General features: G+C 37.8%; 58 protein-coding genes, 1 pseudogene and 2 riboswitches (2 of these 61 cut by a window edge). Of the genes and pseudogenes, 18 read left to right on the top strand and 41 right to left on the bottom strand.

Going from position 1 to position 57,671, the window contains the following annotated elements; translation table 11 throughout:
- Positions 1-1,113, top strand: the 3' portion of a protein-coding gene (locus BKO01S_RS08595; RefSeq protein WP_066051792.1) for an aldehyde dehydrogenase. It extends 258 nt beyond the left edge of the window; only the last 1,113 of its 1,371 coding nucleotides appear in the window; its start codon lies off the left edge, out of view; the stop codon is at positions 1,111-1,113.
- Between the two features lie 54 nt (positions 1,114-1,167).
- Here BKO01S_RS08595 and BKO01S_RS24300 read toward each other — a convergent pair whose 3' ends face one another.
- Entirely contained in the window at positions 1,168-1,341 is a 174-nt protein-coding gene (locus BKO01S_RS24300; RefSeq protein WP_157077333.1) for a hypothetical protein, read from the bottom strand.
- An 87-nt stretch (positions 1,342-1,428) separates the two neighbouring features.
- Positions 1,429-2,208 carry a PhzF family phenazine biosynthesis protein gene (locus BKO01S_RS08590; protein ID WP_066051789.1) on the bottom strand — a complete coding sequence of 260 codons (780 nt, stop codon included), beginning with the start codon at positions 2,206-2,208 and terminating at the stop codon, positions 1,429-1,431.
- Positions 2,209-2,936: 728 nt separating this feature from the next.
- On the opposite strand from BKO01S_RS08590, the gene BKO01S_RS08580 reads away from it, so the two are divergent.
- The gene (locus BKO01S_RS08580) at positions 2,937-3,446 is read left to right on the top strand and encodes a DoxX family membrane protein (RefSeq protein ID WP_066051783.1); all 510 of its coding nucleotides are present in this window, start codon (positions 2,937-2,939) and stop codon (positions 3,444-3,446) included.
- Between the two features lie 67 nt (positions 3,447-3,513).
- Here the strand turns inward: BKO01S_RS08580 and BKO01S_RS23870 are convergent, their stop codons facing one another.
- Positions 3,514-3,657: a hypothetical protein gene (locus BKO01S_RS23870; protein ID WP_198158787.1), complete on the bottom strand. Its 144-nt coding sequence runs from the start codon at positions 3,655-3,657 to the stop codon at positions 3,514-3,516.
- Positions 3,658-4,029: 372 nt separating this feature from the next.
- A complete protein-coding gene (locus BKO01S_RS08575; RefSeq protein ID WP_066051780.1) occupies positions 4,030-6,000 on the bottom strand; it encodes a methyl-accepting chemotaxis protein in 1,971 nt (656 codons plus the stop codon).
- Positions 6,001-6,110: 110 nt separating this feature from the next.
- On the opposite strand from BKO01S_RS08575, the gene BKO01S_RS08570 reads away from it, so the two are divergent.
- Together BKO01S_RS08570 and BKO01S_RS08565 are read left to right on the top strand one after the other, a co-directional pair.
- On the top strand, positions 6,111-7,325 hold the full coding sequence (locus BKO01S_RS08570; protein ID WP_066051777.1) for an MFS transporter: 1,215 nt from the start codon (positions 6,111-6,113) through the stop codon (positions 7,323-7,325).
- Positions 7,326-7,355: 30 nt separating this feature from the next.
- Complete coding sequence (locus tag BKO01S_RS08565; RefSeq protein ID WP_066051775.1) at positions 7,356-7,790, top strand: GNAT family N-acetyltransferase; 435 nt, start codon at positions 7,356-7,358, stop codon at positions 7,788-7,790.
- Positions 7,791-7,829: 39 nt separating this feature from the next.
- On the opposite strand, the gene BKO01S_RS08560 is transcribed toward BKO01S_RS08565, so the two are convergent.
- From BKO01S_RS08560 to BKO01S_RS24995, 4 genes are all read right to left on the bottom strand, one after another.
- On the bottom strand, positions 7,830-8,156 hold the full coding sequence (locus BKO01S_RS08560; RefSeq protein WP_066052070.1) for a YnfA family protein: 327 nt from the start codon (positions 8,154-8,156) through the stop codon (positions 7,830-7,832).
- 277 nt (positions 8,157-8,433) lie between these two features.
- On the bottom strand, positions 8,434-9,579 hold the full coding sequence (locus BKO01S_RS08555; protein WP_066051772.1) for a PstS family phosphate ABC transporter substrate-binding protein: 1,146 nt from the start codon (positions 9,577-9,579) through the stop codon (positions 8,434-8,436).
- 128 nt (positions 9,580-9,707) lie between these two features.
- Positions 9,708-11,945 carry an EAL domain-containing protein gene (locus tag BKO01S_RS08550; protein ID WP_066051770.1) on the bottom strand — a complete coding sequence of 746 codons (2,238 nt, stop codon included), beginning with the start codon at positions 11,943-11,945 and terminating at the stop codon, positions 9,708-9,710.
- A 135-nt stretch (positions 11,946-12,080) separates the two neighbouring features.
- Positions 12,081-17,153 (bottom strand): rhamnogalacturonan lyase family protein, encoded by a 5,073-nt coding sequence (locus BKO01S_RS24995; protein ID WP_066051767.1) that lies wholly within the window; start codon positions 17,151-17,153, stop codon positions 12,081-12,083.
- Positions 17,154-17,431: 278 nt separating this feature from the next.
- Between BKO01S_RS24995 and BKO01S_RS08540 the strand changes: the two genes are divergently transcribed.
- Positions 17,432-18,067 (top strand): DUF2238 domain-containing protein, encoded by a 636-nt coding sequence (locus BKO01S_RS08540; RefSeq protein ID WP_066051764.1) that lies wholly within the window; start codon positions 17,432-17,434, stop codon positions 18,065-18,067.
- Positions 18,068-18,124: 57 nt separating this feature from the next.
- On the opposite strand, the gene BKO01S_RS08535 is transcribed toward BKO01S_RS08540, so the two are convergent.
- The gene (locus tag BKO01S_RS08535) at positions 18,125-18,649 is read right to left on the bottom strand and encodes a CBO0543 family protein (protein ID WP_066051761.1); all 525 of its coding nucleotides are present in this window, start codon (positions 18,647-18,649) and stop codon (positions 18,125-18,127) included.
- 235 nt (positions 18,650-18,884) lie between these two features.
- A complete protein-coding gene (locus tag BKO01S_RS24990; RefSeq protein ID WP_269748509.1) occupies positions 18,885-19,013 on the bottom strand; it encodes a hypothetical protein in 129 nt (42 codons plus the stop codon).
- Between the two features lie 114 nt (positions 19,014-19,127).
- On the opposite strand from BKO01S_RS24990, the gene BKO01S_RS24985 reads away from it, so the two are divergent.
- Positions 19,128-19,262 carry a hypothetical protein gene (locus BKO01S_RS24985; RefSeq protein ID WP_269748508.1) on the top strand — a complete coding sequence of 45 codons (135 nt, stop codon included), beginning with the start codon at positions 19,128-19,130 and terminating at the stop codon, positions 19,260-19,262.
- 42 nt (positions 19,263-19,304) lie between these two features.
- Here the strand turns inward: BKO01S_RS24985 and BKO01S_RS24980 are convergent, their stop codons facing one another.
- The 4 genes from BKO01S_RS24980 to BKO01S_RS08520 form a co-directional block, all read right to left on the bottom strand.
- Positions 19,305-19,439, bottom strand: a complete 135-nt coding sequence (locus BKO01S_RS24980) for a hypothetical protein (RefSeq protein WP_269748507.1) — start codon at positions 19,437-19,439, stop codon at positions 19,305-19,307.
- 133 nt (positions 19,440-19,572) lie between these two features.
- Entirely contained in the window at positions 19,573-20,169 is a 597-nt protein-coding gene (locus BKO01S_RS08530) for a cell wall hydrolase (protein ID WP_066051759.1), read from the bottom strand.
- A 280-nt stretch (positions 20,170-20,449) separates the two neighbouring features.
- Positions 20,450-21,319 (bottom strand): NAD(P)-dependent oxidoreductase, encoded by an 870-nt coding sequence (locus BKO01S_RS08525; RefSeq protein WP_066051756.1) that lies wholly within the window; start codon positions 21,317-21,319, stop codon positions 20,450-20,452.
- Positions 21,316-23,517: a sensor domain-containing protein gene (locus BKO01S_RS08520; RefSeq protein WP_066051754.1), complete on the bottom strand. Its 2,202-nt coding sequence runs from the start codon at positions 23,515-23,517 to the stop codon at positions 21,316-21,318. Before BKO01S_RS08520 ends, BKO01S_RS08525 begins: the two co-directional genes overlap by 4 nt.
- A gap of 116 nt (positions 23,518-23,633) precedes the next feature.
- A riboswitch (cyclic di-GMP riboswitch) is annotated at positions 23,634-23,721 on the bottom strand.
- 196 nt (positions 23,722-23,917) lie between these two features.
- Here BKO01S_RS08520 and BKO01S_RS08515 point away from each other — a divergent pair.
- Positions 23,918-24,745, top strand: a complete 828-nt coding sequence (locus BKO01S_RS08515) for an STAS domain-containing protein (protein ID WP_066051753.1) — start codon at positions 23,918-23,920, stop codon at positions 24,743-24,745.
- Between the two features lie 29 nt (positions 24,746-24,774).
- Here BKO01S_RS08515 and BKO01S_RS08510 read toward each other — a convergent pair whose 3' ends face one another.
- The 3 genes from BKO01S_RS08510 to BKO01S_RS08500 form a co-directional block, all read right to left on the bottom strand.
- Complete coding sequence (locus BKO01S_RS08510) at positions 24,775-25,353, bottom strand: cell wall hydrolase (protein ID WP_084362015.1); 579 nt, start codon at positions 25,351-25,353, stop codon at positions 24,775-24,777.
- Between the two features lie 242 nt (positions 25,354-25,595).
- A complete protein-coding gene (locus BKO01S_RS08505; RefSeq protein ID WP_066051750.1) occupies positions 25,596-26,441 on the bottom strand; it encodes a YitT family protein in 846 nt (281 codons plus the stop codon).
- On the bottom strand, positions 26,438-27,442 hold the full coding sequence (locus tag BKO01S_RS08500) for an asparaginase (RefSeq protein WP_066051744.1): 1,005 nt from the start codon (positions 27,440-27,442) through the stop codon (positions 26,438-26,440). The genes BKO01S_RS08505 and BKO01S_RS08500 overlap by 4 nt, the downstream gene beginning before the upstream one ends.
- A gap of 176 nt (positions 27,443-27,618) precedes the next feature.
- On the opposite strand from BKO01S_RS08500, the gene BKO01S_RS08495 reads away from it, so the two are divergent.
- Entirely contained in the window at positions 27,619-27,969 is a 351-nt protein-coding gene (locus BKO01S_RS08495) for a helix-turn-helix domain-containing protein (protein WP_066051740.1), read from the top strand.
- Positions 27,970-28,004: 35 nt separating this feature from the next.
- Here the strand turns inward: BKO01S_RS08495 and BKO01S_RS08490 are convergent, their stop codons facing one another.
- Together BKO01S_RS08490 and pruA are read right to left on the bottom strand one after the other, a co-directional pair.
- On the bottom strand, positions 28,005-28,919 hold the full coding sequence (locus tag BKO01S_RS08490; RefSeq protein WP_066051737.1) for a proline dehydrogenase family protein: 915 nt from the start codon (positions 28,917-28,919) through the stop codon (positions 28,005-28,007).
- Positions 28,920-28,978: 59 nt separating this feature from the next.
- Complete coding sequence (pruA, locus tag BKO01S_RS08485; protein WP_066051734.1) at positions 28,979-30,523, bottom strand: L-glutamate gamma-semialdehyde dehydrogenase; 1,545 nt, start codon at positions 30,521-30,523, stop codon at positions 28,979-28,981.
- 168 nt (positions 30,524-30,691) lie between these two features.
- On the opposite strand from pruA, the gene BKO01S_RS08480 reads away from it, so the two are divergent.
- Complete coding sequence (locus BKO01S_RS08480) at positions 30,692-32,239, top strand: sigma-54 interaction domain-containing protein (protein ID WP_084362014.1); 1,548 nt, start codon at positions 30,692-30,694, stop codon at positions 32,237-32,239.
- Between the two features lie 80 nt (positions 32,240-32,319).
- Here the strand turns inward: BKO01S_RS08480 and BKO01S_RS08475 are convergent, their stop codons facing one another.
- From BKO01S_RS08475 to BKO01S_RS08465, 3 genes are all read right to left on the bottom strand, one after another.
- On the bottom strand, positions 32,320-32,721 hold the full coding sequence (locus tag BKO01S_RS08475) for a VOC family protein (protein ID WP_066051730.1): 402 nt from the start codon (positions 32,719-32,721) through the stop codon (positions 32,320-32,322).
- Between the two features lie 2 nt (positions 32,722-32,723).
- Positions 32,724-33,713, bottom strand: a complete 990-nt coding sequence (locus BKO01S_RS08470; RefSeq protein ID WP_066051727.1) for a phosphotransferase enzyme family protein — start codon at positions 33,711-33,713, stop codon at positions 32,724-32,726.
- A 523-nt stretch (positions 33,714-34,236) separates the two neighbouring features.
- A complete protein-coding gene (locus BKO01S_RS08465) occupies positions 34,237-34,590 on the bottom strand; it encodes a VOC family protein (RefSeq protein ID WP_066051724.1) in 354 nt (117 codons plus the stop codon).
- A gap of 84 nt (positions 34,591-34,674) precedes the next feature.
- On the opposite strand from BKO01S_RS08465, the gene BKO01S_RS24610 reads away from it, so the two are divergent.
- Positions 34,675-34,830 carry a hypothetical protein gene (locus tag BKO01S_RS24610; protein WP_198158786.1) on the top strand — a complete coding sequence of 52 codons (156 nt, stop codon included), beginning with the start codon at positions 34,675-34,677 and terminating at the stop codon, positions 34,828-34,830.
- A 225-nt stretch (positions 34,831-35,055) separates the two neighbouring features.
- Positions 35,056-35,513, top strand: a pseudogene (locus tag BKO01S_RS08460) (DinB family protein).
- Positions 35,514-35,583: 70 nt separating this feature from the next.
- On the opposite strand, the gene BKO01S_RS08455 reads toward BKO01S_RS08460, so the two are convergent.
- The 5 genes from BKO01S_RS08455 to BKO01S_RS08435 all read right to left on the bottom strand — a co-directional run bounded on the left by BKO01S_RS08455 (position 35,584) and on the right by BKO01S_RS08435 (position 38,820).
- A complete protein-coding gene (locus tag BKO01S_RS08455; protein WP_066051723.1) occupies positions 35,584-35,847 on the bottom strand; it encodes a hypothetical protein in 264 nt (87 codons plus the stop codon).
- 57 nt (positions 35,848-35,904) lie between these two features.
- Positions 35,905-36,507: an alpha/beta hydrolase gene (locus tag BKO01S_RS08450; RefSeq protein WP_066051720.1), complete on the bottom strand. Its 603-nt coding sequence runs from the start codon at positions 36,505-36,507 to the stop codon at positions 35,905-35,907.
- Between the two features lie 20 nt (positions 36,508-36,527).
- A complete protein-coding gene (locus BKO01S_RS08445) occupies positions 36,528-37,136 on the bottom strand; it encodes a flavin reductase family protein (RefSeq protein WP_066052063.1) in 609 nt (202 codons plus the stop codon).
- Positions 37,137-37,156: 20 nt separating this feature from the next.
- Positions 37,157-38,095 carry a ring-cleaving dioxygenase gene (locus tag BKO01S_RS08440; RefSeq protein ID WP_066051718.1) on the bottom strand — a complete coding sequence of 313 codons (939 nt, stop codon included), beginning with the start codon at positions 38,093-38,095 and terminating at the stop codon, positions 37,157-37,159.
- Positions 38,096-38,313: 218 nt separating this feature from the next.
- Positions 38,314-38,820 carry a CBO0543 family protein gene (locus BKO01S_RS08435; RefSeq protein WP_066051715.1) on the bottom strand — a complete coding sequence of 169 codons (507 nt, stop codon included), beginning with the start codon at positions 38,818-38,820 and terminating at the stop codon, positions 38,314-38,316.
- A gap of 158 nt (positions 38,821-38,978) precedes the next feature.
- Between BKO01S_RS08435 and BKO01S_RS24295 the strand changes: the two genes are divergently transcribed.
- Entirely contained in the window at positions 38,979-39,125 is a 147-nt protein-coding gene (locus tag BKO01S_RS24295) for a hypothetical protein (RefSeq protein ID WP_157077332.1), read from the top strand.
- Positions 39,126-39,211: 86 nt separating this feature from the next.
- On the opposite strand, the gene BKO01S_RS08430 is transcribed toward BKO01S_RS24295, so the two are convergent.
- Positions 39,212-40,501, bottom strand: a complete 1,290-nt coding sequence (locus BKO01S_RS08430) for an NCS2 family permease (protein ID WP_066051712.1) — start codon at positions 40,499-40,501, stop codon at positions 39,212-39,214.
- Positions 40,502-40,543: 42 nt separating this feature from the next.
- Positions 40,544-40,643, bottom strand: a riboswitch (purine riboswitch).
- Positions 40,644-40,767: 124 nt separating this feature from the next.
- A complete protein-coding gene (locus tag BKO01S_RS08425) occupies positions 40,768-41,433 on the bottom strand; it encodes a serine/threonine protein kinase (protein WP_066051709.1) in 666 nt (221 codons plus the stop codon).
- A gap of 142 nt (positions 41,434-41,575) precedes the next feature.
- On the opposite strand from BKO01S_RS08425, the gene BKO01S_RS08420 reads away from it, so the two are divergent.
- A complete protein-coding gene (locus BKO01S_RS08420) occupies positions 41,576-41,782 on the top strand; it encodes a hypothetical protein (RefSeq protein ID WP_066051706.1) in 207 nt (68 codons plus the stop codon).
- Between the two features lie 193 nt (positions 41,783-41,975).
- Positions 41,976-42,404 (top strand): DUF2383 domain-containing protein, encoded by a 429-nt coding sequence (locus tag BKO01S_RS08415; protein WP_066052060.1) that lies wholly within the window; start codon positions 41,976-41,978, stop codon positions 42,402-42,404.
- Positions 42,405-42,437: 33 nt separating this feature from the next.
- Here BKO01S_RS08415 and yoyE read toward each other — a convergent pair whose 3' ends face one another.
- The 4 genes from yoyE to BKO01S_RS08400 all read right to left on the bottom strand — a co-directional run bounded on the left by yoyE (position 42,438) and on the right by BKO01S_RS08400 (position 44,976).
- Positions 42,438-42,566, bottom strand: a complete 129-nt coding sequence (gene yoyE / locus BKO01S_RS24975; protein WP_269748506.1) for a protein YoyE — start codon at positions 42,564-42,566, stop codon at positions 42,438-42,440.
- A gap of 148 nt (positions 42,567-42,714) precedes the next feature.
- Positions 42,715-43,137 (bottom strand): hypothetical protein, encoded by a 423-nt coding sequence (locus BKO01S_RS08410; RefSeq protein WP_066051705.1) that lies wholly within the window; start codon positions 43,135-43,137, stop codon positions 42,715-42,717.
- 40 nt (positions 43,138-43,177) lie between these two features.
- Positions 43,178-43,837 (bottom strand): YesK family protein, encoded by a 660-nt coding sequence (locus tag BKO01S_RS08405; RefSeq protein WP_232311200.1) that lies wholly within the window; start codon positions 43,835-43,837, stop codon positions 43,178-43,180.
- A gap of 155 nt (positions 43,838-43,992) precedes the next feature.
- On the bottom strand, positions 43,993-44,976 hold the full coding sequence (locus BKO01S_RS08400; protein WP_066051699.1) for a ketoacyl-ACP synthase III: 984 nt from the start codon (positions 44,974-44,976) through the stop codon (positions 43,993-43,995).
- Positions 44,977-45,137: 161 nt separating this feature from the next.
- On the opposite strand from BKO01S_RS08400, the gene BKO01S_RS08395 reads away from it, so the two are divergent.
- Both BKO01S_RS08395 and map read left to right on the top strand, forming a co-directional pair.
- Entirely contained in the window at positions 45,138-45,578 is a 441-nt protein-coding gene (locus BKO01S_RS08395) for a VOC family protein (RefSeq protein WP_066051696.1), read from the top strand.
- Positions 45,579-45,710: 132 nt separating this feature from the next.
- Positions 45,711-46,454 (top strand): type I methionyl aminopeptidase, encoded by a 744-nt coding sequence (map, locus tag BKO01S_RS08390; protein WP_066051695.1) that lies wholly within the window; start codon positions 45,711-45,713, stop codon positions 46,452-46,454.
- 193 nt (positions 46,455-46,647) lie between these two features.
- Here the strand turns inward: map and BKO01S_RS08385 are convergent, their stop codons facing one another.
- The 8 genes from BKO01S_RS08385 to BKO01S_RS08350 all read right to left on the bottom strand — a co-directional run bounded on the left by BKO01S_RS08385 (position 46,648) and on the right by BKO01S_RS08350 (position 55,955).
- Entirely contained in the window at positions 46,648-47,616 is a 969-nt protein-coding gene (locus BKO01S_RS08385; RefSeq protein WP_066051692.1) for a PfkB family carbohydrate kinase, read from the bottom strand.
- Positions 47,617-47,630: 14 nt separating this feature from the next.
- Complete coding sequence (locus BKO01S_RS08380) at positions 47,631-49,109, bottom strand: sucrose-6-phosphate hydrolase (protein WP_066051689.1); 1,479 nt, start codon at positions 49,107-49,109, stop codon at positions 47,631-47,633.
- 69 nt (positions 49,110-49,178) lie between these two features.
- The gene (locus BKO01S_RS08375; RefSeq protein ID WP_066051686.1) at positions 49,179-50,627 is read right to left on the bottom strand and encodes a sucrose-specific PTS transporter subunit IIBC; all 1,449 of its coding nucleotides are present in this window, start codon (positions 50,625-50,627) and stop codon (positions 49,179-49,181) included.
- Between the two features lie 136 nt (positions 50,628-50,763).
- Positions 50,764-51,759, bottom strand: a complete 996-nt coding sequence (locus tag BKO01S_RS08370; protein ID WP_066051683.1) for a LacI family DNA-binding transcriptional regulator — start codon at positions 51,757-51,759, stop codon at positions 50,764-50,766.
- Positions 51,760-51,906: 147 nt separating this feature from the next.
- Complete coding sequence (locus BKO01S_RS08365) at positions 51,907-52,551, bottom strand: hypothetical protein (protein ID WP_066051681.1); 645 nt, start codon at positions 52,549-52,551, stop codon at positions 51,907-51,909.
- 15 nt (positions 52,552-52,566) lie between these two features.
- On the bottom strand, positions 52,567-53,343 hold the full coding sequence (locus BKO01S_RS08360) for a CPBP family intramembrane glutamic endopeptidase (RefSeq protein ID WP_066051676.1): 777 nt from the start codon (positions 53,341-53,343) through the stop codon (positions 52,567-52,569).
- A gap of 143 nt (positions 53,344-53,486) precedes the next feature.
- On the bottom strand, positions 53,487-54,374 hold the full coding sequence (locus BKO01S_RS08355; RefSeq protein WP_066051673.1) for a manganese catalase: 888 nt from the start codon (positions 54,372-54,374) through the stop codon (positions 53,487-53,489).
- 126 nt (positions 54,375-54,500) lie between these two features.
- A complete protein-coding gene (locus BKO01S_RS08350; RefSeq protein ID WP_157077331.1) occupies positions 54,501-55,955 on the bottom strand; it encodes a glycoside hydrolase family 1 protein in 1,455 nt (484 codons plus the stop codon).
- 193 nt (positions 55,956-56,148) lie between these two features.
- Between BKO01S_RS08350 and BKO01S_RS08345 the strand changes: the two genes are divergently transcribed.
- Positions 56,149-56,871: a MurR/RpiR family transcriptional regulator gene (locus BKO01S_RS08345; protein ID WP_066051667.1), complete on the top strand. Its 723-nt coding sequence runs from the start codon at positions 56,149-56,151 to the stop codon at positions 56,869-56,871.
- A 227-nt stretch (positions 56,872-57,098) separates the two neighbouring features.
- On the top strand, positions 57,099-57,671 hold the 5' portion of the coding sequence (locus BKO01S_RS08340) for a LysE family translocator (RefSeq protein WP_066051664.1). The gene runs 33 nt beyond the window's last position; 573 of the gene's 606 nt are visible here — the first part of the coding sequence; the start codon lies at positions 57,099-57,101; its stop codon lies off the right edge, out of view.

Genomic DNA, 57,671 nt, shown 5'->3' with positions numbered 1-57,671 from the left:
GTGAAAACGCCGGTAAGCCATATAGGTTCCACCAGCTTTATTTACTCAGAGCCATACGGAGTGGCTCTCATTATTGCTCCATGGAACTATCCATTTCAACTAGCCATTGCACCGTTAATTGGAGCGATTGCCGCTGGGAATTGCGCGATTGTAAAACCTTCAGAGTTAACACCCAAAACCTCTGAATTAATAGGTAAAATCATTCGTGAGCTCTTTTCAGAAGAGTATATTTCCGTGGTAGAAGGCGGGTTAGAAGCCAGTCAAGCGCTTTTAGATGAGGATGTTGACTATATATTCTTTACCGGAAGTGTCCCTGTTGGGAAGGTCATCATGGAGGCTGCTTCAAAAAATCTGACGCCCGTTACACTAGAGTTAGGTGGAAAAAGCCCTTGTATCGTACATAAAGATGCTAACTTGAAGCTTGCTGCCAAACGGATTGCGTGGGGAAAGTTTATCAATGCAGGTCAAACCTGCGTGGCACCAGATTATTTGTATGTTCACGAAAGCATCAAGGGTCAATTTTTAAAGGAATTTCGATTGACCACTCATGAACTGTATGGAGAACATGCTTTAAAAAATCCCGACTATACCCGTATCGTGAGCAAACGACATTTTGACCGCTTACTTACATTCTTGAATAATGGAGACACGTACATGGGTGGTGATTCGAATGGGGAAACACTTACGATCGAACCGACTGTCCTTTCAAGGATCACTTGGAATGATCCCGTGATGCAGGATGAGATTTTCGGTCCGATACTTCCTGTACTTGAGTATCGTGAGCTTTCAGAGGCGATTGATGGAATTCATAAGCATCCGAATCCCCTTGCCCTTTATCTGTTTTCCGAGAATGAGAGCGTTCAACAAGAGGTTTTACATCAAATATCATTTGGAGGTGGCTGTATCAATGATACCGTCTACCATCTTGCCTCTCCTTACCTGCCCTTTGGAGGAGTTGGTTCAAGTGGCTTAGGCGCTTATCATGGAAAAGGAAGCTTTGATACTTTTTCCCACCGAAAAAGTGTTTTAAAGCAAACGACGAAATTTGATATCCCTTTCCGTTACCCAAATGTGAGAGATGCTTTGAAAAGATTAAAGTGGTTTTTGAAATAACATAAAAAAAGCCTTTACGCTTTATATACGTGAAGGCTTTTCAAAATCGCATTATCAACCCGTTTGGCCGTACTCTTCTTGTTGTCCACTAGAAAACAGTAGCTCATGAATAGAAACCAATCGGATATCAAACTTATAATTTCTATTGCGTATCTCTACCATTCCATTCTTGTAATCGTGCATAATTATGTATTCTTGATTTCTATGTACGACCATTGTCCCTTCCAAAGAACTTCCCTCCTAGTTGATCAAATGTGATTTCCTAGATATATACCCTTTTTACTAGGTCTTAAACATCTTTTAAAAAAAAATCTACTACTCTATAAAAATATCTGCGCTTGAATAGAGTACGGCTTTTCCAGCAATCTTTACACGGTTTCCTTCCTTTTTACAATAAAGTGTTCCTCCCCTAGAGGATAGCTGCTTTGCCACAAACTCTTGTTTATGGAGCTTCTCTGACCAATAAGGCACCAAACTGCAGTGCAACGATCCCGTTACTGGGTCCTCATTCACTTTTAGCTTGGGATAAAATCCTCTGCTTACGAAATCACAATCGCTTCCTCTAGCAGTAATCGCAACCCCTACACCGTTTGGAAGCTTTTCTAATTTTGAAAAGTCAGGATTCGCCTGTTTTACTTCTTCTTCCGTTTCTACTACGAAAACTAAATCTCTATTTAAAAATGCCTCGATTGGAGAAAGTCCCAGCGCTTCCTTCATCTGTGCTGTTACTGATATGCTTTCGGATGGTACAGCTGGGAAGTCTAACTCATACCAATCGTCTCTTTTTTGTACCGTTAATTGCCCACTCATTGTGTGAAAGTGAATAGTATTTGCTTCTTTTTCTATAAAGTTCATAATGACATATGCAGTTGCTAGTGTGGCGTGACCACATAGATTGATCTCACCCCCGGGAGTGAACCAGCGTAAGCGGTACCCTTCTCCTTGTTTTACAGCAAAGGCAGTTTCGGATAGGTTGTTTTCCATAGCAATCTTCTGCATTAACTCATCCGAAAGCCACTCATCCATGACACAAACCCCAGCTGGATTTCCTTCAAATACTCTTTCCGCAAAGGCATCAACGACATAGTATTTCATGCATTGCCCTCCTGTTTCATAGTTTTAATCACTTTTATATGTATTCTTCCATTGATTGGATTTCCCTCTTTTTTTTCTCAGAGTTATATTCTTTCGAGTTAGTTTACATAATATTATTATGGTTGATAACTATTGATTGGTTTTGAGATATAAAGATGTTTTATGGGGGTTGAGGTCTTTAAATATGATTTAGTTGACGCATTCTACTATTTTATGGAGACTAAAGGTCCTATTGGGGATTTAGTTCACTCATTCTACTAGTTTGTGGAAAAAAGAGGTCCTAAACGGTGATTTAGTTCACCTATTCTACTAGTTTGTGGAAATTAGAGGTTCTAAACGGAGATTTAGTTCACCCATTCTACTAGTTTGTGGAAATAAGAGGTTCTAAACGGAGATTTAGTTCACCTATTCTACTAGTTTGTGGAAACTAGTGGTTCTAAATAGAGATTTAGTACACGATGACTTTACATTCGTTACTGCCAGTCCTATGCCACCCCATCTCGATCACAATTACTACTTATTCGATGCCAAAATTCTAACCTGTAGAGGTCAAGGTACGGTTCCCACAAAATCTTTTTATGATTACTTTTTTCGCCTTGTTCACATCTTCTTCAATAAACTTTTAACACTTTGTGAACAACATCACAAACCTATATTTTTCTACATAATCACGGTGTATATTATGGATATAGAAAGACAAAACATTAATTCGAAAGAAGGAATCATTTATGTGTAATCAATTATTAAGAGAAAACAAAATTGTTGCCGGTCTATTGACTGTTTTACGTGTATACCTCGGGTTCGCTTGGATGACTGCCGGCTGGGGGAAAATAACAAGTGGTGGTTTTGATGCTGCTGGATTCTTAAAAGGTGCGATTGCTAACCCGGTAGCAGGTCCAGATGGTATTGTTTATGGTTGGTATGTATCTTTCTTAGAAAGCGTTGCATTACCAAACATTGATTTATTTAACTTCTTAGTTCCTTGGGGAGAATTCTTAGTTGGTTTAGGTTTAATTCTTGGTTGCTTCACTACTGCAGCTGCATTTTTCGGAGTATTAATGAACTTTGCATTCATACTTGCTGGAACCGTATCTCATAACCCAACCGATATATTAATGGGCTTCATTCTAATCGTAGCAGGTTACAATGCAGGACGATTTGGTTTAGATTATTATGTACTACCTATCATCCGTAAAGCATTCAATAAAAAAACAAATCCACTTCATCAAGAAGCATAATATTATAGCAATCCCTTACTCTTCGTAAGGGATTTTCTTATTTCTCCCGTTAGCTGAAAAAACATCGTTACAGGTTCATAAACCCACCCATGACAGCAGCATCTCTTCCCATCTTGTTACGTTGATTCATGATTGTTCTCATTCGCTGCATAACCATTTCGTCACATACTCGGTTTGATCCATAACGACGAAAACAGTCGTCATGCTTCATACAAAGTGCATCTAATTGATTGACGGGTCGGCCTGGTCCACTGCAGCCAGGACATCCCTATACAATAACAACAATTTTGCAAATGAATAAGCACAGAGATTCATAGTGAGTAAACCTACGAACAAAAGGACTTGCCTTAGATTATCTAAATTCGAATGTATTCGGACAGGCCGGGAGTGCGTTGATCTATGACTGTCCGAATACGAGAGGCTTATTCGATACAGTTAAAACTAAACATGTGAATTAGCATGCCATAAAGCATTGTTATGCTATTATTTGATCTGTTTGCATGTTCAAACCCATAATAAGGGAATTAAAAAGACCAAATCAAATTTGATTTGGTCTGCTACATTTATTAGGACTTCAAATCTATTAAATCTTAAACCTTCTAACTAACTCCTGAAGACTTTCCGCCATTTCCGACAGTGATCTAGCCGATAAGCTTACTTCCTCAAGGGATGCAAGTTGTTCCTCTGTTGATGCGGCCACGTTTTCTGAAGAGGACGAATTTTCCTTTGCTATTTCAGATAATTCATAAGAGGTATCCGTTACATTTTTAATTTCTGCAGTGATTTGTTCTGCAATTTGTGATACTTCTTCAATTTGAGGAGCCATTACTCTTACCCCATTTAGAATTTCGTCAAACTTCTCAATCGTTTTGTTTGATACGAGTATTCCATCTTGAACACTCTTTGTAGCTAGTTGCATGGTCTCTACAGATTTCTCCGTATCTTCTTGAATCGCTCTAATGAGTTCTGCTATTTGGCTAGCTGAGCTTTGAGATTGGTCAGCGAGTTTTCGAACTTCATCAGCCACCACGGCAAAGCCCTTTCCTTGCTCCCCTGCTCTTGCTGCTTCAATTGCTGCATTCAATGCCAACAAGTTCGTTTGATTAGCAATATCACTAATTACACCAATTATTTCATTTACTTGCTTAGAACGATCGTAAAGTGATTTAATAATCACATCTGAGCTTTCTACTTGTCTATGAATCTCGTTCATTTGTGCTACCGTATGTTGAACGGACTCTCCACCCTCTTCAGCATGTCTTACCGCTTGTTGAGTAAGTGTATTAACTTGAATAAAGTTCGTTGTCATTGTATCCATACCATGAGTAATTTCTTTCATCGTACTTACTGTCTTTTCAATTCCAACGGTTTGACTTTCTGCACCACTTGCCACTTCTTGGATAGACGATGCTACTTGTTTTGTTGCAATCGTTGTTTCATCAGCAGATGCCGTTAATTCTTCTGCAGCCGCCGCTACTTGCTCCGTGTTCATATCCACTTGAGTGATGATTTGTTTCAGATTATCTGTCATATTTTTAAAGGAATGAGCCAATTCAGCAATCTCATCCTTGCCTTTTACTTCGATCTCGTGGGTTAGGTCTCCTTCGCTAATCGCTAATGTACTGCCAACTAAACGACGAAGTGGTATCACGATAGAGCGGATAATTAAAATCGTTACAACTGCACCTAGTACTAAAGAAATCATCACTGTAATTAATGTTTTGTTAAAAATGGGAGAGGCACTATCTTTGATTTCGCTCGTATACATAGTTCCACCAATTTTCCAGCCGGTAAGTTCATTGGTAGTAAAGCTCATCTTCTTATCCGCTGAGTCTAACTGATAGTCAAACTCACCCTTATTTCCTTCATACATTTTTTGATAGTAATCTTGCTCCATTAAAGTACCAGGATCTACCGTAGGATGGTAAATCATATTCTTTTCTCTTCCTAGAAGAACCACATAGCCTTCATTTCCAATTTTGATATTACTAGCTGACTGAGTAATGTTCTCTATCATTAAGTTAATTCCGATGACTCCTGAACCGTCATCAGTTGTTCTAGCTACCGTAATAACCATGCCACCCGAAGATGACTCATACGGATCAGTAATGATAACCTGTCCTTTATTAGCCATCGCTTCTTGATACCATGGACGTTCTCTAGGATCATAATCGGCTGGTAATTCTTTTTTTGGATTTTGAATCATCAACCCATCTGGTGTCCCTAAATAAATACTTATTGTTTCGGGATGTAAGTTTGAATATTGTTCTAATTTTTTTCGTAATTCTGGGCTTTCTTCCCCGCTAATCAAATTAGAAGTGACCGCTTTAGCAAAAAATTCCGCATCATGTACTTTTAAATTGACTGAACTTGTAATAAATGCATCTAATAACAAAATACTTTCTATAGAGGAAGCCATCATTTGTTTTTCGATTTCCTTCTCAGCACTTGTATAAGCAAGGGTACCGATGATGGTTGATGGTAATAGCAAAATACCTAATGAAAATAAAATAAGCTTCGTCCTTAATTTTAGTGAAACGAGTTTTTTTAGCAATGTGAACCCTCCATGATGTACAATTTTAATAATGACACTATTTATATCGGTATAACTATTAAATTGTTAATGTAAATATTTATCCAAATCGTGAACAGGAGGTCCATTAAATGACCCAATCAATTAAGCTACCCAATAACTACCCCCTTATGACGATGATCTTATTTTGGTGTGGGTTAGTGGTGTTATCTAGCATGTACGTGACAATTCCTTTAGCCTCCGTCTTGTCCAATACCCTTCACGTATCCATCACTCAGGTAGCTTGGCTCGCAAGTTCCTACTCGATTTGTTATGCAGTGGGATGTTTATTGTATGGTCCATTTTCGGATCGTTATGGCCGGAAATTGTTTTTAGTTACGAGCATTAGCTTGTTAACAGTAATCACTTTTGGCATAGGCTTTGTAGATAATTTTTACGGTTTACTAATACTTAGAGGGTTACAAGGACTGATATCTGCTGCATTTGCTCCAATCTCCTTGGTCTATGCGGGAGAAATGTTTCCACCAGAGAAAAGGTTAACCGCTGTTGGATTTGTCAGTTCGGGGCTTTTAATGGCTGGAGTTGTGGGGCAAGTGTATAGTGGGCTTGTAAATGAATATTTAGGCTGGCAGGCTATTTTCCTTTTGTTAGGAATACTTTATTTGGTGACTCTCATACTGATTATCATCTATTTACCGAAAGATACTATGGTTAGACCACATGTACCTATGATGGAAGCTTTTAAAAGAATGTCCTTATTAGGAAAACAACCTCAGATTCTGCTGGCCTTTTGTATTACATTCTTTCTATTATTATCTTTAGTTGGGATGTATACAATCCTAGGAAGTTATCTATCTATTCAGTTTGGTCTGATTGAAAAAGACATCTTATATGTGCGTGCAGCTGGTATCATTGGCATGTTATTATCATTATTTGCTGGTAGATTAGCACAAAAACTTGGAAAAACCACCGTACTGAAGGTAGGGCTGGCTCTTTCTGCTGCCGGGCTGTTTGGAATAGGCGTAAGTCCTTCCCTTCCATATATTATTTTTGCTAGTATTATATTTGTATTAGGAATAGCAACAGCCAATCCGATTGTCATCTCCATTGTTAGCCAATTAGCCGGCCATGCCAGAGGTAGTGCCGTGTCATTCAACGCCTTCATATTATTCGTTGGTGCAAGTACAGGACCCTTATTAGCATTAGCTTTAATAAATACAGGAGTATACATTTTGTCCTTTAGTGTATTAGGCTGTTTATTATTGATTGGATTTTTCCTTTCTTTTTTCATAAGATTGACCTCATCAACACATGTTACCGTTATGCCGAGCAAGTATTATAAGTAACCTACAAAAGTAATGTAAAGGAATGAGAAGATGCATACAAAGAGAATTACGATACAAGAGGATTTACATAAAGCTTTTTTGATTAGAGAAAAGGTTTTTGTGGATGAACAAGGGGTTCCATTGGAGGAAGAGTTTGATCAGTTTGATACCCTCGAGGGTGAATGTGAACATATATTAGTATATTACCAAGAAGAAGCTGTCGGTACGGGACGCGTCCGATATATTAATCACTTCGGTAAGTTAGAAAGAATTTGTATATTAGAACCCTATCGAAAGTATGGTATAGGAAAAGTCATTATTCAAACACTGGAAGAAATCGCACGAAAAAAAGGAATGAAACATGCAAAATTGCACGGACAAACACAAGCAGAGGGATTTTATCATAAACTGGGTTATCACACGTCCTCCGACATCTTTATAGAAGCTGATATTCCTCATGTTTTAATGATAAAAAGCTTAGAATAGTAGTCTAAAAAGCGTATTTCAAGCAAAATACGCTTCTTTTTATTGACGTGGGGCAAATAAGATAATGGAGGCACCTAATAAGCAAATGGCAGCCCCTACCCAATCGTACAAATCTGGTGTTTTTTTATCCACTCCCCATCCCCATAGAACGGAAAGAATAATAAATACTCCACCATAGGCGGCGTAAATTCTACCAAAGGACGGGAATGATTGAAAGGCAGCAATGACACCATAAAGAGCTAAGAGGATTCCACCAGCTATTCCCCAATAGGTAGGTTTTCCCTCGCGAATCCAAAGCCAAATTAAGTAGCCTCCACCAATTTCTGCTACTCCTGCACAAATAAATAATATAATTGCACTGATGATTGGAACCACTTCCTAATTTCGTGTTATGACCTTTATTATATATCTTTTCAAAATAGCATTAACACAGGTACGAGGATTTTTCCACGCTAGCTCCAGTCTTTTATAATACATCTCCCCCTAATTTCTTGGGTCATCGCGTCATAACGACCGCTTTATGACTCTTGTATCTTTTATGTAGGTAGGTTCGTTGTCATGAACCGCTTTTATGACACCTTAACTCTAATTCGGGAGACTATTAAGCTATAAATATCATTTCTCGTCCAGACACTAGTTAAAACTATTCTACCGGTACGTACCCCGATCGCTCGACAATCTCCTGCCCCTGCTTGGATTGCATCCATTGAATAAATTCTTCAAGATGGGGGTTTTTGCTTGAAGCCGTAATAGCATAGAAATTAGCGACAATTGGGTACGTTTCGTTCTGAATATTTTCTTTTGTAGGTAACACTCCATTTATGGCAACATTCTTAATTTCTCCATTCTGAACCATTTCCTCAGAAAAATGTCTGAACGAGAAACCGATAGCATTCGGACGGTTTTGGTAATTACTTATTTCTCGAATAATGCCTCCCATACCAGACACGATATCCTTTGCCGGTGGATTCATAAGAGATGTGTCACCCATAAAATTAACTAAAGCAGATTGACTCCCACTTCCCTCTGGTCGTTGAAATGCTCGAATTTCTTTGTCCTTGCCCCCTACTTCCTTCCAGTTAGCGATTTTTCCTGAATAAATACCTTGAATCTCCCTAACGGATAACTCTTCAACTGGATTGTCCTTGTGAACGAAAAATACAAACGCTTCTCTCCCAATGGGTGTTAACGCCAATTCAACTCCTTGGAGTCTAGCGAAGTCCATTTGTTCTTCAGACGGCTTTGCCATAAAAACCATATCAACTTCACCTTTCACCAAGCGTTCGAATGCATAACCTGTTTGAGTTGAAACAACCTCACTTTCATCTAATGAATATACTTTTTTCGGGTAGACGGCTTGAACAAACCCTGCATAAACGGGATAGAGAGCGGTTGCACCATCAAGTGTTGGAAGATCCTCCTTAATTTTAAAAGTAGAAGCCTCATTTAATGTTACAACCTTCGAATTCCGGACGAATGGACGGTATTGTGATAAGTCAACATCTTGCGTACTTACCACTTCCAGACTTTTCACATAATATTGATAGCCTTCAAACCCAGCCACAGTACAAAATGCAAGAGTGAGGAAACCAATAGCAATTCTTTTCATACCCTTTTTCTTTAATTGATCATAAATACCGAGTATCGAGATAATAATGAACCCAAGTATCACGATAGGTGTATATATAAGATAAAACTCTGCCGATCTTGAAAGTGTTAGTATAACGGTTCCATAGAATCCAATAAATCCACAGACGATAACAACTACCATTGCACCGAATAACCTCATAATTCCCTCCTGTTGGAAATATAGTGTATTTTTACACTAATTATAACTATATTCCTAATTGAAGGGAAGAGTAATTGGAAAAATTTATTAGAAAAAGATCCTTCAGCTATAAGTTCCTTGAGGATCTTCTACTCAACCATCATTAATAGATCTTTTATCTTCTCTGCAGGAAGCGGTCTACTGTAGTAATAACCTTGTGCTAAATAACATTTATTTTCTCTTAAAAAAGTGACTTGTTCTTTATTTTCTACTCCTTCGGCAATGACCTGGAAACGTAATCGATTACCAAGTTCAATTATCGTTTGTACGATGACTTCACCATCTTTATGCTGATTAATTTCATCAATGAATGACTTATCAATTTTTAATTTATCAATCGGAAAATGTCTTAAATAATTTAAGGAAGAATATCCCGTACCAAAGTCATCAATTGCAAGATGTACCCCAAGTGCCTTAATTTCTCTCATAATCGTCAAGGCCAGATCAACATTACTAGTTACACTTTCTGTAATCTCTAATTCGAGATATCTCGGTGGTATGCCTGTCTCTTCTATTATCTTATGTACGGAAGTAACAAAGCTTTTCTCTCGAAATTGCAAAGGAGACACATTTACCGCTACATTCTCAATTGGTAAACCCATTTCAATCCATTGCTTACACTGACTACACGCAGTTTTAAGTACCCACTTTCCTATAGAGAAAATAAGCCCTGTCTCCTCAGCAAGTGGGATAAATTCTGTTGGAGAGATCAAACCATATTCAGGGTGGTTCCATCGAATCAGTGCTTCTAAACCAATCACTTGATTAGAATCCAGGTTAACCTGAGGTTGATAGTGAAGGCTCAATTCATGATTTTGTATAGCATTCCGAAGCCCATTTTCTAATTCCATCCGGCGTTGATGAGTGAGATTTAATGACGAGTTGTAATATTGATACGTATTTTTCCCATTTTCCTTTGCATTGTACATAGCGATATCTGAATTTTGGATTAGCGCCTCTACATTTTCACCGTCCTTTGGAAAAACACTGATTCCTATACTTGTGGAAATGAACATTTGTCGATCTTTGATGACAAAGGGAGATGCCAAGGTACAAATGATCTTTTCTGCAGTTTGAGAAACTTTATCTGCTTCATTGGTGTTAAGTACAATAATAAACTCGTCTCCTCCATAACGGAAAATCTCGCCCTCTTCACCGAGCGTGTTCATTAGTCTTTTAGACACTTGCTGCAGTAATAGATCACCAAAACTATGCCCATATGTATCATTTATCACCTTAAAACGATCTAAATCTAAAAACAATACAGCAAATGTTAGCCCCTTACTTTCATTTCTAACTACCGCTTCACGTAAGTGTTCATAAAGAAGATTCCGATTCGCAATACCAGTTAGTGAATCATAGTATGCTAAAAATTGAACTTGTTCCTCTGCCTTTTTTCGTTTCGAAATGTCTCGGATGATAACTTGGACAGCCTCTTCTCCTTCATATGTCGTTTGAAATGCCAAGATTTCAACATAAATAATACTTCCATCCAATCGAAGAATTCGATACTCATTTATTTCTGAAACACCTTCTTGAACTTTTATCATTCGATTAACAGCTTGATTTAAATCCGTATGGTATATAAAATCAAGAACATCTCGACCAATCACTTGTTCCATGTGTTGAGCACCTACCAACTCCAAGCCAGCTCGATTTGCATAGACTACCTTCCTGTTTATATGAATTAGAGTTGTTTCGGGAGAATACTCAACTAGTTTTCGATACCTTTCTTCACTCTCCAATAACTTATTTTCTGCCTTGTTTCGTTCAGTAATATCTTGAACAAGAACAATGAAACGGTCCGTATCTTGTCTACCCGGTAGAAACACCGCTTTCCCTTCTAATAGAACATTTCGTCCATTGTTGTTTTTAATACTAAACGTAATTGGTACTAGATGTGCATTTTGGATATTACTGCCTTGTAATTTTGTAATTTCTTCTTCACTTAAAATTTCATCTAGGTATTTTCCAATATAGTCCTCCGGTAGATATCCAATAATTACCTGGAGGGAGGGAGAAATATATTCAATTTTTCCAGATCGATCAATCACTAAAATTAAATCAGATACATTTTCAACAATTAGCCTATAATACCGCTCAGCTTTCACAATATCTCTGATCATTTTTTGTAACAAATTATAAAAAAGAAAGCTGCTTATAATGATGAAAAGCAATCCCTTCCCTGTGCTCATCCAAACAGGTAGGTAGTTTACATTTTTGGAAAAAATATAATCAGATCCTAAAACCCATAAGGAACTAATTGTGACATAAACTACAACAAAATAACACGCTGCTTTTTGTGCTATTCCCCAGTCTTTCCACATTAAACACCATTTCCCTTCAAGAAAACGAAACATAGTAATTCTATTATTTGTAAAGCGACTTTAATCATACAAAAAACTGGAGCGACCGTATGACGGGTCCGCTCCAGTTTTTTACTTTGGTGGAATGGTAACAATCTATCTCACTAACGACTCAGCAAGTTCGACTAATACATTTGCTTGCTCTTCTGTAAATGCTTTTTTACTCTGAGCTTTTACTTGGTTTATAAACGCTCGGAGTTGACCGTTGTGAGCAGACGTATTTCCCCTTGCTTCTGATTGTTTAGCTGCCATTAGTTTTGATTCAAAGGAGTTAAGGTCTTCCGTGCTTCCATTCTCTGTTAGGAACTGACCGGTCAAGCTAGTTAATCGATCATAATCAACAACCACCACAATGTTGATGGATTGACTCGAACGATTTCCAGCCATGTCCGCAGCTTCTGCAGTGTACGAATGAGAACCTAGTCCAAGTTCATAGGCAGGTTTTGAGATGTTAACATCCGTAGAAGTATCGACTCCTGATAGTGCGTCTTCTGCTTTAGAAGTGATGTCTACCATTTGGTCTACTCCAAATTCTGCTCCATCTTCAACAGAGAATGTAATTTCTGGACCTGTCTGATCGAGGTTGATCTCAATGGACTTTTTATCTTCCACATTTCCAGCTTTGTCCTTACTCCAATAGCTAAGAACATGCTTTGCATCTGTATCAATGGTTACACTGTTTCCTGCTTGTGCTTCTCCGTCATTTAATGAATAGTATGTCGCTTCCACACCTGATTTGTTATCATCTGCTGTGAAATGAACGGTAACTGGTTTGTTATACCACTCATTTGTTTTTGTTCCTTCCACTTCAGTACTCGTTTCAGGTGCTAGTTTATCAGCTACCTCCACAATACTAATACTCGGTGCTGGTGGAGTTTTCATCCCTTCACCAAGGAAGAAGCTTGTATGTGGAGGCTGGTTGTAACCCACATTTTGCCACGCAATCGATAATCGATATTGTGGATCGTGCATGAGTGTGAAAATACGATGATCCGTTTTTTCAGTAGTCATGTACACACGTAAGGCACTGCTATCATCTGTACGCCAAATAATTTCTTCACGCCAGTCACCTAACAAATCTGCTTGAAGAGTCGGAGACCCTTTTGTACCATTATTGGACTGAGAACCTTCGGCTGTTAACAGATTGACTAATTTGTTTTCTTTATAGTCCCATTTATCAATTGTACCTACACCTGTTTTTGTTTCATCGTTCCAATTGTGGTCCGACAATTCACGGAGTAGATCTCCATCCCACCAGATAGCAAAGTTCGACGATGGAATACTATCAGCAATTTTTTCACCTGTAGCTGCATGAAGTCCACCCTCTCGACTGTTCCACGCACCTGAAATAGCCCATGCTTCTGCTCCGCTATGATTAGGATCGATATCCGCCGCTAAGCCTCTACCTGTATCCTGACCTGTTTTTACGCCCCAAAGAATTTCTCCTGTTTCGGCATCTCGCATATCATACCCATAAGGTCCGCTCTTATTTTCTTGAACAGCAAAGGCTTCTAAACCAGGTCGATCAGGAATCAAATCACTCACATGAAGAGCATCTCCATGACCCAATCCTGTGTTGTACAGACCTTTTCCATCATCATCAATGACTATCTGTCCGTAAACGATTTCATCCTTTCCATCTCGATCTACGTCATTTACGCTCAAGCTATGGTAGCCTTGACCGACATAGCTACGATATTCTTCTTGGTTTGTATCAAACGTCCATTGCTTTGTTAATTTCCCATCTTTAAACGTATAGGCTGCTAGTACTGTTCTTGTATAATATCCACGTGCCATAATAATGCTTGGTGTTTCTCCATCAAGATAGGCAACCGCAGCAAGGAAGCGGTCCACACGGTTCCCGTAACTATCTCCCCACGAAGCTACATCTCCACGTGGTGGTTCGTACTCGGTTGTAACAAGCGCTTTTCCTGTTTGCCCTTCAAACACAGTTAAATACTCTGATCCTTGAAGCACATACCCTGTGCTGTTACGATGATCAGCGTCCGCTCTTCCGATGACATTCCCTATGCCATCAATTGTTCCGTCAGCTGTTTTAAACGCAATTTCCGCTTTGCTATCACCGTCAAAGTCATATACTAAAAACTGCGTATAATGAGCACCTGCACGGATATTTTTTCCTAAATCGATACGCCATAAAAGCGTTCCATCCATTTCATAGGCATCGATGTATACATTTCCTGTATAACCAGATTGAGAGTTATCCTTGGAATTGGTTGGATCCCATTTTACAACCAATTCATACTCTCCATCACCATCTAAATCACCAACACTCGCATCATTTGCTCGATAAGAATACGGATCTCCAAGCGGTGTGACACCATCTGCTGGTTTTTTTAATGGAATATCAAAATGGTTGTTACTAAGTACTTTGATATTTCGTGCAACCTTCTTTTGTTTTCCATCCAACACAGAATGAATCTCGTAGATAGAATCTACTGTTCCTTCCTTATCAAGAAGATTCGTACTTGTTGTGATTGGTTTTGAAGTAATTTTTTTACCATCTCGGTAGACGGTAAAACCAATGCTTTCTGGATCGGTGCCAAGCATTCTCCAGCTAACTAGTACTCCCTCTTCTGTTTTTACAGCTGCTGGTGCACGATCTAAATCCTCCATCTGTCTCTTCAACTTTGTAACAGCTGGTGTTTCTATGTTTTCAGAAAGCTCAGAAACTCCTCCTGCATTGACAGCAGCTACTTTGTAGAAATATGGAATGGTGGTTAGGACCGTTTCATCCTTAAAAGAAGTCTGTTTTGTTTTCCCAATAAATTCGTACGATCCACTTTGTTTCTTCGAACGATATACATTATAAGAAACAGCACCATCTACTTGATCCCAAGAAATAGTTACATCATTTTTATTTACCTCGCCAACCTTCAAATTCATCGGAGTGCCAGGAATAGGTTGATTCGGATCAATCATAGCAACCTTTAACGGAATAGAAGGAACAGTTTCTACGTTGGCGTGATCAACAGTTGTCACTGTGTATCGATATTCCATACCTACATCCACCGTTTGATCGGTAAAAGCATTCGAAGTCGATGTCCCAACCTTTACATAATCAAAAGCTCCCTCTGTTTGACGATAGATATTGTATTCTTTTGCTTCTTCCACTGTATTCCATGTGAGGGAAACAGAAGGAGAGTCGGCATTTAAAGAAAGTTCTTTTACGGCCACTCCTGATGGTGCAGCTAATATCGGAGTGATTTCAAGTCCGTTAACAATACCCGTTGATCCTCCAAAAGCAAAATTCATCTGTCCATCTTTTACTGAAACCTCAGGAACTATTTTACTCGTGAAGTTTCTGCTAGGTGCTGAGATTTGCCCAAAATCTTGACCTTCAATCTCTAACGTTGTTCTTGCGCTACCTAGCATATCACCTACATAGACTTTCACCGAATAGAGCCCATTCGGTACGTCAACATTGAATTTCCAGCCTACACTAAAATAGCCAAGCCAATCTCGAATGACATCTCCACCAGATGAACGATCTCGCCCGATCATGCCTGTTGAATTAACTATTCCATACCCTCGTTCTGGTGTATATAGAGTAGAAAGATTAACACCCGTATATCCTTCAGCTATAACACTTCCAGCTAGACCAAAATCATATTTCATCGTAGCTGCTTTTGTTGTAATGCTAACGCTTTCAGATTGTTCCGATTCACCTTTTCCATTAACAGCTGTTACAACCACTTGATATGTTTTTCCTTCTTCCATTCCAGAAATATTTAATCTTGGAAGAGTGGACGTACCAACTAGAGAGTATTCTCCATCGCCAGCTAGTTTTCTATAAATCTTGTAAATATCTGCGCTATCTACTTCATTCCAAGTTAATTTTGCGCCTGCATTACTAATACTACTTGCAATAACCCCAGTTGGTTTGTTAGGAACTTGAGCTGGTGGCTCAATATCTTGAACATACGCTGACAATGAGTTATTTAAATCTTTGATCCCACCAGAGACAAGTCGCGCTAGCTGAATCGCACCATACTCCTGGAAATGCGTATTATCCTGTGAGCCATTAGGAAATGCTTGATAGATCCCTGGTTCCGTATGTAGGAATACTGATAAAGTCCCCTCAGGTCCGATAGAATCATAGTAAGCCACACTAAATGTACTCAAATCAACTAAGTCAACGTCTAATTCTTCTGCTACTTCCTTCATCCCTTGCACATATTCTGGGAAACTAACATTGAATTTTCCAGTTTCTGCGTTAAAGTCACGACGCCCAACCGGTGTAACAAGAATAGGTGTAGCTCCTCGTTGACGAGCACCATTTACATACGTCTTTAAATAGTTTTTATAATCAGGAACCGATGCATATCGTTCAGGCCTACTGATTGTAGCATCGTTGTGTCCAAATTGAACAAGGAAGTAATCCTCTGGTTTTATCTCTTGAAGGATATTGTCCAATCTTCCTTCGTTAATAAAAGATTTCGTACTTCTTCCACCAATCGCATGGTTACTAAAGGTCACATCATCGTTAAAATAACGAGAAATCATCTGACCCCACCCCGCTTCAGGCTTCCAGTATTCATCATACGTTTGAACCGTTGAATCACCTGCAATATAAACGTTTGGTACGTCTGCTGCTGTTCGTTGTGGTAGCTTGGAAATAACCATCGCATTGATCTTTGGCGTATCTCCAGTAAACTCAAAGTTTACTTGTTCATCTACTAAGGCAAGATTAAAAGTACGCTCAATATACTCACCTTTTGCAATGTTTGTATCTTGTACCTTTTGAATATTTTCAGCCTTCACTCCTACACTTGCTGCTTCATCTGCATCACCAGCGATCACCGTTATACTATAATCTCCTGGCTCAAGATCAACTTGAAAGGAAGTTCCAACCGCTGAAATAAAATCAGACTTCAGCTCATCTGATGTGTTCCGATCAGTTCCAGTAACCTTAGATGAATCTGCAAAACCGTATGTTACTTCCGATGTATAGGCTGTTTCAGGCGTAACCTGAGTATAACCGCTCATTATTGGACTATCTTTTGTTCCAAAATCAAATTTCTTAACAATCGTTGAATTCTCTTCAGCTGCGCTGGCTTCCTCGGGATTAAAAGGAAAACTACTTACCACCATTAACACACTTAATACAAAAGAGATAATTCCTTTACCCTTACGCTTTGTAATCAATAAGGTTCCTCCTTTATTTTTCTTATTGATTGTGTCAATCTAACGATGTTTGTATTTCACCTCCATTTTTTATTTGGAATCGCTTACATGTTGAATTGTATTTATTTTCAGAAAGTTATTGTAGTCAAAAAACAGGTCTCTTTGTTTAAAAAACAGATTTCCATAGTTAATAGATAAAATCTTCTGTGCACCTGGTTGATAAATACAAGCTTTCCGCCTGCATTTACCCTCTATTGTTTGTAAATACTATTAACAAATATTATGTGGTGGTGGAATTTGTGGGTAAAAAGAATGAAACAAAGATTCATTTGATACTTCTCTTAATAGTAGGTGCTGTTTTTATTTGGTCGGCCATTAAGCCTGTTGGCTATCGAATATGGACACTAGAGGTACTCCCTGCGGTAATTGGACTCCTAGTTGTAATAGCTGTCTATAAAAAATTTCAACTCACAACCCTATCCTATATCATCATTGCTATTCTATCCATTTTCACCTTTATAGGAGGCCATTATACCTACTCTGAAGTCCCTCTTTTTAATTGGATAAAAGATGATTTCCACTTCGAAAGGAACCACTATGATCGGTTTGGTCATTTCCTTAAAGGACTTTTAATCATCGTTATTAGGGAAATCTTGCTACGGACATCATCACTAACAAAAGGAAATTGGCTGATTTTCCTATCGTTAAGTGTAGCCCTAGCCATTGCGGCCTTGTATGAAATCATTGAATGGCTCGTTTCAGTGGTCACACATGGAGGAAAAGCATCGAAAGATTTTTTAGGTACTCAGGGGGACATTTGGGATTCCCAGTGGGATATGTCCCTTACCTTGGCAGGCTCAATCATTGCTTTGGTACTTCTTAGCAGGATCCATAATAAATACTTAAAGCAGAGGTCTAAGCACCTTGTGAAATAAGAAACCTAGTTACCTGAGAAAAGCCAATCTTCCCAAAAGATTGGCTTTTTTGCTATCTTATTTCATTTTATCAATCGGTACATGAAACATCTTTAATAGTAATAAAATCCACACAAACGAAAGTGCCCATGCTAGGATAGGCTTCTTTATGTGAAGCCTTAACATAATAAACATAATAATGTTAAATATCAGTGACCACTGTATGTTCCAACCATTATGATGTCTAATTAGATGTAAATAATTCAGATTAATGTATTCTACTCCTAAATAAAGAGAAACCCATAAGCCGATCCACAACATTTGCTTCCATCTTACATGAGGAAAACGCCCCAAGTAAATTAATATAGTAGAAGGATATACAATGAACATAATCATAAGAGAGATAATCGTATGATTTTGAAGAATGCCCTCAGCGAATATCGTTTCTTGATACGTCCACATCCAATGGTTATATAATAAAAAGTTTTTTAAAAGGTCGCCGATAATGAAGAATAAGATAGTAGAATAGTACTCTTTCCACCTTCTCCAATCCCCCCATTTAATTGCTGCCAGCAGAAAGAACCCGTTAAATATAAAGTGCATCAGCTACACTCCAAAATCCCTCATATTTTTTCACCAACTTGATATCCACCTATCTTTTATGAAATCATAGTTCTACGTATTTTATGATAGAATAAGACATATCTCCTTTTAGTCATCCCAACTTTTATACATTTATTTGTATGTTTCCTCAAATTATTCCATCTATACATAGATATGTTCATATAAGAAAAGCATTGGACTTTATGCCCAATGCTTTTGATTCACTTTTCCATTTCTACTTCTTTACATTCTTCAGTGCCTTCAATGCTTTTCTTTCTAACCCATTTTCAGAAGAAAATTCTACATCCGCTTTAGGTAAAGCATTTTTATCATTTTTAAATTCATTATTTTTATTTTTTGCCATAATGTCACCTTCCTTATCTTTGATATAAGTACGCCTTTAGTTTACTTATTTTCATCACTATGTATTCTCCATAGAAACTTTGTACAAAATATCTTTGTTCAAGGGGGGTGTACTATGTCAAATCGCAATGATAACAAGACAAGAAAAATCGAGTCTGAAAGTGCAAAACGTGGAATGTCACAGGAAGAGTATGCTGCAGAATTAGAAATGAATAAAATAAAAAGCCAGCAGAAAAAACAAAAGAAATAAGATAAGGCATAAGGCAGGAACACTATTCCTGCCCTATTATATTTAATTCTTCCAATCGGATCTTTTCCCAAGCTCGGGTTCACCACTTGTTTGGTTTCCAGTTGTTGCAGTGTATCCCACCCGATAGCTTGCGGTACGTTTTTGTTTTAATGCTTTTGGCATCTTGTACTGATCCATATCATGTTGAGCTTCCTTAGGACACATAAAATACACCTCTTTTTCGCAAAGTAATGGAGTGCTCTTTTATTTTGTCCTTTTTTAAGGAAAGCATTAATCGCATAAATTGTCTAACCTAGTCCCTTTTTCCATTTTATTTTGCAAATCTGTGGTTTCCTATCGTAATCGTTGTTTCACGAGAGAAGACCCAGCTGCTTGCAGCTGTTTGCGGGTTATAAAAGTACAATGAACCTTGTCCTTGTCCTTGGAACGCTAACGCTTCAGCAACTGCACGCTTTGATTCTTCATCTGCTGCTTGGTTGATTGTTCCATTTTGAACGGGTGTAAAGGCATAAAAACCTTGGTCGATTTGATAAACCACTTCACTTACTGTGTTAGGAAAATCAGGATGGTTTACACGATTTAAGATGACCGTCGCAACAGCTACTTTCCCCGCATAAGATTCACCCTTCGCTTCCGCGCTTACCAGTCTTGCTAATAGATCCTTATCAGATGCACTTAAAGAAGCTGCTGGGATGTTTAGCTTTTCACCAGGATATACTAGTGATGTCGTTTTGTTATTATGGTTCATTAACGATAGAACAGATACACCATACTTAGAACCGATATTCCAGAACGTGTCTCCCTTTTGTACTACATGTGTTTGCGTAGCAGCGCCAGCCACTGTACCAAATCCAATCAATGTAAAAGATAGAGTTGAGATCACGAGTAATTTTTTTAGCATTTTCATAACTTGTACCTCCTACTAGCTGTTTTCTTGAACAACTAGTAGACTACCAGATGTAACATACCGTTTCATGAACCAAAATTTCCCTTCAACTAGATGAATTTACCAACAGCAAGAGCACCAACGGTTCACAAGCTATTAATAGGGTGAAATTCCCATCCTATTTTATTTACTTTTCTCTTGATTTGGGTGATATTACAGATATGTTACTTAATTATGACAAGCTCACCCTTGATTTATCAATCGAAATTAGAGATAAAAAAGTAGAGCCAAATGACTCTACCTAATTGATATGCTTTATGACTTTAATGATAGCTGCCCAATCTAAGTCTCCCCAGCCTTTTTCAATCGCATGGGAGTAATGAGCTTGTGCAAGATTGGCAATCGGCAACTCCGTTGAAACCTCATTTGCTGCATCAATCATTAAATTAACATCCTTTAATCCAAGCTTAAGCTTAAAGCCTTTAGTGTCAAATTGTTCATTTACCATAATATCTCCATAATTTTTATAAACTGGGGAACCAAACAGAGAATTAATGATTTCTAGAAACTGTTTTGGCTCAACCCCATGTTTTTCCACCATCACAAGTATTTCTGAAAGAGACTCTAACATCGATACAAGTAAAAAGTTGTTTCCAAGCTTAGCGACATTCGATAAATAGCCTTGATTCCCAACCGTAAAAACATCTTGTCCCAACACCTGAAGAATAGGTATTACTCTCTCTCTTGCCTCTTTTGGACCTGCAACAATAAAACGTAAAGCAGCTACCCTAGCAGCATCTGGGCGACCTAATACGGTGGAAGAAACAAAATATTGATTGGCATTTTCATGGTCTGCGGTTAATTTTTTCGCTAAATGAACACTAATTGTACTGATGGATACATGAATTCCATTTGGTTGTAGACCTGCTAGTATTCCTTCATCGCCATAAACGATATTCTCTACAGCGGTGTCGTCAGAAAGAATGGTAAAAACGATTTCCGTTTGATTGGCTGCTTCAGCAGGAGTGTCTGCAATAATAGCACCTTTTGTGGCTAATTCTTGGCATTTACTTTCTGTTCGATTGTACACCACTAATTCATAACCATTTCTCAAAAGATTCTCTGCCATCGGTAAGCCCATACTCCCTAGGCCAATTAATGCTACCTTCATGTAATCACTCCTTGTATAAATATTTCATTCCCTTTTTGAAGTAGTTCTTCGATTTGATTTGATGATACCGGTCGGCTGTAATAATATCCTTGCCCCTCCAAACAGCCCTTTTCTAATAAAAAGTCGAGTTGTTCTTTCGTCTCTATTCCCTCTGCAATGACATCCATTTGTAAATCACGCGCTAACGTAATAACAGCAGAAACAATAGCCGCTTCGTTTACATCATGAGGGAGAGAACTAATAAAGGAGCGATCAATTTTTATTTTATTTGCACGGAATTGCTTTAAATAAGTCATCGAAGCATACCCTGTCCCAAAATCGTCAATTGACACTTTTACTCCAATTTCTTGAAGCTTACTGACTGCATTTTGAATCAAATATTCATGCTTACTTAACACACTTTCTGTGATTTCTATTTCAATAGATTCAGATGCGAGACCAAATTCTGCAAGTATGGATTCCACTAAACTAGGAATATCATGCAACACAATTTGTCGTACTGAAACATTTACGGCTACTGGTAAATGAGTGAGATTGGACTCCTTCCACTTCTTTACCTGCTTACAGACTTCGCGGAGAACCCATTCCCCCAGGGCACCAATAACTCCACTTTCCTCGGCTAATGGAATAAAAGTATCAGGACTAATAATGCCTTTTTCGGGATGCTTCCACCTAATGAGCGCTTCTAAGCCAGTGAAGGTACCTGTTGCTAATTCAAGCTTCGGTTGATATTGTAAGAAGAACTGATTGTGCTTGATTGCCTCACGGAGCTCTCCTTGCAGCATAAATAATTCTGTACCGTGCTTCGTTAGGGAATCATTGAACATTTGGATCGATTGTCCATCATCCCCTTTTACACTATACATCGCGACATCTGCATTTCGTATTAAAATCTCCCCGGTATGTCCATGAAATGGATACATACTGATTCCAATACTAGCTGATACATAAAACTCTCTATCATTAATCAAAACGGGCTCTTTAATAGCTTGTAATAGTTCTTCAGCCACAGAGATGGGTTTTTGCTCGTTCTTTATTTTTCTTAAAAGGATCACAAACTCGTCACCACCCATACGAGAAACAATCCCTTTCTTCGGGATATTTAAGTGAATTCGCCTTGCTACTTCACTTAAAACCTTATCTCCTACTGCATGTCCAAACGTATCGTTAATTGGCTTAAACCTGTCTAAATCTATAAACAAAATTGCAAACTCGTCTTGTCTAGTGATTAATCTTTCAATTACATCTTTTAAAAATCGGATATTGGGAAGATTCGTTAACGTATCATGTGAAGCTAAATATTGAATTTCCTTTACTTGATTATCCCTTTCAATGGCCAACCCCGTGAGGTAACTGAACACTTTAAGCAATTCAATTTCATAGGATTGGGGCTTCCGAACGTCTGGATGATAAATCGCAAATGTTCCAAACAATTCACCCTTTGAGGATAAGATGGGGATTGACCAACAGGAACGCAATTGAAATGCTAGCGGTATCTCCTTCCACTTGCTCCAAGATAAATCAGTTTCTATATCCGACACAATGGCAATCTCTTTCGTAAACGCAGCATGCCCACAAGACGCATAGTTTAAGCCAACTGGAAACCGATCAATTTTCTTTAAAAAGCTTTCTGAAAAGCTATGGGAGTAGCCATTACGTAACCAATTCTCACTCTCTTCATAAAACATAATTGAGCAAAGACTATTTACAGACAGTGCCTCCACTGCGTCAACGATATTTCGAAATACATCTGCTAGCTTTTCACCGGACGCGATCATTTGTAGTGCCTTATACTGTTTATCCTGAATGGCTTGGTATTTTTCTTGCTCGGTAATATTACTTCCAACTACCACTATACTATCCGCATGGCCGTCCTCATCATAAAGGGGAATCTTTCTTACATGAAACGTATAATCCATTCCGTCCATACGAAAGGATTCTTTTAGTTGAGTTTCCTTCTTACTAACCCATGCTTGATTGTCTGAATGAACACAGATGGGACCATAATTTGCAAATCTAGGGTACAGATACGCTAGCTGTTCATCTGTTTTTCCTCTATATACCCCATCTTCAATCTCGAACAATTGAAGAGTCTTCTTGTTTGCTTCTATCCATCGTCCATCTACATCTTTTACAATTAAGTAATCATTGCTTGTATGAAACACTTTCTCTAATAAATCAAATTTTTGATTGCTCATGATCATTACCTTCTTTAGTTATATTTCTTTTATTAAAGTAAAAGGTCTGTTGATCTACACTTTGAAAATAGAAAAAAGACCTATATCCAAAGGGAGATAGGTCTTCCGGTTATTCCCTTGGCAACTCAGCCATCATAGTTCTAGTTGAACCTTAGATCTGTAGCTTTGCGTCCCCACCTTTCAATGAGTTTGCCTTTTTCAATTGTACCTATATTTTAGCAAACTAATTATAGAATATTTGTCGGAATTAGTCGATAGATATGATAAAAGTCACAGTTTTTCATTTCAAATCATTCATTTTACCTATACCTCATCTACAAAAAAATGTTAATTTTAGGTTTATCACATATATATTTTGGGTATTAATTTTTTGGGGATCTGCAAAAAGGGGGACATTTTCATGGAATTTACATATCAAACTTCATTTAACTTAAAACACTTTATTGAAGAAAATAACGAGAAATTTAAGAATTCACTTCTTTTAGAAGCTGTTAATGTAAAAGATAAAATTGATGAAATACTCAGGATTGGAAATATCAACCTAGTTTCGAACGCACAAAAGTTAGTAATGGATATTATCGATGGAAATGAGGAAGCACTTCAATCTTTTGCCAAGCAAGAAGGAATTGTCTGGGCTACGTATTCTATCGAATTGTCCTTCAAACTAGAGTGGATTCAAGCTATACGAAGAACACTTTGGAAATTTATTCAGTCGTTTAACCTTCTTTCTAAAAGCTACGAGTTGGATAATATTTTTCAGCTAGAGCTTCAAATCAATAACCGAGTCGACCAGTTTCTAAATGCTTTTTTTATAAGCTATTCAAAATACAAAGATTCCCTCATTATCGCTCAACGAAAATTAGTTGAAAATTTGTCTGTACCTATCATTCCAATTACTGCTTCTGTTTGTATTTTACCCTTAATCGGAACTGTAGACTCATTCCGTACACATATATTAGAAGAAAAGGTATTAACAGAGATTGGAAGACTTCGTATCCAAACACTAATTATTGATTTATCCGGTATTGGCGATATGGAACCTGACGTGATTGATCATCTTATGAAAATCATCGATGGTACGTCCATGATGGGTTGCCATTCAATTATCACTGGTTTACGTGCCGAGGTTGTTAAAAAAATGATTCATCTAGACAATTCAGCTTTTTATAAGAAGACACAAACATTAGGTACATTACAACAAGCGTTAAAGCCATTTTTTATTCAGTAAAAACAAAAACCAGGGATTATCCCTGGTTTTTAGATTGCAAATCGGTGGTTACCGATGGTTTCAGTAACATGCCTTGATAAAATCCATCTATCCGTTGCGATATCTGGATTGTAAAAATAGACTGCCTCTGTGCCACTTTCAATAGAATCTATTGCTTGTTCCACAGCTTCAATTGATTCTTCATCCGCTGGCTTGTTAATCTCTCCATTTTTTACAGGAGAAAATGCATACGTACCAGAAACACGCTCATATACAACATCCTCAACAGTATCAGGGAATTGATCATGCTCTACACGATTAATAATCACTTCCGCAACTGCTACTTTCCCCTCGTATGGCTCCCCCTTTGCTTCCGCACTTACGAGTCGAGCCATTAACTCTTTGTCCTGATCTGAAACATTGATTTCCTCTTTATATAATGTTGGAAATTTATCGTGGTTGACTTTAACTAATTCAAGAGCAGAGTTGTTTGACTTATTTACTACTTTCCAAGATGTTTCTCCACTTTTCACAGAGACAGTATGACTAGCTGCGCTCGAAGTTGTTTCGAACCCTAGCAATGTGAATGATAGAGTAGAGATAACAAGTAACATTTTAAGAATATTCATAAAAATACCTCCTTGCCTTTCAATAACAAGAAGGTTACCAGATGTAATCTACCCATGCATGTTCCAATTATTGGACAGAAAATTTTTATTGACACAATATGTTGATAGACCGGGGTTTAACCGCTTTTATATTGGATTAAATTACCAGGTTTAATGGTTCAAAAAATGATTGCTTTTTTGTTTGTTACATATATTTCAGGAATGTAACAGGGTTTGGTTGGGGCACTAAATCCCAATTACGACTACACAATACTCTTGAACCCATTCCCAACAACCTCACTCATATTATGAACGCTAATGAAAGCTCGATTGTCGATTTCGTTGATGTATTTTTTCAAGGTATGGAACTCGCTTCTCTTTAAGACGATCGTTATGACTTCCTTCTGCTCGTTGCTAAAGACTCCTTTTGCTTCATGCACCGTGGCACTGCGCCCTAGATTTTCAATGATAAAATGTTTAATCAAATCGCATTTATAGCTAATAATAACAACTTCCTTCGTTAAGCTAAACTGTTGAATCAAATAGTCGATTACGACGCCTCTCAATACAATTCCAAACAGAGCATATAATCCATTTTCCACTCCAAAAGCAATAATTGATAGAAGCACGATGACCATATCCGAAAACAACACAGCTTTTCCAATTTCAATTGGAAAATATTTATTAAGGATCATACCGATAAGGTCCATTCCACCGGTAGAGGCTCCTTCTTTCATCACTATAACAAGGCCAAGGGCAGCTATGAGTACCCCTACCATTAATTGAATGAGCTTGTCTTCACTCAGAGGTTGTGTCATAGGAACAATCTCCCCAAACAACCAAACCATAAATGACAGCATGAAACTTGAGTAAATCGTCTTTAGACCAAAGCTAAACCCAAGAAACATAAATCCTAATCCAAACAACACCACATTAAAACATAACATCAATAATCCGATTGAGACATTAGGAAAAAAGTGATGCATGACAATGGTTAAACCGCCTAACCCACCGGCAGCAAATTGATTAGGTGCTAGAAAAAAATGAATATTTATTGCTACTAGGGCAATCCCCACATGTAGACTGATGAAATGAAAAACATGTCTCACTCTTCTTGACCCCACTCCACTGATAGATCATACGAGATTGGCGTTTCCATCATTTCTTTTACCGCTGACAGGTCGTCCGTTTGGCCCAAAGCCCACATCAATTTTGGCACAATAGCTTCTTTGTTCATATCTCCTGAGACGATGACATTGTATTGACTAACTTTTCGTCCGACTTCATATAAGTACAAGTCTCCACCTTCTTCTAAACACTGAGTAGAGATAAGTACAGAAACACCAGCTTCTGTCAGCTCCTTAATCTTTGGAAGCAAGCTTCTTTCTTCAAAAGGAACCCCACCGTTTCCATAGCTTTCAATAATGATGCCCTTATACAATTGTTTAAGATAATCAAAAATCTCAGGCTTCGTTCCGGGGTGAAGGGTGAGCACGAACACATCTGGGCAAAGACTAACATCTAGTTTTAATGATTGAATGCTAAGCTCTGGTCTCCAATAGTATGTCACCTTGTTTTCCTTCACTTGCGCTACGTATGGATGATTAATACTTTCAAACGCATCAAAGCTCTTTGTTCTCATTTTCACTGCTCTTGTACCAATGATAACTCGTCCATCAAAAACAACATAAACTCCACCAACGTTTTCACAAGCAAAACAGATGGCGTCGTTTAGATTTTTAATGGCATCTGTTCTTTTAAAACTAATCGGAACTTGAGAACCCGTCACTACAACCGGTTTACTTAAGCCCTGTAGCATATAGGATAAGGCAGCAGATGTATAGCCAAGTGTATCGGTACCATGCGTGATAACAAAACCATCATATTGATCGTAGGTATCTGCAATTTTGGACGCCATTTCGATCCAGTGCTCCGGCTGCATATTCGTGCTATCTCTATTCATTAATATCTCACATGTTACATCAGCTGCTAAGGAAACATCCGAAGAGTAGCTTAATAGGTCGACAGGAGCTAGTCCTGGAACCAATCCGTCCTTTCCCTCTAACGATGCAATGGTCCCACCAGTTGCGAGCAGTAATATTTTTTTCATGGTTTCTCTTCTCCTCTACGTATATGTACGCGATTTGCAATTTATTATAAACTTATTATAATAAAATCATTAAATAAAGCAATATATGTTTTCAATTCGCGTACATTTTTGTATTCTTGTTTTCACTAACATGCTATAATGAACAAAACAAACAGTCATTGGAGGAAGAATGAACCGTGTTATCTCGATTAGTAACTTTGAGGAAAAGTAGGAAGTGGTCGATGCAGGAAGCGGCAGATCGTCTAGAAATCGCAAAAAGTACATACGCAGGATATGAGTATGGGTACAGAGAACCCTCTCTGCAGGCGTTGTCAGATATCGCTGATTTATTTGAAACAAGTGTGGACCATATTCTTGGGCGAAGTGAACCATCGTTGGAGTTAACAAAATTAACCGATAAAGACTATAACGGACTAACACTTGATGGAACTCCATTAACGAAGGAAGAGCTGATTGATTTTATTACTTTTACCCGAATGAAGAGAGAAATGACTACAAAGGAAACGTTCATAAAAAAAGAAGCCTGAATTCACTATTCACGCTTCTCCTCTTATTACACTCATTATTTGAGGAAGAATCCTCTAAAAGCAAACGCAATGTTTTGTGGTCTTTCCGCTAAACGACGCATAAAGTAGCCGAACCAGTCATTTCCAAATGGAACATACACCCGAACTTTGTAGCCTTCCTTTACAAGACTTTGCTGAAGTTCATTACGAAAACCATATAGCATTTGAAATTCAAACTGACTAGTAGGAATGTTTTCTTTCTTAGCAAAATCCTTTACCTTAGCTATAATATTGTGGTCATGGCTAGCGATTGCTGTATAGCTGCCACTTTTTAGGTGTTCTTTAATGATGGTCATGTAATTGTTGTCCACTTCTTCTTTGTCCTGATAAGCGACTTCTGCAGGCTCCTTATATGCCCCTTTTACGAGACGAAGTGGAATTCCAGCTAAGTCTTTTACGTCTTGTTCGGAGCGGTATAAATATGCCTGAATCACCGTTCCCACATTGTCATAGTCCTTGCGTAATTCTCTTAAAATATCTAGCGTAATTTGAGTACGTGTTGAATCCTCCATGTCAATACGAACGAAATTGTTGTATTGTTTTGCCGTGGAGACGATTTTTCTCATATTGTCTAAGCAAAATTGCTTATCGATGTCTAAGCCTAACTGTGTCATCTTTAAAGAGAGATTTCCATCTACTTTTGCAGATGCCATCGCATGTAACGTACGAACACAATAATCTGTCGCTTCACTTGCTTCTGCTCGACTAGAAACAAATTCACCAAGATGGTCAAGCGTAGCTACAATCCCTTTTTTATTTAATTCTCCTACCGCTGCAATTGCTGTTTCTATTGTTTCACCAGCTACAACCTGACTTGCACCAAAGCGAAGACCCCATTTACGAGCTGCTTTGTTCATCGGTTTGCTTTGAGACACTTTTAAAAAGAAATTTTTTGAAATCGCCTCGATCATTCTCTTTCTCCCCCATTATATCGGGGCTGCACACACGTGCAGCCCGAGCCAGAATTCAATTAGAACATTTCAGAAGTTGTTTTTGCTTGCAGATGTAAAACAAGATAGTCTGGTCCACCTGCTTTTGAATCAGTACCTGACATGTTGAACCCACCAAATGGTTGGTAGCCAACGATGGCACCTGTACATGGACGGTTAAAGTATAGATTTCCTACGTGAAACTCTTTTCTTGCTCTTTCAATATGTGCACGATTATTTGAAATAAGTGCACCCGTTAATCCGTAATCTGTATTATTCGCAATGGTCATCATATGATCAAAGTCACGAGCTTTACAGAAAGCCACTACAGGTCCGAAAATCTCTTCTTGCATTAAACGATCCTTTTCCTTTACATCTGCCACAATCGTTGGCTCGATGAAGTATCCTTTTGAATCATCGCCATTTCCACCAGCAGCGATACGGCCTTCTTCTTTTCCTACTGCAATATAGCTCATAATTTTATCGTAAGCTGCTTTATCAATAACCGGCCCCATGTATGTGTTCACATCTTCAGGGTTTCCAAGTGATAAAGTTTTTGTAAGAGCAACTGCTTTCTCTAACACAACGTCGTACACATCTTCATGGATAACCGCACGTGAACCTGCAGAACATTTTTGTCCAGAGAAACCAAATGCAGAGTACACGATCGATGTTGCTGCTAACTCAAGATCTGCATCTTTATCTACTACAACGGTGTCTTTTCCACCCATTTCAGCGATTACACGCTTCAACCAAATTTGGCCAGGTTGTACTTTAGCAGCGCGCTCATAAATACGGCACCCTACTTCACGTGAGCCTGTGAAGGATACGAAACGAGTTTTTGGATGGTCAACTAGGTAGTCACCAATTTCTGCTCCACTACCAGGAACGAAGTTAAGAACGCCTTCAGGTAGTCCTGCCTCTTCCATTAATTCAACAAACTTTGCTGCCACTACAGGTGTGTTATTAGCTGGCTTTAATAAAACAGAGTTTCCTGCAACAATGGCAGCTACTGTTGTTCCCGCCATGATTGCTAATGGGAAGTTAAATGGCGAAATAATAACACCTACACCAAGTGGAATATAATTATATTGGTTAAATTCTCCATCACGACTCTGAACCGGTACACCAGTAGAAAGTTCGTTCATTTGTCTTCCGTAAAACTCTAAAAAGTCAATAGCTTCAGCAGTATCTGCATCTGCTTCTTTCCACGGCTTTCCTGCTTCTTTTACAAGATAAGCAGAGAATTCGTGCTTTCTACGACGCATGATGTTAGCCGCACGGAATAACACGTTTGCACGAGTAGCCGGCTCAACATTTTTCCATGATTCAAATGCTATTAATGCAGCTTGCATTGCCTCTTCAGCAATTTCCTTGCTTGCTTTCGAAACTGTTCCTACTACCTCTTCTTTATTTGCAGGGTTATAAGAAGTGATTTTGGAGTCTGTTGTAATTTTTTTACCACCAATCGTTAGTGGATACTCTTTTCCTAATTGTGATTGAACTAATTCCAAAGCCTTTTTAAAAGCTTGTTGGTTTTCCTCTAGTGAAAAATTTGTAAATGGTTCATGTTTGTAAGAATACATAAAAATCCTCCTCTTTGTTTGTATACCATTTTATATGCAAGAAGCGTGCCAACTTAAAAATGCACGATTATCTGAAAATTTCGTGTACAGACTGTTTACAGTATTGTAAAATATGTGTAAAGACTTTACATTTTTGTAAACCACATTAACACTAGTAAAGGTGATTGTATGATAAATAAAAACATTCTTCTCCAATCTCTTTCCCAACCGATAGACGGAGCTATTTATATAGAAGAAATGCAAACCTATCCCCTACATGCTCGGTTGTCAGATATACATGCATTAGAGGATCTTCTTTTAGTAGATAGTACTGGTAATCCTGTGTGTATCGTTCCCAAGAATAAGTTATTCGAAGTGATTTTTCAAGAATGGAAGAGCTTGTCCAATGTATACAACACATTGCTAAAGGCGGTCGATGATGCGATTACGATCGTCGACCATTCCGGACAGGTCGTTGCGTGGAATCCAAAGGCGGAAGAACTTTACGAAACATCCGCTGAAGCGATCATTGGTTCACCGATTACGAACTTCTTTCAAAAAGATTCTGTTGTGTTAATGAAAACATTGACGGAAGGTTCCACGGTTACTCGCCAATACAACCAGCCAAAACAGGATGTACACGTACTCATCAACTCTCTCCCGTTACTTAGTGATGGAGAGATTGTAGGTGGAATATCGGTGGAACGTGATATTACTGACATCGTAAAACTAAATGATGAGTTAACAACCACGGCTGCCTATATTCAGGATTTAGAAAGTCAAATAGAACCAAATGAAATTGATGATCCGTTTTATAAAATTAAAGGTCGCAGCCAAGCACTAAATACATCTATTACCCTTGCAAAAAAAGTTGCACGGACAGATGCTACCGTCATGATCACGGGAGAAAGTGGTGTCGGAAAAGAGCTGTTTGCACAAGCGATTCATAAGGCAAGTGCACGAGAAGAGGGGCCATTTGTGGACTTGAACTGTGGAGCGATTCCTGCCGCACTTTTTGAAAGTGAACTATTTGGCTATGAAAAAGGAGCATTTACTGGCGCTGTGAAGGAAGGCAAGCTCGGGAAAATCGGAGCTGCGAAGAATGGTACATTGTTTTTAGATGAGATTGGTGAGCTACCTTTGGAGTTACAGGTAAAACTGCTTCGCGTGTTACAAGAAAAGCAATATTACCGTGTAGGTGGAAATGAACCAATTCCTATTGATGTAAGGATTATCGCTGCGACCAATCGGGATTTAGAAAATATGGTTGAGGAAGGATTATTCCGTGAAGACTTGTATTATCGATTAAATGTTGTGGTCGTTCCCCTCCCTCCTTTACGTGATCGGATTGAGGATTTACCTGAACTCGTTCAATTATTTTTAAAGGAATTCTCAGCTAAATACGACAAGCCTGTTCCCGTTGTTGCTCCTGAGGTGATGGTCACATTCATGCATTATCCTTGGAACGGAAACATTCGGCAGCTAAGAAATACAGTCGAACGAATGCTGATTTTAGCTGATGACAATATGATCACCGTTGCCGAACTGCCAACCGCCCTTTTTAAAACCAAAGTCCAGCCTACCGTTAATGTCCTGCGTGAAGAAACGAATGAAGATGAACGTTCCAAAATTGCTAAAGTCCTGCACCAAACATATGGTAATAAATCGGCTGCCGCAAAAATGCTCGGCTGGTCACGTGTGACTTTGTATAATAAGATGAAGAGATATGGCTTGTAGGTACTAGGAAGTCTCCTGAGTACCTTTTATTATAGTTATGACCTGAAGGAGTTATTTTCTAACCCCCTTCAGGTCATAACTTATCTATTAAACGTAGGACTCAATTCGCTCCAAACATCAAATGCATTTCCATCAGGATCATAAAGGACAAAATTTCTTCCTGCATGTCCCCGGTTTTCAATTTCTTCTACCCGTACCTCTTTTTCTAAAAGCTTTCGATGTAGTTCCTGTAAGGCATGTAACCCATCCACCTCAAAGGTGACAGAGAACCACTTCTCTCCTTTATAGTCAAAGAAGTTAGAACTTTGATTCTCTCCTGCCTTTACCAGGAAAAAACTTTGGTTCGCTAAATTAATAATCGCTTTGTCTGCGTCTTGATAGCTAAGTTCAGCACTTAGCGTATTAACATACCAGTCAGCAGAGTACTCCACATTTGAAACCGGAATATACGTCGTTCCAACTCGGATTAATGTATCACTCATCGTTACTCTCCTTTTTTATTTATCCATAAGAGATACTCATTTACCATTGCGGATAATTTATTATGGAGCTGCCGTAGCCAGTCAGGAGAAGACTCAGTAGTTTCTATATCCATTGACTTTGTTAATCTTACATACATCATTAAACGGTGAAGTCTTTCAAACAAAGAAGCTACCTTTATTATATCCGTATCTAAGCTTGTTTCGCTTTTGTACCCTTTAAGGAATTCTTGTACTTGAGGGTATTCCAGTTGAAAACTTCCAGCATCCCGTAGAGCATAGACAATATCTGCCACATACCAGCTCGTTATACAGTCATCAAAATCGATGATCCCTACACTATTTTCTGAAAACAATAGATTATCAAGCTCAAAGTCATAATGAATAAGCCCAAAGTTATCTGTGGTAACCTGCAATTTGTTGGTCAAATCTACCAATTCTATCATTTCCTTATGAAGGAGCACATTGGCTTGGGGCAAAGAACACTGGAATTCGACTATTTGATCCTGCCAACTCGGTCGATTCTTCACGTATTCTTGCGGAATCTCCTTACATGCCTGATGTAGTCTACCAAGTGCACTCCCCCATTTAAAGAGGTTTTCTTGAGTGATCTCACCCCACTCTTCATGCTTTCCTGGAACTGATTCAAATACAACTGCATGAAAAGTACCTAATTCCGTCTTAACTACTTCAACTAGTTGACCGTGTTTGGACGGAATCGGCTGAGCAGCATGAATTCCTTTTGTGTTGAGGAATTGAAGTATGGACAGTTCAGATTTTATGGTCTTAACTGTTCTCTCAGACGAATCGTTAAAGCGAAGAAAAAAATGCTTACCGCCTCGTTTAAAAATAAAAATGAAATTGGCACTTGCCCGTATAAAGAATACGGTACCTTTGTCGTATTCCCATCTTTCTAGTATGCTTTCTGCAAAGGTACTTTTCCATTTTTGATCAATTGTGTCCATTATTAGTTTCATTGTACTAAGCTTCATCATAGATTGTATCCCGCCTTTATGAATATTTTAAATTCAATAAGCGGGGCAAAAAATAAAGCCAATGAGTATATCTCATTAGCTTCCCATACAATGTTTATTTTAAGAAAGCCCCAGTGTCTTTTTCCGATCTAATGAGGCATTATGCATTGTTTGATGCCGTTAGATGATGTTGGAAAAAGACACAACTTATTGATTTGGATCCACATTCCACCATCACCCCTTTCATTTCTATAATTGTATTATAACCAAAATTTCCCTAATACTCAAGAACTTTTACACTCCACTCCATCCTCTTTCTTAGAACAAGGAAAACATGTAATTTGCCCATTTGAACCCACTATTCCATTGAGGAAACCGTCCAAACAGAAGATTGTTTTCCCACATTTTACACATCTTCCTACTTCTTCTTGCATCCTATCACCTCGTTAATAGGTCCAAAATCTTTAAAAAATCTCCCTCGCTTCCCTAAACATATTCCAAACCCGTTCCAAATACATCATCATGTTTTGATCATCTTTGCCATCTAACACTTACATATCATAAGTGTATTGCCGTCTGGATCCTTGATATTAAAGTAATGTCCATGCTGAATATCGGTGATTATTTCCACCTGCTTTTCCTTCAAATATTGAAAGGCTTCTTCGATATTTTCCGTGTTAAAATGGAACATTGGGGCGGTAAAAACCCGATTCTCCGAGTAGATTTTGCTGTCCAGTACGATCCCTGTTCCTTTCATAGGGAGTACATAAATATGACCATGAAAGATTTCCCCATCTGCTGGTAAACCTAGTACATCGCAATACCAATCCCTAGCTTTTTCAATGTTGCTTACCGGGATAAAAACTGCTCCGATTTCATTGGTAATTGGATTATTCATTTTGTTTTCCTCCATTATTTTTTATTATTTCTTCCAACCATGCGCATACTATTATTGAAACCATATGAAAGTGAGTTGAGAGAAATGTCTCATCAAGGGATGCAAAACAAGGACCAAACTAGAGAACAAATTGAAAAGCAGGATAAGCGTAATGATGTAGAGCTAGGCGATGATTTTCAAATAGGGAATTCAAAATCACAAAGCCAGAAAAAAAGCGGACGCCAAGCGAACAGAAAATAACCTCTTACATGAGGTTTTTTTCATTCCAAGACTTGAACCGAGTGTCTCCAAATAAATTTCCATTTTCCTTTTGTAATGTTGATTCTCTATGTTTATTATGCTACCAATCTACATTTATGAAATTTATTACATTATAGCATATAACTACCATAAATTTACTTTTTCTAACAGGATACTTGCCCTTGTTATCGAATATTTACATAGGTAAATTAAGGGGGTTGTATTATGAGTCCACGTCATGAGGTTTTGTTTACTCAATTGGAGAGCTATCGAAGGGAAGTACTAGGAGTTTTAGAGGATATAACTGAAGAGCAAGCGGAAGTCATACCTGCAGGATTTAAGAATAATATTCGTTGGAATCTTGGACATATGTATCTAGACCAGTATTTATGAATACAAGCGGTAACAAAAGAAGAAGTTTGTATACCTGAACAATTTCATTCATGGTTTGGATATAGATCAAGTCCTATAAGTTTTGAAAAAGAAACAACTTCATTTCAAGAGTTAAGGGAATTACTAAAAGCACAACCTTCAAAAATCAAAGAAGTGTATGGAGAAAGAATAGAAGAAGAATTTCCACCAACAGAGATGGGAATGCACAAATTGAACAAGTTCTCATTCGCACGATTTTCCATGAAGGAATGCATTTACAAACAATTTTAGATATAAGAAAGTTTCTATAAACAATGAAAAGACCGCACTTTTCCGAAAAATGTATGCGGTCTTTGGTTATAGCTCTTACCTTTATATCCATTAGTGATACATAGACTTTACCTTCTCTAAGTCACTAATCAATTGGCTACTTTCCTCCTGTGACAGTCGGAGCGGCATTTGATCATACAGAGTGATGATTTGTCCATCCTCTTGATCTCGGTGCAAGCGTAAATATTGATAAATATTATTGATTTGGGTTTCGTTAAGAACGGATTGTGTATGGAAGCTTTTTACTCTTTGTAAAGTAAACTCGTTTTCAGATGAGTCAAAGACCCCGTCGATGATGGTGCCATTCATAAACATATCTTCACTCCTCAAAGTTAGATATGTTAGTTTACCCTGTAAGTAACACTAGTATTTTTATAATTTACGATACCACTTTCCTGCTGCTTCCACTTCTTCAGCGGTAAGTTGGTGACCACGGTTCTCCCAGTGAAGTTCTACCTTTGCATTCGCACCTACCAACAGTTTCTGAAGCTCCGTAGATTCCTCAGGTGAGCAAATCGGATCATTGGTTCCTGCACCGATAAACACCGATGTTCCATCTAAATTAGGAAGCTCCACTCCTCTAAGAGGGACCATCGGATGGTGGAGAATAGCTGCCTTTAAGGCATTTTTATAGTGGAATAAAAGACTTGCAGCAATGTTTGCACCATTTGAATATCCAACAGCTACGATATTGTTTCGGTCAAACTCGTATTTACCGGCTGCCTCATCTAAAAATTCATTTAACTCTTTTGTCCGAAAAATTAAATCTTCGATATCAAATACCCCTTCTGCTAAACGTCTAAAAAATCGAGGCATGCCGTTCTCCAAAATATTCCCTCTTACACTTAACACACCAGCAGAATCATCAATCATACCAGCTAGTGGTAGCAAATCTAACTCATTCCCCCCTGTACCATGAAGTAATAATAAAGTTGGTTTTTGTGGATCTTTCCCCTTTTGGTATATATGTTTCATCTTTTGTCTCCTTAATTTTGTTATTTTGGTCTTTCGATTGAGAAGATGTCACCTAGTTTAGCATAATTGATTCCCGCTAGTCGACTTACCGCTCCCAAGCCCTTCGGGTCAATTTTGCCCTTCTGATAAATGGTTGGGTCGATGTGGAACTGCACTATTTTCCCAATGATCAAATCACATCCAGGTCCATCTTCTCCACCTAATTCGAGTGCTTGCTCTAACTTACACTCCAAACGGATCTTCGCCTCTTTTATCCCTGGAACAGCAACCTTTACACTTTTCACTGGAGTTAATTGAACTAGTTCAATTTCACTTTTATCCGGCGGAAGACTTGCTGCTGTTTCATTTATTTTTTGAACATTGTCTTCATCTACGATATGAATAACAAATTCCTTTGAATGAAGAATGTTCCTTGCCGTGTCCTTTTGTTCCCCAACTGCCCGCTGTATGGATACAGATATAAGTGGTGGGTTAGAGGAAACAATATTAAAATAACTGAAAGGGGCGCCATTTAAAGTTCCCTCATCCGACAGAGAGGTGACGAATGCAATCGGCCTCGGAATAATACTACCGATTAAAAGCTTGTAATTTTCTCTTTCTGTTAATGCTATCGGGTCAATAGAAAGCATAAAATCAGTCCCTTCGTCTCTCAATTCAACTCTCTTACCTCGAACGGAAGCAGCACTTGTTCTATTTGACAACGATGAGTCTCATATTGGTTTGGCAACATCAACTTTTCTCCCATTGTTTCTATAGACTCATCATGACCAAACCCCGGAGGATCCGTTGCAATTTCAAACAAGATTTCACCGTGCTCTCTAAAGTAAATGGCGTTAAAATAATTCCGATCTTGAACAGGTGTCACACCATAGCCGTTTGCTTCTACATGTTGCTTCCAGTCTAATTGATCCAAGTCATCTGCTGCTCTCCATGCAATATGGTGAACGGTTCCTACTCCCATTTGTCCACGTCCAATTGGGGTTAGCTTTACGTCAATGATGTTACCGATATCTTCAGTGGAACGAAAGCGAACAAAGTCTCCTTCCTCACCTACTTTTTCAAGACCCATTACTCTTTCTAACAAGTCTGCTGTTTTGTTTGGTTGAGTCGATAATAGAGTGGCTCCCCCAAAACCTTTAATCGCATACTCAGAGGTACTTCCTCCAAATTCCCAAGTGTTCTTATCTCCCTCTTCTCTTTCAACAATCTCTAGATGTAATCCATGTGGATCGTCAAACTCCAGATAATTTTCACCAAAGCGCTCAATCTTTGTAAATGCGATTTGAAACTTTCCTAGCCTTTCTTCCCAAAACGAGATAGCTCCTTTTGGAACCACATAAGAAGTGACTCCCACTTGGCCGTCACCGATTACCCCTTGATGAGCACCTGCCCAAGGAAAGAAAGTAATAATAGTTCCTGGCGTTCCACCTTCGTTCCCAAAATAAAGATGATATGTTCCTGGATCATCAAAGTTAACTGTTTGTTTAACTAGACGAAGTCCTAACACACCTGCGTAAAAATCCACATTCTCCTGAGGATGTCCAACGATAGCTGTAATATGATGAATCCCCATGCTTTTTTTGACCATTTTAATCACCCCGATATTAGTCTGTTATAAGTGTTTGTTCCCCTATTCATTTAATAAGTTTTCATATTTTTATATCTTGAAACTGAGATATACACCAGAAGTAATTTGAAATCAGATATCTCGATTTAAAGATATTATAAAATGTACTTTCTTATATGTCAATGTTGAAAATAGATAATAGCCAAAGTTGCGCCGAATACACGTTCGTACACCTTTGGCTATTTAGCAAATTTAAATGGAATGTCAAAGTAAGAGATTAAGAAAACAATAATGATTAAAGAAATCAAATATGCCGGAAGGGGTTTATAGTGATGCAATGCAATGACCGAAAACATAACGAGATCAAAAAAGAAAGAAAATAATATTGTCCATTCATTTTGATACGAAATTCTTTCAAAAAAGTACAAAACCCATTCAACTAAAATATATATGACAGACCAACCAACTATGTAAATGATACGAGTAAGCCACTTCTCAGGAAAATGAGATAGAAATAAGAAAATGCTAATTGGCATGGTGATCACGGCATAAACAATGACAACCATTTCATGGCCATAAATGATATCAGGATGGAACTTCCATAGTGTGTTTTCTTGGACGATATACTCATACAGCAAACCACCCGTAGAAATAAAAAGCATACTAGTATGATAATCGCGCCAGTTACTCCCCTTCCCCCACCAGAACCCTGCCAAGATTGTCAGTATCGCAATGGAAATATGCATACCCACTATCCTCTCATGTGTTTGTTCTCAGTTTGTCCTAATGGAAGATCTATAATGTACGTTTTCGTTCAAAAACATATGATTTACTTATGAACTGAATAAGAGGGATAGATAAAGGGACAATATGTGAAGATATATCGAATAAGGAGGGGAAATAAATGAATTCAAATGAAAAACAGCAAAATCCTTTGGCAAATACTCCTATAGAACAGTTAAAAAATAAAGCCGAAGGAAAAACAGAATCGAACAATTCTGCACAAAAAGACGGTTTCCGTTATGATTACTACGATTCTTCAGATGTGTAAAGAAAACATACTAACTAGTAGATAGCCAACTTATCCTTACACCTTAGAAAATAAAATGAGCTGCCTAAGCAGCTCATTTAAATAGGTTAATGGGAAGGGAAAAAGATCATCTGTACAATAAAGATGGCTCCAAAAACATATAAAATTGGATGAACTTCTTTTCCTTTGCCGCTGACCAATTTCATTAATGGATACGTGATAAATCCAATCGAGATTCCTGTTGCAATACTAGCTGTTAATGGCATCGTGAGAATGATTGCGAATGCTGGAAAAGCTTCATCAAATACCTTCCAATTGATTTTTGATAACCCCTCCATCATATAACAGCCAACGATGATCAAAGTAGGAGCTGTGATTGCAGGTAGTGATGATATAGCCGACACGATTGGAGAAAAGAATAAGGCTAGGAAAAACAGAATAGCCACTACTATCGAGGTTAAACCGGAACGACCACCAGCAGCCACACCAGTTGATGACTCAATATACGCGCTAGATGGGCTTGTCCCTAACGTTGCACCCACTGTAGTCGCTACTGCATCAGCCATAAGGGCAGATTTCACCTTTGGAAGATTCCCATTTTTCATAAGTCCTGCCTGCTCGGCAACCCCAATCATTGTACCCGTTGTATCAAAGATCGTTACGAGTAAAAAGGCAAACACAACCGTATACAATCCGTTCGTAAAAACACCCATGATGTCAATATCAAAAAAGACGATTGGTGGTGGTGAGGCCACTACACCATCAAATTTCAAATCGCCTGTAAAATAACCAATCACAGCCGTTACTAACATTCCAATAAACAATGCGCCATTGACTTTTCGAGCAATCAAAATAAGAGTGACAAACAATCCAACAATAGACAATATCGTAACTGGTTGGTGAAGATCCCCAAAAGCAACTAAATTACCCGGGTTGGCAACCACGATACCCGCCATCTTTAATCCAATAAAAGCAATGAAAAGACCAATTCCTGACGTTATTCCATACTTTAAAGAAGCAGGAATCGAATGGATTAATGTTTCACGTAACTTCGTAAATGATAATAAAAGAAATAACACACCTGCCAAAAAAACGGCTCCGAAAACAATTTGATAACTAATTCCGTGTACCGCTACTACACTTGTAAAATAAGCATTCATCCCCATACCTGGAGCAATCGCGATAGGATATTTCGCAAATAAAGCCATAATCAATGTACCGATTACAGCTGAGGCAATCGTCGCCACAAAGACTTGATTAAAAGGTACTCCCGCCGCTGAAAGAATCGCAGGATTCACAAAAATGATATACACCATCGTTAAAAAAGTAGTTACCCCTGCAAGAATCTCTGTTTTCACATTTGTTCCTAATTCCTTTAACTGAAAAAAGCGTTCCATAAATCCTCCTAAAATATAAAAAATTCCTAACTATAAATGGGTAGACTTCTCCTACCCATTCGTAGTTAGGAATTAACGGTTCCTAGTAGAGACTCTTAGACCATATTTCTAAGAATATACGAATGAAATCACACAACAAAATGTATTATATACGAACTTTCAACATTCGTAAACAGTTATCGTTCGTATTTTACGTAAATTTTTAATAAATCCCACTACTACTGGCCAAATTTTTTGTATAAAAAAGAAGGAAGCTTGCACTTCCTTCAAAACCACTTTAGCTTCATTACATCTTTGAAAAAATCCTCAATACCTGTTGTTTGTCGAGCGTTATAGCTTTTTCTAACGGTTTCTAATAACCAGGTTGGTATGGATCTTCCGTCTATTAAATGGTAGTACTCTTCGTACCCTCTTTTTAAATGCTCCCAGCGACAATCATCTCCAGGTACTAAATACTCAGATACATCAATGATTTTTGCTCTTCCATCTTGTAAAAGGATATTTTTCAAATGTATATCTCGAGGATTTAACCCTTTACTTCTTGCATAATCTCTTGCTTCGTCCACCTCATGAATTACTTTTGATGGAATATGGATCCCTTGCTGGAGACATTCGTACAGCGTTATGCCTGACTCAAAACTTACAACAAGATACCTGTCACTTGCATGAAAGCATTTAGAAAAATATGGGGATGCCCCTAGCTTTTCGTACACCTTTACTTCCATTTGTATTTTATCTACTTTATCATCAGCAAACAGCTTATAAGCATAGGCTGGCGCATGAATATATTGAAAAACGGCAGCGTCCGTACCAACACCAATACACTTCAACTCACTAACATGACCTTGAATCGAAACCGGTTGATTATTTGGATTGGAAGAAATCGTGATTTTGGATAGGAGCTCATCAACTAAACTACATTCTTTTTCCATATTCAGCCCCCTGTATCTATCTTGAAATCTATTAAGTTAGGGTATCACAATCATTCTATTTATAAAAATATTTACAACCAGACTACTTGTCATATATCGGACAACCCATTAATAATTATATACCATCATGGAGGTGGTTCGAGTGAACGAAAATAAAAAAATTGCGATTGAGTTAGCAAAAGCATTAATACAAAATAGCCATGTAAAGCCTCGTTTCAGCCACACTAGAAACAGTGATATCGGAGACGAAAATTCAATTGAATACCTAATTGGAGATTCACGTTATTCGTTTACAGACCTTGTCTCCCACTACCTAGACAATATCGAACGAATCAAGAAATGGAGCTAGTCTTTTTTATCAAATGCTACACATAAGGCCTGATTCCTTACCTAATAAAATATATTCCCAAAAAGTAAACAAATTCGTTTATGAATACCGTTTTTCCTTACTCCCCAAATGTGTTCACTTTGGGGAGTTTTGTGTTAACACCATGAATATTTCAAAAAGAACGTTTAAAAATAGAATGAAAGGATGTGGCTTTATGAATAATGATACAAACATCGCAGAGCTAAATGCTCTATTAAAAGGGACATATATGGGAATTCGGTCTATGGAGCACTATATTGAAAAGGTGGATGATGAGGAATTAAAAAGACATTTTCAGTCGATGCAACAAGAAACGAAGCACAATGCCCAACTACTTGCCGAACGGATTCAAAATTTACATGGTGTACCCGCTGATAGCGAAGGGATAACGGGAGCTATGCAGGGATACTTGCATAGAATGATGCTCTCAGAGGACCCTAAAGAAATTATTGAAGATGCCTTAAAAGGTGTAGATGAATATGGTGTAAACTATTCGGAAGAGCTTGTAAAAGGAGATTTAGATCCCGAAAGCAGACAGATTGTTGAAGAAGTCATTAACACAAATCGAAGACATGCTGACTTTTTAAGACATTTACTGCACTGATAGGAATAATATGATAAGGAGGCAGATGCCTCCCTACGTATTTTTTCTAGCTTTCGCAGAATTTTCTTTTGCATGTGCTTCGTGTTCAGCTACGATAGCTTCCGGCGGTATATGGTTATTTTTTTTCGGACGATTAGCTTGTGAACGATGTTTTTTTCCCATGATTTTCCCTCCATGCTACTTTAATTTTTCTAAAGCATGTTCTTAAATAGGATTGGAAATCCTACAAACATATCATCCCTCATTGAAAATAAAGCATTCATGGAAAATTAATTAGGAAGATTGATTTGGGTCGTCTAGATTTTTAGAGCTACTCATTACCTAAGATGGTATTGAACGCCACTTCCTTTTGGTCACGATAAGCATTCATGTATTCATATTTTTTATTTAGGTTTACTTTAAATAGTAACTCATTTTCTAGATCCTTATTGGAATAATCAGTTGTAGTTTCAGTGTAATAACTGATATGTAGTGTCTCTCCATTTTCTTCAACATTGAAATCGGTAAAATAAACTAGTTCCTCACCTTGTTTCACATTGGCACTAGTCAAATATACATATACTGTTTTTTCAGTGTCAAAGTAGATATTTACTCCATTTTCATCCTTAACACCAGTAATAAAAGTCCTTACACTATTATTTACACCCGACTTTTCTACTTGAGAATAAGATAGGCTTGAGCTACATCCAGATAATAAGCCAATGAATGCAAGAATTAATAAGAACTTCTTCATGGGTACTCCCCCTTAGTTGTTTAAAACCATTAATTACAGATTATTCAGAAACCTCCTCGTAAATCGTTCCATTCGTATCCATAATGACAATCTCGGATTGTATTCGGTTTAGTCCAATACCAATAACAGGATTCTTTTCGTTCGATTGGTTATAATACGATCTAATTGTAATCAAAGTGGTATTGCCTTGTTCCTCTACATTCAAGACTTCTATATCGTTACCCTCCATTTTACCACCTAGAGATAATACAATTGCTTTATTTCCTTCTAAGATGGTAAAAACTTTATACCCACTAATAGATACATTCTTTTGAAGTTGTTCTTCATACAAACTCATTTCATCTTCATAAGAAAAGTGTGTTTTTTTAATGATCCAGTAATCTACTTTATTCATATATGTAAACGCAAAATATAACACGATAAATAACAAAACAAAGGTGTAAACAAACTTTTTCCAGATAGTATTTTTGCCGAAAAATGAAAACAAAATCGCAGTAGTGAAAATACCCACACTGCTTACTCCATATGGCATACCTTCAAATCCACCAATTACGAAAATACTTGCAAACAAAGTGACTATCCCAACTAATAGTAAAACGATGACTCTTTTTTTATTTTCCATTTCTTTTGAAAAAAGAATTGTAAGAGCGTAAGTTCCCAAACCTATCAACAACCCAAGTAGATACATATTTACAAACATCAAACGCTTGCTCCTTTCTCTCTTCCTAATATGTAAAATAATAACATATCAAGAGAAAGAACAGTAACTTTTTTCACTATTTTACACATATCACCCACAATATAATTTTAAAAAAGGAAGTTAACCACTTGGGTAACTTCCTTTCTATAAATTCCTTAAACCGTCCATTCCAATAATAAGCCTGCGTGAGATAACCCCCCACCAAAGCCGTATAATAAAATTTTATCCCCTTGCTTTACTTTCCCTTCCGTTAAACCTTTATCTAGCGCTAGTGGGATTGTAGCTGCGGAGGTATTCCCATACTCAACCAAGCTTTTTAATGTTTTTTCTATCGGAAATTCACTTCTTTCACAGATGGACTCAATAATTCTTAGATTCGCACTGTGTGGTATAAACCAGTCAATTTCTTGTAAGCTTATATCTGTCTTTTCAAGTACTGACAACATTCCTTTTGGAACTGTGTTAACAGCCCATTTGTATACTTCCCGTCCATTTTGCACGATATTTCCTAATCCCGTTAGGCTTTCTCCATTTATACGGTCTGATAAATTTGTACAGTATAAGTTCTTTCCTAACTCACCTTTTGAACCTAAATGTGAGGAGAGGAAACCAGACTTTTGTTCGCTATATTCTACAAGAACTGCTCCCCCGCCATCCCCAAATAAAATACAAGTTGTTCGATCATTAAAATCAGTTATCTTGGACATCGTTTCAGCACCAATAACCAAAATCTTTTTATTCAAACCGGAGGTAATTAGTCCATTGGCCACATGTAAACCATAAGTAAATCCTGCACATGCCGCGTTTAGATCAATCGCCCCTGTATGTGGAATACCCAACTTGGCTTGGACTAATGCAGCGACACTAGGGGTTTTGAAATCAGGAGTCATCGTACATACAATGATCATATCTACATCATGAACAGACTTGTCGTATTTTTTGATTAAATTTTCTACTGCTTTCACACAAATATCACTTGTAAACTCTTGTTCGTCCGCAATTCTTCTTTCCTTAATACCTGTGCGTTTGATGATCCATTCATTATTTGTATCGACCATTCGTTCTAAATCTTCATTGGTTAACCTCTTCTCTGGTACATACGCACCTACCGCAGTGATTTGTGCTTTAGAGCAGATCATTCCTTCACCCCATTTTTGTATTTACCTTTCTATTATAACTAACCATTAGTATCTGGTGCTAATATATTCTTTTGAAATTACTTTTTTTCAATAATGCCAAGGATATTTTTATTTATTGTTGAATTATGGAAGTTATAAAAGATCGAGAGGAGTTTAATCAGATGGATGAACACAATATCAGTAAATTTGGGGTAAGTATACAAGTACGTTTAGTATCTGATCTAAAAAAAGCACAAATCTACTATCGAAACCAGCTTGGATGTGGAATTGATGATTGGGGACATGCAACCCGTGATCAAATGACCATTCTACTCCAACAAGCCTCCTCACCAACTGATGTCCGGCCAAACGCTCTAGCGAAAAAACGACCTGATTACCCATCCGAATGGCAAGGACCAGACCACGCGTGGGACACTTTTGTCCATGTAGAGTGGGATGATGTTGAAAGAATTGTGGAAGATGTTCGTAATAGAGGTGGCATCATTGCTGTCGAGCCATTCTTCGGCTCTCATGGTGGCTGGGATTTTAAGAATGCCCATCTATCTGACCTTGATGGATACAATATCGTTCTCGGAGCGATGAGAAAATCTAAGAATGATTAATGGGTGAAAAAAGAATTCAGTTATCAGAAAGGATTTTCCCCCTCTCCCGATTAGTAAAAGTGGATTTTCCAACAAGAAAAGGTTATTCTAGAACAATCGAACTTTTTTATTTTTTGTCGAAGGGGTTTAACTATGATTGCAAAAACAGAAGCAGATATTAATGGATTGAAGGAAATTGGGAGAATCGTTTCCTTAATCCGTGAAGAATTGGTACAAAAGACAGTTCCAGGTATTACCACACAAGAACTAGACGATATGGCAGGTATTCTTTTTGAAGAGCATGGGGCTGTTTCTGCACCCAAGGGTGAATACAACTTTCCTGGCTATACTTGTATAAGTGTCAATGAAGAAGTGGCACACGGTATTCCTGGAAAACGTGTGATCCAAGAAGGAGATATTGTTAATATAGATGTATCTGGTTCAAAAAATGGTTATTTTGCGGATACAGGTATTTCCTTTGTTGTTGGTGAAGGTGACCCTATTCTTACGAAGATTTGCGAAACTGCCAAAGAGGCATTCGAATTAGGCTTAACGAAAGCCAAGCCTGGTTCCAAGAAAAGTGGACTAGGAAAAGCCGTAATGGCCGTAGCCAAAAAGAATGGATTAACAGTTATCAAAAATCTAACTGGTCATGGGATCGGACGAAGAATCCATGAAGCCCCAGATCATATATATAATTACAATGAGACCTGGGATGATGAACTTTTAAAAGATGGAATGGTCATCGCTTTTGAACCATTTATCTCCACACAAGAAGAGGAAGTGTTCCAAAACGAAGGGGATGACTGGACGTACGTCACAGAAAAAAGCTTCGTGGCTCAATGCGAACATACGATTATCCTAACTAAGAATGGCCCGATTGTGATTACCCGATAATTAGTGTTCTTGGTGGCATTGGTATTAGGTTATAAGCACAGTTAGGCAGTATTCGTTACCGTTACCTCCTGATCTACCAAGTTCGGGCATGATTAACCGGTATTCGTATCCAAAAACACCAGCTCTTCAATTTTCAGTCACAATTACCAAAATAAAAGGAACTTGTTGCATCTATGCAGCAAGTTCCTTTTGTCTATTTATTCATTAACTTATGAATTTCCTCTATAGTTGGAAGAGCAGAAATGGCGCCCTTTCCTTCTGTGGTTAATGCCCCACTTGCATTTGCAAACGTAAGAAACTCCTCTGCTTTTGTCTCTAGTAAATATTCTAATTCTTCAAAGCTGGCGTTACTTTCTAAAAGCTTGTACAAGAAGCCACCGATAAATGCATCTCCAGCGCCAGTTGTATCTTGCACATCTGCCTTAAAGCCCTGGGAGTCAAACTTTTTCCCATTTACATAAAGTTCTGCACCACGGGCCCCTTTTGTATAAATGATTGCTTTTACGTCTCCTTTAAATAAAGAAGAAATGGCGTTTTCTTCGTCTGAAATTCCTGTAATAAATTCAAGCTCTTCATCTGAAATTTTAACGATATGAGACTCTGGAATAAATGATAGAATCGTATTTCTACAATCTTCCGCACTCTTCCAAAGTGGTAATCTTACATTTGGGTCAAAGCTAACTAAGCCGCCCTTTGCTTTCATCGCTCGAATCGCTTTCGCATGAGCACTCTTCATTGGGCTTTCTACTAGGTCAACCGAACAATAGTGAAGGATATCTCTCTTACTAAACCACTCTTCATTAATTTCTGTTTCATCTAACAATAAATCTGCTGAAGGGTTACGGTAAAAAGAAAAATCTCTCTCTCCATCTAGTCTAAGAGAAACAAATGCAAGACCTGTATTAGCCTCAGACGTCCTACTAATTTTATTTGTTTCAACCCCTGCTTCTACCAACTTCTCTACTAAAAAATCACCGAACGCATCTACTCCAAGCTTAGTGATCATAGAAGACGATCCACCATATTTAGCAACTGCTGCAGCTACGTTAGCTGGAGCTCCTCCTGGTGCACGTTCAAAAGAAATAACATCCTTTAATGCTTTTCCTTTTTCTAAAGGGATAAAATCAATTAATACTTCTCCGATAGAAAATAATTTCCCCATTTTCCTACCTCTTTCTACTGATTTGTTTGTAGTTCCCATTTCTTTGCCTGAAAAGAAACTTTTCCTCCGGTAGCGAAAAAACGGATGGATTCACTCTCTTGGTTAGGAAAGATTCTACTTGTAAAAACCTCTGCTCCATCATTAACAAAAATCTCAACCGAGGACACATCAACAAACATCTGAAGTTTAATACTCTTGCTGTCCAACTCACATTTTCTTACTGTTCCATAAGACGTTGCAAAGGATTTCCCAGAAAGTGTTCGATCAAGGACTAGCTTCTTTTCTATCGTATCATAAGTAATGATTGTTTTTTCATTTTTTCCTGACCGAAATTCAATACCAAAGGTGATAGCATCATAATTTTGGAATTCACCTAGTAACTCGTAGGTCGTGCCAGTAAAACCATCGTAGGCTTTTCCTTCATCAAAAAGGATATCCTCAATCTCCTGTTCATTTTTCCTTAATGCTTGTAATTCCTTTACTGGAGTTTGAAATAGCTTTCCGTTTACTTCAGTAAGCTCTCTTGGTAGAGATAAACAATGAGCCCAACCATCTTTATCCGTTGGATAGTCGATTTCTGGAAGCCCAACCCAACCAACTAATATTCGTCTACCCTTATGATCCTCCATCGTTTGTGGTGCATAGAAATCAAATCCACGGTCCAATTCTTGAAATTCTCCGTGGGAAAATACACCATTTTTTACGTCAAGTTGACTCCCCATTAGGTATCCAGATTGATAAATGTTCTGATACAAATCTCCCTCTGGATCAATTCCTTGGGGTGAAAAAACAAGAATTCCTTTGTCTCCTAATTCAAAATAATCCGGACACTCCCACATATATCCGAAGTTGGGAAGCTCCGTCTTAATTTCTCCTTTAAATGACCAACTCAATAAATCATTAGATTGGTATTGTACTATACACCCGGTTCCATTTATTCTTTGAGCTCCAATCACCATGAAAAACTCGTCGTCTTTTTTCCATATTTTCGGATCACGAAAATGATCAGTATACCCTTCTGGTACCTCTGAAATAACCGGCGGAAGTTTTGTTATTTCCCCATCTTGATTCATCGCCGCTAAACATTGATATGGGTTTCTTCCCCACTCATTATCTCGCGTGTTTCCCGTATAAAGTAAATAGAGCTTTCCCTCATGTTCAATCGCACTCCCTGAGTAGGCACCGTGACTATCAAAGTAATCACCAGGCTTAATCCCGATTCCAGCATCTTCCCAGTTCACCAAGTCTTTAGATTTCACATGATACCAATACTTTAAGCCATGTACTGGTCCTAAAGGGAACCACTGATAAAATAAGTGGTATTCCCCATTAAAGTAGGAGAATCCGTTTGGATCATTTAATAGCCCTGTATTCGGTTGGATATGGTATGTTTGTCGCCATACTGAGCTATTCACTCTTCTTTCCAACTCATTTACTTCTTCCTGACTTACCTCTTCCAACGTTCGATACCTTCGTTCTTTTGTCCATTCCATGTTAGTCTTCTCCCTTATGCAAATAGAGGGGAATCATAATTGCGATTCTCCCCCCTCATTTTTTATACCTTAAGCTGCTTTAAGTCCGTTTTTGTCTTTTTCTTTTTTCTCTTCACGCTTCCCTAATACAAAGGTCACAGCAAAAGCTACTGCAAAGGCAATCGCCATTCCGATGATATAAGTGATAATTGATCCCGGCTTAATAGAGATAATACCAGGAAGACCTGCCGCTCCAAGTGCAACTGCCTTAACTTTAAATAAAGTTACAAACGCTGCCCCAACTGCGGATCCGATGATCGCACCGATAAACGGAAAACGGAGCTTTAAATTCACACCGAACATAGCAGGCTCTGTAATTCCTAATAGTGCGGAGATTCCGGCTGCCGAAGCAACACCTTTTGTCTTGGCATTTTTCGTAATTAATAGCACGGCCAAAGTTGATGCACCTTGAGCAATATTTGACATAGCAGCAATGACAAATATGAAAGAACCGCCTGTTTTAGCCATGTCCGCTAATAGCTGTGTTTCTACTGCAATAAAGCTGTGGTGCATACCCGTGATAACAATAGGCGCATATAGAAGTCCGAAGATCGCTCCCCCGATAAACCCAGTTGTGTCATACAACCAAATTAATCCGTCAGTTAATAAATTCCCTGCCGTACGTGTAATAGGACCAACTGCTGTGAATGTTAAAAGACCTGTAACAAAAATCGTTAATAATGGTGTTAATAGGTTATCTAATGAAGATGGAACCACTTTTCGTAAACCGTTCTCAATTTTCGCTAGGATAAAGGATGCTGCAAGAACAGGAAGAACACTACCCTGATATCCTACCTTTTCAATTTCTAATCCAAAAATATTCCAAACTGGAATCGTCCCATTTAATAACGCATCTCCATACCCATATCCATTCAATAAGTCTGGATGAACCATAAGCATTCCAAGTGCGGCACCTAAGTACTGATTGCCACCAAATCGTTTTGTTGCGGAAAATCCTATTAATATCGGTAAAAAGACAAATGCAGCATTTGCAAAAGTATTAATAAGTGCCGCTAAATCCGCTAGTTCAGGCTTTGCTTCAACTAGCGATTTACCTGCAATAAATAAATCCTGAGCAGTTAATAGGTTGTTGATCCCCATAAGTAAACCGCCAGCTACGATCGCTGGAATAATCGGAACAAATATATCAGAAAGCATTTTTACAAAACGTTGAAGCGGATTCATTTTCTTTGAACCTGCATCCTTTACGTCACTCGTAGACATTTCATCAATATTAGTTAACCTAGTAAACTCTTTATATACTTCACTTACCGTTCCAGAACCAAGAATAATTTGATACTGACCACCAGTAGAGAACGTTCCCTTTACAACATCCATTTCTTCAAGAGCATTTGTATCTACTAAGCTCTCATCCTCTAATACAAGTCGCAACCTTGTTGCACAGTGTGCAGCTGCTGTCACATTTTCCTTGCCACCGATCGCTTTAAGAATTTCTTCAGCAATTAGCGAATAATTCATTGGTATTTCCTCCCTATTCTTTCAATGGAACCGATTCCAAAATTGGTTAAAAAAACTTCTGTGGAACCGGTTCCTTTTATAAGTATTATTTGACCGGTTCCAGGTCTTTTGTTTGGAACCGGTTCCGATGAGTTGATTATAATTCATGTTTTATGAAACTGTCAACGCTTCCACGAGAAATTAATTCAAAATTTATATAAGTGATTTTTTCAATAGCTTCTCCTTCAATCAACTTCAGCATTTTTTGTGCCGCTGTCTTCCCCGCCTGTTTAAACTCGTATTTGACCGTTGTAAGACTTGGATGAATATATTCAGTGACCTCATATCCTCCAAATCCCGTTACAGAAAGATCCTTTGGTATATCTAGCCCCTTTACATAGGCTGCTTTACAAACTCCTAAGGCAATATTATCTGTCGCACAAACGATGATGGATGGATTAAAATCTTCAATAATAGTGGTGGCTTTCTTTAGTGCGTCTCCCATGCCAAATCCTGTTTCGAAATACCTTACCTCACACCCATCGACACTTGATATTGCATCCTTGAAGCCGTCTCTCCGTTGGACACCTACTGAAATATCTTCAGGTGTAACACCTAAATAAGCAATTTTGCTGTGTCCCTTTTCTAAAACATGTTTCCCCATCGCTTTTGCAGCTTCGTAATCCTGGTGGATAATGCTATAAACCGCTTGATGCTTCTGTCCTACAAGGATAATTGGGATATCTATTTTTTTAAATGCCTCTAAATGTTGGTCGGTTATTTTTGTTGCCAGTAAAATAATTCCTGCAACCTTTTGTCTCGCAAAGCTATAGAGGCTTTCTATTTCTCTTTCTTCGTCTTGACTCGTATTCGAGATGACCATTTGGCAACCAGCTTCCCGCAGTTGTTCGTCAATCCCAATAAGTGTTCTTGCAGAAGCAAAGGAATCTAATCGAGGTACAACTGTCCCAATGATACTCGTCTTTTTTGCTTTTAAACTTTGAGCGAACGTATTCGGAACATACCCCGTCTCTTTGATCACTCTTTCTATTTTCAGTTTAGTCGCATCTCCAATTGACCCACCGTTTAAGTAGCGCGAAACAGTACTCTTGGCCACACCAGCGATGCGAGCAATATCTGCAATTGTTGTCATACTGTCACTCCGTTATAAATTCTTCGATATACTAGGTGCATTTTTCAATATAGTAAAATGTGTTCTTAGCATAACTCTATGTCCTTTTTTAGGATATAACAAGTCCACAAATATAAAAACGATCACCCATAGAGCAACCGTCACCCTTTAAAAATCTTTACTCCATTCTTCCTCTTCTAATATTACACCGTTTTCAGCGATATAACCAACAGTAACAGTCCCTTGTTGCAATTTTTCATAGTTAACTATATACGTTACAAATTCATTAAAAAGTGTATCGTCGTTTTTATTCTTTTCTCGCGGAAGAGTAATACGTATAGTTGCTGCCACATCATAATCTTTATAACTTTCTACTTTATTCGGATCAATCCCTAATTCATTACCAATTTCATCTGGAAAAAACACATAGTAATCGGCCTTTTCTCCTAAACGATCTGTAATATAAGAACGAATCTCCTTTTCTAGGTCGTCAGCCCACTTATCAGCTACATATGTATCAATCATTTCATTGGTTTCACTGTCCCTGTATACTAAAAATTCTGTTTGATTCCCCTTATCTCGACCTTTAGCTGCATATTCAAATTCAAAATTACCCATATTATCGAACAGGGTATCATATATTTCAAAGTTATCATTAAAGTTCTCTTCCAAGTATTGCTCTGCTAGAGCCCTTATTTCCCGTTCTTTTTCTTTATCTGGCTTCATACTTATGTTAAAACTAATGGCAAGTACAGCAATTCCCACTAGTACTAAGCCCAAAATACCTAAGATAATCTTAAAAATTTTCTTCAAGAAGATCCCTCCAAACTAAAGAATAAAACCACTAAAAACCATACCTATATTAATCACCATGTGAAATATAATAGATGGAAAAATACTATTTGTTTTTAAAACGATCATCCCATAAAAGAGTCCACCTAATGAAAAGAACAGACAAAGGATAAATGGAATGCCAATAAATAGATGCATCAATCCAAAACCAATACTTGTGACAACCAATGCATAAGAAACCGAAACATATTTAACTAAGGAAAATAATAAAACCCCTCGCCAAATTAGTTCCTCAAGTGTTGCATTTATGAGTGAAAATAGTATACAAAAGACGATAAATGTTTTGTTTATGAGAATTTCTTGGTGTAAAACAATTGGTAGAAACGCTGCCCCGGTAGATCCAATCACTATAAGCGTCAAGGTGGACAGCTTAATGGAATGAAAAGGTAATTCGACAAGGTGACGCCAACGGGGTAGATGAAAATAAAAAAAGATTTTCTGGTTACTAACTCGATGGGAAATGTATAACCCCACTAGCATAAGTACTAGTAAACTTCTGTTTAAAAGGATCATTGGCTCCCTTGGAACGTCATTCAGTTCAATCTCAATATTGATTATCTGATAAACTATTAAACTGACCAGAAAACATATAAAAGTGAAAGCTAAAAACCGGTAATTCGAACTCTTCATGAAAATAAATAACAACAATAGTACCGCTACTGCTCCTATCCATATTTTAGATGAGATAACTATAATCCCTACAAAAAATAAAATTGCCATTACATAATTTGTTCGTCTTAAAATAAATGTCATAAATGCTCCTATTGTTAATTCCTTACCATCTATAATACCATTTAATTCCTTTTGCGCGTGTAAAAAGTAAATTTATTAGGAAAATAAAAAGCATGTGTTCGGTGCTTACCGGACACATGCCTAACAAGGTAATACCTATTTATTTACTGAAGTGGCTGGTTGTTCATAAACGAATTTGGCTCCATTTTCCCAGCACCTTGAATGATTCTCATATCCAAAGGAGGTGTCCCATGAATATATGCTGGTCCTGGCTTAAGATCTGGCTTTTGCCCCATCGCTTTCGGATTTTGTACATATTCAAAAGTAGCCTGTCCATCAAAGGTTGCACCATTTGCCCATCTACCTGATCGACTATCTTCTCCTTCAGAGAAGTTCATAAACGAATAAGATACTTCTTGCTTTTCATATTCTTGGCTGAAAGTACTTGGGACAATTGCACCTTGAGTTTGTTCTAATTCTTCAATGGCAGCCATCCATTGGTTTTGGTGCATTGTATCACGAGCAATTAAGAAAGACAGCATGTCCCTGACTCCAGGGTCTGTTGTCATTTCATACAGACGAACTACTTGAAGTCTTCCTTGTGATTCTGCATTTAAGTTTGCTCGGAAATCCGCTAACAAGTTTCCACTTGCAATTGTATAACGCGCTGTCCATGGATAACCAACACTATCGTTCGGTTGAGCCCCTAGTCCATTTACGATAGCATGTTGGGGATTCATCCCACCTAGCACAGCTTCTACAACCGGATCTTTCGCTGCTTGTTCTTGATCATGTGCCGGTGCACCGTCTAATAACTGTGCAATCATCGTTGCAATCATTTCCACATGCGCAATCTCTTCTGTTCCTATATCTAAAATCATATCGCGGTATTTACTTTCTGCACGACAGTTCCAACCCTGAAATAAATATTGCATCATAACAGACATTTCCCCAAATTGACCACCAAGTATCTCTTGTAATTTCTTTGCATAAACTGGATCTGGCTTAGTTGGTTTTGCGTTGTATTGTAATTCTTTTACATGATAGAACATTCATATCCCCCTAATTATTATGATCTGTTCATAAGTATTTTTTGGGAAAAACTAAAAATATATAAGATGAAATAAAATCCAAAAAAAAACATCCCAGAGATTGAGATGTTTTTTTCATTTTTTCAATTAAAGTTCTTCCCCATTGGTAGCAATTACATTCTTATACCAATCAAACGATTTCTTTTTGCTTCTTGCTAATGTGCCATTGCCATAATCATCTTGGTCTACGTAGATAAATCCATAACGCTTAGACATTTCTGATGTACCAGCACTAATTAAATCAATGCAACCCCAACTTGTGTAACCAATAAGATCTACGCCCTCTTTGATTGCTTCTTTCATTTGTTCAATGTGTGCACGCATATAATCAATTCGGTAATCGTCGTTGATAGAACCGTCTTCTTCTACTTTATCATACGCTCCAAGACCATTCTCAACAATAAATAATGGTACCTGGTAGCGGTCATACATTTTCTTTAAAGTGATACGCAAGCCCTTAGGATCAATTTGCCATCCCCAATCAGATGACTCTAAATAAGGATTTTTCACTCCGCTAAAGAAGTTTCCTTTTTCCTTTTTCTTATCAGGTGCTCCACTAGCAACCATTGACATATAGTAGCTAAATGACAAGTAATCAACTGTATGTTGGAGTAAAATTTCTTCATCTCCAGGAAGCATGTTAATTTTAATATCATTTTCTTCAAAATAGCTCAACATATAGCTCGGATAATATCCTCGAACTTGAACATCAGTGAAGAATAAGTTCATTTGATCTTCTTTTTGAGCTTCTAACACATCATCTGGACTACATGTTTCAGGATATACTTCCATACGAGCTAGCATACATCCAATCATAGCCTCAGGAATAATTTCATGGCATGCTTTTACGGCTCTTGCACTAGCGACAAATTGATGATGTAGAGCTTGATACACTGTTTGTTCCTTATGTTCTACTTCGTCAATTAGAATTCCGCTTCCGATATAAGGAGATAGTGTAGAAATGTTTATTTCATTAAAAGTTAACCAGTATTTTACTTTCCCCTTATAACGATTAAATACCGTCTCAGCATAGTGTACAAAGAATTCAACTACACGACGATCTGCCCAACCATTGTAATTTTGTACTAAGCTAAGAGGAATTTCATAATGTGATAATGTTACAAGTGGCTCAATTCCATACTTTAATAACTCATCAAACACCTTGTCGTAGAAAGCTAGTCCCTCTTCATTTGGTTCTCTATCATCACCGTTTGGAAAAATACGAGGCCAAGAAATGGACATACGGAATGTTTTAAAGCCCATTTCTGCAAACAAAGCGATATCTTCTTTATAACGATGGTAAAAGTCGATCCCACGACGTTTCGGGAAATTATCTCCACCCTTACCTGCTAAAAGGTCTTCTAGTTCCTTTTTACTCTTAACATCCATTTCGATTTCATTTCCACGTTCTTCTTTCGGTACGAATTGAACCATATCAAAGATAGATAGTCCTTTTCCGCCCTCGTTGTAAGCACCTTCTAATTGGTTAGCAGCCGTAGCTCCACCCCATAAAAACCCTTCTGGGAATTGATTGTTTTTCATGGTAATTCCTCCTAGCCTTTTCGCTAAAATATTATTAGTTAGTCTATAGGAATATAGTAATTTTAATTCGTTTGTTAGTAAATATTTACGGAGTATATAGTTTTGAATAACAACGGTTGTTATTCGTTACAAAGTTGTAACACTATGTTACATTATAAAAGGATGACTAGAGAGCTCAGGAGAGGTACTGTTTATGTTTACCAATGAAATCATTAAATCTTTCAATGAATTAGAAACATCTATATATAACTATGTCTGCCAAAATGGCGAGAAAGTCGCTTATATGAGAATTCGTGAAATAGCGGATGAAACCCACGTATCAACAGCAACCATCTTACGTTTTTGCCGTAAACTTAACTGTGAAGGCTTTTCAGAGTTTAAAGTTAAGCTAAAAATGTACCTAGGAGAAGAAAAGAAAGCCAATCTAAAGAATTCAGACCATTCAGTAGTAGAATTTTTTGAGAGGACGCTAAATGGAGACCTAGAAGAGAAAATTAAAGAGGCAGCCAAACTGATTGCAAAAGTTGATCATGTGATTTTTATTGGAAGCGGAAGCTCGGGGATTGTTGCTGAATATGGAGCCAGATATTTCTCGAGTTTAGGGAAATTTTCACTTTATATTAAGGACCCTTTTTTACAGCTACACTCCAAACACCACAATAAAAGCGTCACAATTGCCCTTTCGGTGTCAGGTGAAAACATTTTTACAATAGAACACTTGAACCAATTGAAGCAAGAAGGAAACAGTATTATTAGTATCACTAATAATTTTCGTTCAACGATTGCCAAAATATCTGATGTAAACATTGCATACTACGTGACGGAAGAAATTTATGAAAAAGCCAATATAACCACTCAAGTGCCCGTCGTATATATTCTAGAATCTCTCGCACGTGAAGTACATAGACAAAGCTAACCTTTTTGAGGCACTTTGTACATACCTATAATAAATTCACTACAAAATTCATCATTCGAATATACCAACGAAAATAGATGCATCCATTAAGGTGCGTCTTTTTTCGTTGGGTATATCTATTTCATTCTTTAGTTTGGTAGATTGCTAATACATTAGTAGAGTCTCTTGAGAGAAGATCTCCTTCTATGTTTTAATATGTAAAAATAAGAAGTTAAAGGAGAAGTAAGATGTTTTTTTATATTTGCATGTCCTTATCTATCATTCTAATACCTGGTCCCGATATGATTTTTGTTCTTACACAAAGTATCTCATCAGGTATAAAAGCAGGCGTCCGTACGATACTAGGTTCTTTAACAGGAACTCTCATTCATACATTACTTGCTGCGTTTGGCTTGTCCATTATCGTTCAGAAATCCCCCTTTGTCTTTGAAGTTATCAAATATGGTGGTGCTATTTATTTACTCTACTTAGCTATTCAATCTTTTCGTGAAAAAAGTAAACCCGCTGAAATAGAAACAGAAGGGACTGAACTAAAAGGCTTTTTTAGAAAAGGATTTATCACGAATATCTCCAATCCCAAAATGCCTATTTTCTTTTTAACCTTTTTACCACAGTTTGTACATGTAGGTACTGGGGATGAGTCATTCCAGATTTTTTTATTAGGTATGATTTTCATCATTGAAACGTTTATTGTGTTTTTTATTATTTCATTATTTTCTTCACGTCTAAGGGAAAAATTAAGTGGAAATCTCATGGCTGCTAGCATAATTAATTACTTTAAAGGAACGATTTTTGCTGGA

Origin of the sequence: Robertmurraya korlensis NBRC 107688 (genome assembly GCF_001591645.1) — a bacterium.
In the GTDB taxonomy this organism is placed as follows: domain Bacteria; phylum Bacillota; class Bacilli; order Bacillales; family Cytobacillaceae; genus Robertmurraya_A.
The sequence above is the reverse complement of the archived record's forward strand: the minus strand, read 5'-3'. Positions and strand labels throughout refer to the sequence as shown.

Bases quoted from the DNA above. Each gene is read 5' to 3' on its own strand.
- BKO01S_RS08590 (WP_066051789.1), bottom strand. From the start codon at position 2,208: ATGAAATACTATGTCGTTGATGCCTTTGCGGAAAGAGTATTTGAAGGA.
- BKO01S_RS08580 (WP_066051783.1), top strand. From the start codon at position 2,937: ATGTGTAATCAATTATTAAGAGAAAACAAAATTGTTGCCGGTCTATTG.
- BKO01S_RS23870 (WP_198158787.1), bottom strand. From the start codon at position 3,657: ATGAAGCATGACGACTGTTTTCGTCGTTATGGATCAAACCGAGTATGT.
- BKO01S_RS08570 (WP_066051777.1), top strand. From the start codon at position 6,111: ATGACCCAATCAATTAAGCTACCCAATAACTACCCCCTTATGACGATG.
- BKO01S_RS08565 (WP_066051775.1), top strand. From the start codon at position 7,356: ATGCATACAAAGAGAATTACGATACAAGAGGATTTACATAAAGCTTTT.
- BKO01S_RS08555 (WP_066051772.1), bottom strand. From the start codon at position 9,579: ATGAGGTTATTCGGTGCAATGGTAGTTGTTATCGTCTGTGGATTTATT.
- BKO01S_RS08550 (WP_066051770.1), bottom strand. From the start codon at position 11,945: ATGTGGAAAGACTGGGGAATAGCACAAAAAGCAGCGTGTTATTTTGTT.
- BKO01S_RS08535 (WP_066051761.1), bottom strand. From the start codon at position 18,649: ATGCACTTTATATTTAACGGGTTCTTTCTGCTGGCAGCAATTAAATGG.
- BKO01S_RS24990 (WP_269748509.1), bottom strand. From the start codon at position 19,013: ATGGCAAAAAATAAAAATAATGAATTTAAAAATGATAAAAATGCTTTA.
- BKO01S_RS24985 (WP_269748508.1), top strand. From the start codon at position 19,128: ATGTCAAATCGCAATGATAACAAGACAAGAAAAATCGAGTCTGAAAGT.
- BKO01S_RS24980 (WP_269748507.1), bottom strand. From the start codon at position 19,439: ATGGATCAGTACAAGATGCCAAAAGCATTAAAACAAAAACGTACCGCA.
- BKO01S_RS08530 (WP_066051759.1), bottom strand. From the start codon at position 20,169: ATGAAAATGCTAAAAAAATTACTCGTGATCTCAACTCTATCTTTTACA.
- BKO01S_RS08525 (WP_066051756.1), bottom strand. From the start codon at position 21,319: ATGAAGGTAGCATTAATTGGCCTAGGGAGTATGGGCTTACCGATGGCA.
- BKO01S_RS08520 (WP_066051754.1), bottom strand. From the start codon at position 23,517: ATGAGCAATCAAAAATTTGATTTATTAGAGAAAGTGTTTCATACAAGC.
- BKO01S_RS08515 (WP_066051753.1), top strand. From the start codon at position 23,918: ATGGAATTTACATATCAAACTTCATTTAACTTAAAACACTTTATTGAA.
- BKO01S_RS08510 (WP_084362015.1), bottom strand. From the start codon at position 25,353: ATGAATATTCTTAAAATGTTACTTGTTATCTCTACTCTATCATTCACA.
- BKO01S_RS08500 (WP_066051744.1), bottom strand. From the start codon at position 27,442: ATGAAAAAAATATTACTGCTCGCAACTGGTGGGACCATTGCATCGTTA.
- BKO01S_RS08490 (WP_066051737.1), bottom strand. From the start codon at position 28,919: ATGATCGAGGCGATTTCAAAAAATTTCTTTTTAAAAGTGTCTCAAAGC.
- pruA (WP_066051734.1), bottom strand. From the start codon at position 30,523: ATGTATTCTTACAAACATGAACCATTTACAAATTTTTCACTAGAGGAA.
- BKO01S_RS08480 (WP_084362014.1), top strand. From the start codon at position 30,692: ATGATAAATAAAAACATTCTTCTCCAATCTCTTTCCCAACCGATAGAC.
- BKO01S_RS08475 (WP_066051730.1), bottom strand. From the start codon at position 32,721: ATGAGTGATACATTAATCCGAGTTGGAACGACGTATATTCCGGTTTCA.
- BKO01S_RS08470 (WP_066051727.1), bottom strand. From the start codon at position 33,713: ATGATGAAGCTTAGTACAATGAAACTAATAATGGACACAATTGATCAA.
- BKO01S_RS08465 (WP_066051724.1), bottom strand. From the start codon at position 34,590: ATGAATAATCCAATTACCAATGAAATCGGAGCAGTTTTTATCCCGGTA.
- BKO01S_RS24610 (WP_198158786.1), top strand. From the start codon at position 34,675: ATGTCTCATCAAGGGATGCAAAACAAGGACCAAACTAGAGAACAAATT.
- BKO01S_RS08455 (WP_066051723.1), bottom strand. From the start codon at position 35,847: ATGTTTATGAATGGCACCATCATCGACGGGGTCTTTGACTCATCTGAA.
- BKO01S_RS08450 (WP_066051720.1), bottom strand. From the start codon at position 36,507: ATGAAACATATATACCAAAAGGGGAAAGATCCACAAAAACCAACTTTA.
- BKO01S_RS08445 (WP_066052063.1), bottom strand. From the start codon at position 37,136: ATGCTTTCTATTGACCCGATAGCATTAACAGAAAGAGAAAATTACAAG.
- BKO01S_RS08440 (WP_066051718.1), bottom strand. From the start codon at position 38,095: ATGGTCAAAAAAAGCATGGGGATTCATCATATTACAGCTATCGTTGGA.
- BKO01S_RS08435 (WP_066051715.1), bottom strand. From the start codon at position 38,820: ATGCATATTTCCATTGCGATACTGACAATCTTGGCAGGGTTCTGGTGG.
- BKO01S_RS24295 (WP_157077332.1), top strand. From the start codon at position 38,979: ATGAATTCAAATGAAAAACAGCAAAATCCTTTGGCAAATACTCCTATA.
- BKO01S_RS08430 (WP_066051712.1), bottom strand. From the start codon at position 40,501: ATGGAACGCTTTTTTCAGTTAAAGGAATTAGGAACAAATGTGAAAACA.
- BKO01S_RS08425 (WP_066051709.1), bottom strand. From the start codon at position 41,433: ATGGAAAAAGAATGTAGTTTAGTTGATGAGCTCCTATCCAAAATCACG.
- BKO01S_RS08415 (WP_066052060.1), top strand. From the start codon at position 41,976: ATGAATAATGATACAAACATCGCAGAGCTAAATGCTCTATTAAAAGGG.
- yoyE (WP_269748506.1), bottom strand. From the start codon at position 42,566: ATGGGAAAAAAACATCGTTCACAAGCTAATCGTCCGAAAAAAAATAAC.
- BKO01S_RS08410 (WP_066051705.1), bottom strand. From the start codon at position 43,137: ATGAAGAAGTTCTTATTAATTCTTGCATTCATTGGCTTATTATCTGGA.
- BKO01S_RS08405 (WP_232311200.1), bottom strand. From the start codon at position 43,837: ATGTTTGTAAATATGTATCTACTTGGGTTGTTGATAGGTTTGGGAACT.
- BKO01S_RS08400 (WP_066051699.1), bottom strand. From the start codon at position 44,976: ATGATCTGCTCTAAAGCACAAATCACTGCGGTAGGTGCGTATGTACCA.
- BKO01S_RS08395 (WP_066051696.1), top strand. From the start codon at position 45,138: ATGGATGAACACAATATCAGTAAATTTGGGGTAAGTATACAAGTACGT.
- map (WP_066051695.1), top strand. From the start codon at position 45,711: ATGATTGCAAAAACAGAAGCAGATATTAATGGATTGAAGGAAATTGGG.
- BKO01S_RS08385 (WP_066051692.1), bottom strand. From the start codon at position 47,616: ATGGGGAAATTATTTTCTATCGGAGAAGTATTAATTGATTTTATCCCT.
- BKO01S_RS08380 (WP_066051689.1), bottom strand. From the start codon at position 49,109: ATGGAATGGACAAAAGAACGAAGGTATCGAACGTTGGAAGAGGTAAGT.
- BKO01S_RS08375 (WP_066051686.1), bottom strand. From the start codon at position 50,627: ATGAATTATTCGCTAATTGCTGAAGAAATTCTTAAAGCGATCGGTGGC.
- BKO01S_RS08370 (WP_066051683.1), bottom strand. From the start codon at position 51,759: ATGACAACAATTGCAGATATTGCTCGCATCGCTGGTGTGGCCAAGAGT.
- BKO01S_RS08360 (WP_066051676.1), bottom strand. From the start codon at position 53,343: ATGACATTTATTTTAAGACGAACAAATTATGTAATGGCAATTTTATTT.
- BKO01S_RS08355 (WP_066051673.1), bottom strand. From the start codon at position 54,374: ATGTTCTATCATGTAAAAGAATTACAATACAACGCAAAACCAACTAAG.
- BKO01S_RS08350 (WP_157077331.1), bottom strand. From the start codon at position 55,955: ATGAAAAACAATCAATTCCCAGAAGGGTTTTTATGGGGTGGAGCTACG.
- BKO01S_RS08345 (WP_066051667.1), top strand. From the start codon at position 56,149: ATGTTTACCAATGAAATCATTAAATCTTTCAATGAATTAGAAACATCT.